Source organism: Winogradskyella sp. PC-19, from assembly GCF_002163855.1.
Taxonomy (GTDB): Bacteria; Bacteroidota; Bacteroidia; order Flavobacteriales; family Flavobacteriaceae; genus Winogradskyella.
Map to the genome: position 1 here is coordinate 1 of NZ_CP019332.1, position 57,671 is coordinate 57,671.

At 32.1% G+C, this 57,671-nt stretch carries 59 protein-coding genes (1 of these 59 running past the window's edge); 26 read left to right on the forward strand and 33 right to left on the reverse strand.

Annotated elements, in window-relative coordinates; all coding sequences use genetic code 11:
- Positions 1–38: 38 nt before the first annotated feature.
- The 14 genes from BTO05_RS00005 to BTO05_RS00065 all read right to left on the reverse strand — a co-directional run bounded on the left by BTO05_RS00005 (position 39) and on the right by BTO05_RS00065 (position 13,850).
- Positions 39–281: a DUF6095 family protein gene (locus BTO05_RS00005; protein WP_087490685.1), complete on the reverse strand. Its 243-nt coding sequence runs from the start codon at positions 279–281 to the stop codon at positions 39–41.
- On the reverse strand, positions 268–1,089 hold the full coding sequence (gene murQ, locus BTO05_RS00010; protein WP_087490686.1) for an N-acetylmuramic acid 6-phosphate etherase: 822 nt from the start codon (positions 1,087–1,089) through the stop codon (positions 268–270). The genes BTO05_RS00005 and murQ overlap by 14 nt, the downstream gene beginning before the upstream one ends.
- 118 nt (positions 1,090–1,207) lie before the next feature.
- A complete protein-coding gene (locus BTO05_RS00015; protein WP_087490687.1) occupies positions 1,208–2,023 on the reverse strand; it encodes a DUF4249 domain-containing protein in 816 nt (271 codons plus the stop codon).
- Position 2,024: 1 nt separating this feature from the next.
- Positions 2,025–4,400 carry a TonB-dependent receptor gene (locus BTO05_RS00020; RefSeq protein ID WP_087490688.1) on the reverse strand — a complete coding sequence of 792 codons (2,376 nt, stop codon included), beginning with the start codon at positions 4,398–4,400 and terminating at the stop codon, positions 2,025–2,027.
- Between the two features lie 62 nt (positions 4,401–4,462).
- Complete coding sequence (locus BTO05_RS00025; RefSeq protein WP_087490689.1) at positions 4,463–6,682, reverse strand: NADP-dependent isocitrate dehydrogenase; 2,220 nt, start codon at positions 6,680–6,682, stop codon at positions 4,463–4,465.
- A 103-nt stretch (positions 6,683–6,785) separates the two neighbouring features.
- Positions 6,786–7,022 carry a pentapeptide repeat-containing protein gene (locus BTO05_RS14165; RefSeq protein ID WP_232459801.1) on the reverse strand — a complete coding sequence of 79 codons (237 nt, stop codon included), beginning with the start codon at positions 7,020–7,022 and terminating at the stop codon, positions 6,786–6,788.
- On the reverse strand, positions 6,917–7,360 hold the full coding sequence (locus BTO05_RS00030; RefSeq protein WP_232459754.1) for a pentapeptide repeat-containing protein: 444 nt from the start codon (positions 7,358–7,360) through the stop codon (positions 6,917–6,919). The genes BTO05_RS14165 and BTO05_RS00030 overlap by 106 nt, the downstream gene beginning before the upstream one ends.
- Positions 7,361–8,008: 648 nt before the next feature.
- On the reverse strand, positions 8,009–8,359 hold the full coding sequence (gene rplS / locus BTO05_RS00035) for a 50S ribosomal protein L19 (RefSeq protein ID WP_087490690.1): 351 nt from the start codon (positions 8,357–8,359) through the stop codon (positions 8,009–8,011).
- A gap of 125 nt (positions 8,360–8,484) precedes the next feature.
- Positions 8,485–9,162 carry a tRNA (guanosine(37)-N1)-methyltransferase TrmD gene (gene trmD, locus BTO05_RS00040; protein WP_087490691.1) on the reverse strand — a complete coding sequence of 226 codons (678 nt, stop codon included), beginning with the start codon at positions 9,160–9,162 and terminating at the stop codon, positions 8,485–8,487.
- A 47-nt stretch (positions 9,163–9,209) separates the two neighbouring features.
- Complete coding sequence (locus BTO05_RS00045; protein ID WP_087490692.1) at positions 9,210–9,539, reverse strand: DUF2834 domain-containing protein; 330 nt, start codon at positions 9,537–9,539, stop codon at positions 9,210–9,212.
- 2 nt (positions 9,540–9,541) lie between these two features.
- Positions 9,542–9,982 carry a GNAT family N-acetyltransferase gene (locus BTO05_RS00050; RefSeq protein ID WP_087490693.1) on the reverse strand — a complete coding sequence of 147 codons (441 nt, stop codon included), beginning with the start codon at positions 9,980–9,982 and terminating at the stop codon, positions 9,542–9,544.
- A gap of 72 nt (positions 9,983–10,054) precedes the next feature.
- A complete protein-coding gene (locus BTO05_RS00055; RefSeq protein WP_232459755.1) occupies positions 10,055–10,675 on the reverse strand; it encodes a tRNA (guanine-N1)-methyltransferase in 621 nt (206 codons plus the stop codon).
- Positions 10,676–10,809: 134 nt separating this feature from the next.
- Complete coding sequence (locus BTO05_RS00060) at positions 10,810–12,258, reverse strand: glyceraldehyde-3-phosphate dehydrogenase (RefSeq protein WP_087490694.1); 1,449 nt, start codon at positions 12,256–12,258, stop codon at positions 10,810–10,812.
- Positions 12,259–12,434: 176 nt separating this feature from the next.
- The gene (locus tag BTO05_RS00065) at positions 12,435–13,850 is read right to left on the reverse strand and encodes a S1C family serine protease (protein WP_087490695.1); all 1,416 of its coding nucleotides are present in this window, start codon (positions 13,848–13,850) and stop codon (positions 12,435–12,437) included.
- A 124-nt stretch (positions 13,851–13,974) separates the two neighbouring features.
- Here BTO05_RS00065 and dapF point away from each other — a divergent pair, with 124 nt between their 5' ends.
- The 5 genes from dapF (at position 13,975) to BTO05_RS00090 (ending at position 17,994) form a co-directional block, all read left to right on the forward strand.
- Positions 13,975–14,757, forward strand: coding sequence for a diaminopimelate epimerase (gene dapF, locus BTO05_RS00070; protein WP_087490696.1), 783 nt, complete (start codon positions 13,975–13,977; stop codon positions 14,755–14,757).
- Positions 14,751–15,275, forward strand: a complete 525-nt coding sequence (locus BTO05_RS00075) for a GNAT family N-acetyltransferase (protein ID WP_087490697.1) — start codon at positions 14,751–14,753, stop codon at positions 15,273–15,275. The genes dapF and BTO05_RS00075 overlap by 7 nt, the downstream gene beginning before the upstream one ends.
- A 1-nt stretch (position 15,276) precedes the next feature.
- Entirely contained in the window at positions 15,277–16,320 is a 1,044-nt protein-coding gene (mltG, locus tag BTO05_RS00080) for an endolytic transglycosylase MltG (RefSeq protein ID WP_087490698.1), read from the forward strand.
- A gap of 3 nt (positions 16,321–16,323) precedes the next feature.
- Positions 16,324–17,229, forward strand: a complete 906-nt coding sequence (locus BTO05_RS00085; protein ID WP_087490699.1) for a DUF2279 domain-containing protein — start codon at positions 16,324–16,326, stop codon at positions 17,227–17,229.
- Positions 17,230–17,334: 105 nt separating this feature from the next.
- Entirely contained in the window at positions 17,335–17,994 is a 660-nt protein-coding gene (locus tag BTO05_RS00090; protein WP_087490700.1) for a peptidoglycan-binding protein LysM, read from the forward strand.
- On the opposite strand, the gene BTO05_RS00095 is transcribed toward BTO05_RS00090, so the two are convergent.
- From BTO05_RS00095 to dnaA, 3 genes are read right to left on the reverse strand one after another with little or no spacing between them, the layout of a single operon-like run.
- On the reverse strand, positions 17,991–18,704 hold the full coding sequence (locus BTO05_RS00095; RefSeq protein WP_087490701.1) for an SAM-dependent methyltransferase: 714 nt from the start codon (positions 18,702–18,704) through the stop codon (positions 17,991–17,993). The two genes, BTO05_RS00090 and BTO05_RS00095, sit on opposite strands and share 4 nt — an antisense overlap.
- 27 nt (positions 18,705–18,731) lie before the next feature.
- Entirely contained in the window at positions 18,732–19,205 is a 474-nt protein-coding gene (locus tag BTO05_RS00100) for a low molecular weight protein-tyrosine-phosphatase (RefSeq protein WP_087490702.1), read from the reverse strand.
- A gap of 15 nt (positions 19,206–19,220) precedes the next feature.
- Positions 19,221–20,648, reverse strand: coding sequence for a chromosomal replication initiator protein DnaA (gene dnaA / locus BTO05_RS00105; protein ID WP_087490703.1), 1,428 nt, complete (start codon positions 20,646–20,648; stop codon positions 19,221–19,223).
- 210 nt (positions 20,649–20,858) lie between these two features.
- On the opposite strand from dnaA, the gene BTO05_RS00110 reads away from it, so the two are divergent.
- Entirely contained in the window at positions 20,859–21,254 is a 396-nt protein-coding gene (locus BTO05_RS00110; protein WP_087490704.1) for an acyl-CoA thioesterase, read from the forward strand.
- A gap of 4 nt (positions 21,255–21,258) precedes the next feature.
- On the opposite strand, the gene BTO05_RS00115 is transcribed toward BTO05_RS00110, so the two are convergent.
- Genes BTO05_RS00115 through BTO05_RS00135 form a run of 5 tightly spaced genes read right to left on the reverse strand, consistent with a single transcriptional unit; the run spans position 21,259 to position 24,766 of the window.
- Entirely contained in the window at positions 21,259–21,867 is a 609-nt protein-coding gene (locus BTO05_RS00115; RefSeq protein ID WP_087490705.1) for an IMPACT family protein, read from the reverse strand.
- Positions 21,867–22,718: a GRP family sugar transporter gene (locus BTO05_RS00120; protein WP_087490706.1), complete on the reverse strand. Its 852-nt coding sequence runs from the start codon at positions 22,716–22,718 to the stop codon at positions 21,867–21,869. Before BTO05_RS00120 ends, BTO05_RS00115 begins: the two co-directional genes overlap by 1 nt.
- Positions 22,715–23,323: an HAD family hydrolase gene (locus tag BTO05_RS00125; RefSeq protein WP_087490707.1), complete on the reverse strand. Its 609-nt coding sequence runs from the start codon at positions 23,321–23,323 to the stop codon at positions 22,715–22,717. Before BTO05_RS00125 ends, BTO05_RS00120 begins: the two co-directional genes overlap by 4 nt.
- Positions 23,316–24,320: a bifunctional diaminohydroxyphosphoribosylaminopyrimidine deaminase/5-amino-6-(5-phosphoribosylamino)uracil reductase RibD gene (gene ribD, locus BTO05_RS00130; RefSeq protein WP_087490708.1), complete on the reverse strand. Its 1,005-nt coding sequence runs from the start codon at positions 24,318–24,320 to the stop codon at positions 23,316–23,318. Before ribD ends, BTO05_RS00125 begins: the two co-directional genes overlap by 8 nt.
- 2 nt (positions 24,321–24,322) lie before the next feature.
- Positions 24,323–24,766: an LEA type 2 family protein gene (locus BTO05_RS00135; RefSeq protein WP_232459756.1), complete on the reverse strand. Its 444-nt coding sequence runs from the start codon at positions 24,764–24,766 to the stop codon at positions 24,323–24,325.
- Between the two features lie 77 nt (positions 24,767–24,843).
- On the opposite strand from BTO05_RS00135, the gene BTO05_RS00140 reads away from it, so the two are divergent.
- From BTO05_RS00140 to BTO05_RS00155, 5 genes are all read left to right on the forward strand, one after another.
- Positions 24,844–25,341 (forward strand): GNAT family N-acetyltransferase, encoded by a 498-nt coding sequence (locus BTO05_RS00140; protein WP_087490710.1) that lies wholly within the window; start codon positions 24,844–24,846, stop codon positions 25,339–25,341.
- A gap of 2 nt (positions 25,342–25,343) precedes the next feature.
- Entirely contained in the window at positions 25,344–26,213 is an 870-nt protein-coding gene (gene prmC, locus BTO05_RS14050) for a peptide chain release factor N(5)-glutamine methyltransferase (RefSeq protein WP_198295237.1), read from the forward strand.
- 90 nt (positions 26,214–26,303) lie between these two features.
- The gene (locus BTO05_RS14055; RefSeq protein ID WP_198295238.1) at positions 26,304–26,885 is read left to right on the forward strand and encodes a TIGR00730 family Rossman fold protein; all 582 of its coding nucleotides are present in this window, start codon (positions 26,304–26,306) and stop codon (positions 26,883–26,885) included.
- A gap of 8 nt (positions 26,886–26,893) precedes the next feature.
- Positions 26,894–28,888, forward strand: a complete 1,995-nt coding sequence (ligA, locus tag BTO05_RS00150) for an NAD-dependent DNA ligase LigA (RefSeq protein ID WP_087490711.1) — start codon at positions 26,894–26,896, stop codon at positions 28,886–28,888.
- Positions 28,889–29,010: 122 nt separating this feature from the next.
- A complete protein-coding gene (locus tag BTO05_RS00155; protein ID WP_087490712.1) occupies positions 29,011–29,751 on the forward strand; it encodes a hypothetical protein in 741 nt (246 codons plus the stop codon).
- A gap of 12 nt (positions 29,752–29,763) precedes the next feature.
- Here BTO05_RS00155 and BTO05_RS00160 read toward each other — a convergent pair whose 3' ends face one another.
- Positions 29,764–30,681 (reverse strand): bifunctional metallophosphatase/5'-nucleotidase, encoded by a 918-nt coding sequence (locus BTO05_RS00160; RefSeq protein ID WP_087490713.1) that lies wholly within the window; start codon positions 30,679–30,681, stop codon positions 29,764–29,766.
- 3 nt (positions 30,682–30,684) lie between these two features.
- Complete coding sequence (locus BTO05_RS00165; RefSeq protein WP_087490714.1) at positions 30,685–31,446, reverse strand: 5'-nucleotidase C-terminal domain-containing protein; 762 nt, start codon at positions 31,444–31,446, stop codon at positions 30,685–30,687.
- A gap of 70 nt (positions 31,447–31,516) precedes the next feature.
- On the opposite strand from BTO05_RS00165, the gene BTO05_RS00170 reads away from it, so the two are divergent.
- The 15 genes from BTO05_RS00170 to BTO05_RS00240 all read left to right on the forward strand — a co-directional run bounded on the left by BTO05_RS00170 (position 31,517) and on the right by BTO05_RS00240 (position 48,727).
- Positions 31,517–32,032 (forward strand): DUF6913 domain-containing protein, encoded by a 516-nt coding sequence (locus BTO05_RS00170; protein ID WP_087490715.1) that lies wholly within the window; start codon positions 31,517–31,519, stop codon positions 32,030–32,032.
- Complete coding sequence (gene dapA / locus BTO05_RS00175) at positions 32,032–32,910, forward strand: 4-hydroxy-tetrahydrodipicolinate synthase (RefSeq protein WP_087490716.1); 879 nt, start codon at positions 32,032–32,034, stop codon at positions 32,908–32,910. The genes BTO05_RS00170 and dapA overlap by 1 nt, the downstream gene beginning before the upstream one ends.
- Positions 32,911–33,023: 113 nt before the next feature.
- On the forward strand, positions 33,024–33,821 hold the full coding sequence (locus BTO05_RS00180) for an outer membrane protein assembly factor BamD (RefSeq protein WP_087490717.1): 798 nt from the start codon (positions 33,024–33,026) through the stop codon (positions 33,819–33,821).
- A 12-nt stretch (positions 33,822–33,833) separates the two neighbouring features.
- A complete protein-coding gene (locus BTO05_RS00185; protein WP_087490718.1) occupies positions 33,834–34,163 on the forward strand; it encodes a DNA-directed RNA polymerase subunit omega in 330 nt (109 codons plus the stop codon).
- 8 nt (positions 34,164–34,171) lie between these two features.
- On the forward strand, positions 34,172–35,383 hold the full coding sequence (gene coaBC, locus BTO05_RS00190; RefSeq protein ID WP_087490719.1) for a bifunctional phosphopantothenoylcysteine decarboxylase/phosphopantothenate--cysteine ligase CoaBC: 1,212 nt from the start codon (positions 34,172–34,174) through the stop codon (positions 35,381–35,383).
- Positions 35,376–36,263 (forward strand): DUF4835 family protein, encoded by an 888-nt coding sequence (locus BTO05_RS00195; protein WP_087490720.1) that lies wholly within the window; start codon positions 35,376–35,378, stop codon positions 36,261–36,263. The genes coaBC and BTO05_RS00195 overlap by 8 nt, the downstream gene beginning before the upstream one ends.
- A 67-nt stretch (positions 36,264–36,330) precedes the next feature.
- Complete coding sequence (gene recN, locus BTO05_RS00200; RefSeq protein WP_087490721.1) at positions 36,331–37,983, forward strand: DNA repair protein RecN; 1,653 nt, start codon at positions 36,331–36,333, stop codon at positions 37,981–37,983.
- A 48-nt stretch (positions 37,984–38,031) separates the two neighbouring features.
- The gene (locus BTO05_RS00205; protein WP_087490722.1) at positions 38,032–38,850 is read left to right on the forward strand and encodes an enoyl-ACP reductase; all 819 of its coding nucleotides are present in this window, start codon (positions 38,032–38,034) and stop codon (positions 38,848–38,850) included.
- A 183-nt stretch (positions 38,851–39,033) separates the two neighbouring features.
- A complete protein-coding gene (locus BTO05_RS00210) occupies positions 39,034–41,862 on the forward strand; it encodes a T9SS type A sorting domain-containing protein (protein ID WP_087490723.1) in 2,829 nt (942 codons plus the stop codon).
- A gap of 123 nt (positions 41,863–41,985) precedes the next feature.
- On the forward strand, positions 41,986–43,722 hold the full coding sequence (locus BTO05_RS00215; protein ID WP_087490724.1) for an FG-GAP-like repeat-containing protein: 1,737 nt from the start codon (positions 41,986–41,988) through the stop codon (positions 43,720–43,722).
- Between the two features lie 76 nt (positions 43,723–43,798).
- On the forward strand, positions 43,799–44,803 hold the full coding sequence (locus BTO05_RS00220; RefSeq protein ID WP_087490725.1) for a glycosyltransferase: 1,005 nt from the start codon (positions 43,799–43,801) through the stop codon (positions 44,801–44,803).
- Complete coding sequence (locus BTO05_RS00225) at positions 44,800–45,765, forward strand: CdaR family protein (protein WP_087490726.1); 966 nt, start codon at positions 44,800–44,802, stop codon at positions 45,763–45,765. The genes BTO05_RS00220 and BTO05_RS00225 overlap by 4 nt, the downstream gene beginning before the upstream one ends.
- Entirely contained in the window at positions 45,765–46,367 is a 603-nt protein-coding gene (coaE, locus tag BTO05_RS00230) for a dephospho-CoA kinase (RefSeq protein ID WP_232459757.1), read from the forward strand. Before BTO05_RS00225 ends, coaE begins: the two co-directional genes overlap by 1 nt.
- Positions 46,368–46,446: 79 nt before the next feature.
- On the forward strand, positions 46,447–48,018 hold the full coding sequence (locus BTO05_RS00235) for a sensor histidine kinase (RefSeq protein ID WP_198295239.1): 1,572 nt from the start codon (positions 46,447–46,449) through the stop codon (positions 48,016–48,018).
- 4 nt (positions 48,019–48,022) lie between these two features.
- Positions 48,023–48,727, forward strand: coding sequence for a response regulator transcription factor (locus BTO05_RS00240; protein WP_087490728.1), 705 nt, complete (start codon positions 48,023–48,025; stop codon positions 48,725–48,727).
- 28 nt (positions 48,728–48,755) lie between these two features.
- Here the strand turns inward: BTO05_RS00240 and miaA are convergent, their stop codons facing one another.
- The 9 genes from miaA to BTO05_RS00285 all read right to left on the reverse strand — a co-directional run.
- Positions 48,756–49,667, reverse strand: coding sequence for a tRNA (adenosine(37)-N6)-dimethylallyltransferase MiaA (miaA, locus tag BTO05_RS00245; protein WP_087490729.1), 912 nt, complete (start codon positions 49,665–49,667; stop codon positions 48,756–48,758).
- Complete coding sequence (locus BTO05_RS00250; protein ID WP_087490730.1) at positions 49,660–50,526, reverse strand: ion transporter; 867 nt, start codon at positions 50,524–50,526, stop codon at positions 49,660–49,662. The genes miaA and BTO05_RS00250 overlap by 8 nt, the downstream gene beginning before the upstream one ends.
- 24 nt (positions 50,527–50,550) lie before the next feature.
- Positions 50,551–52,497, reverse strand: a complete 1,947-nt coding sequence (locus BTO05_RS00255) for a DUF3857 domain-containing protein (RefSeq protein ID WP_087490731.1) — start codon at positions 52,495–52,497, stop codon at positions 50,551–50,553.
- Between the two features lie 3 nt (positions 52,498–52,500).
- Positions 52,501–53,865, reverse strand: a complete 1,365-nt coding sequence (locus tag BTO05_RS00260) for an exonuclease domain-containing protein (RefSeq protein WP_087490732.1) — start codon at positions 53,863–53,865, stop codon at positions 52,501–52,503.
- A gap of 65 nt (positions 53,866–53,930) precedes the next feature.
- On the reverse strand, positions 53,931–54,599 hold the full coding sequence (locus tag BTO05_RS00265) for a YggS family pyridoxal phosphate-dependent enzyme (protein WP_087490733.1): 669 nt from the start codon (positions 54,597–54,599) through the stop codon (positions 53,931–53,933).
- A 2-nt stretch (positions 54,600–54,601) separates the two neighbouring features.
- Positions 54,602–55,357, reverse strand: a complete 756-nt coding sequence (locus BTO05_RS00270; protein WP_087490734.1) for a hypothetical protein — start codon at positions 55,355–55,357, stop codon at positions 54,602–54,604.
- 12 nt (positions 55,358–55,369) lie between these two features.
- On the reverse strand, positions 55,370–56,608 hold the full coding sequence (locus BTO05_RS00275; protein ID WP_087490735.1) for a DUF1015 domain-containing protein: 1,239 nt from the start codon (positions 56,606–56,608) through the stop codon (positions 55,370–55,372).
- 9 nt (positions 56,609–56,617) lie between these two features.
- Entirely contained in the window at positions 56,618–57,508 is an 891-nt protein-coding gene (locus BTO05_RS00280; protein ID WP_087490736.1) for a 3-hydroxyacyl-CoA dehydrogenase family protein, read from the reverse strand.
- Positions 57,509–57,577: 69 nt separating this feature from the next.
- A protein-coding gene (locus BTO05_RS00285; RefSeq protein WP_087490737.1) for a Gfo/Idh/MocA family protein crosses the window boundary here: on the reverse strand, positions 57,578–57,671 show its 3' end. Its footprint extends 866 nt past the window's final position; only the last 94 of its 960 coding nucleotides appear in the window; its start codon lies off the right edge, out of view; its stop codon occupies positions 57,578–57,580.

Here is a 57,671-nt window from a genome sequence, read left to right on the forward strand (position 1 = left end):
ATGATTCTCTTAGTTTAACTAAAAATAAATAATAAAAGTTATTTGTTTTTACTTCCAAATATACTATCCATAATAGTATTGATTCCTTTTAAGAGAGCTATTATAGCACTAAAACTAAGTAAAACACCAAGTATCAGTAGAGGAATAAAAAGGGGTTTTTCTTTATTGGAGAAAGCTATGTGAAGTGTTGTAGGACCAGTAAACATTAAAAATAAGCACATAAGCATTACACGAATACCTTTGCTTAAGACCTCTTTATCTGTTTTTTTAGTTTCTTCCATCTTGTATGTGTTTTATTACATTTCTCACATTACCGTGTTTATTAAGTAATTTTTTTGCTTCAGATTTATTAATGTTAAGTTCTTTTATGAGTATTTGAACTCCACGATTTACCAATTTATTATTACTCAACTGCATATCCACCATTTTATTCCCTTTTATTCTACCCAGTTGAATCATAGATGTCGTAGAAATCATATTAAGAATTAATTTTTGAGCTGTACCTGCTTTCATTCTTGAACTGCCAGTAATAAATTCTGGGCCTACTATGACTTCAATTGGATATTTTGCCACATTAGATAATGGACTGTCTTTATTGCAAGTAATGCATCCAGTGATTATGTTTTTTGAATTACAAGTATTAAGAGCATGAATTACGTATGGAGTTGTACCAGAAGCTGCAATACCAATAACTATATCTTTTTCAGAAATATTAAATGACTTTAAATCTTCCCAACCTTGTTTTGTTGAGTCTTCAGCAAACTCAACAGCTTTTCTAATCGCTATATCACCACCAGCAATTAAACCTATAACTAAATCGTGAGATACTCCAAATGTTGGTGGACATTCGGAAGCATCTAAAATACCTAAGCGACCACTAGTACCAGCACCAATATAAAATATACGACCGTTATTTTTAAGTGTATTGACAACCTGTTCTATAAGTTTTTCAATTTGAGGTAATGCTTTTTCTACAGCTAATGGTACAGTCTTATCTTCATTATTAATATTTGAAATAATCTCATGAATAGTCATGCTTTCTATATTGTCGTAGTGGGAATCTTTTTCTGTAGTTTTTTCAAAATTCATAGTATAAAAATAATGAATTAGTTTGCGTTTGATTAGAAACAGTAGCTTTTACTTAGTAAAAGATATAGAGTATAATGTAAGAAAGTATTTTAGTCTTAATAACGAATAAATAGTAGAACTATTGAATAGTATAAATAACTTCATCAACTTCGGACAATCTAAAATATCCAAATGGGAAATTATCTGGATTGGATTGATTTATACAATTACCGCGAACTGTTGCTGGCTGTGTTTCAAATGGACCTCCACCTTCTTCGCTACCTTGTTGTAAAAGCGTAAACATAAACTGATAAAAGCGATCAGAAACACCATAATTTCTAATGGTAACTTGATCACCAGCTTCCAAATCTTCTTCAGTATAAAACCCGAAAATTTGATTTCCATCGGTAAATCTATCTTCATAGACCTCTAAAGTTGGTATTTGTGGAATATCACTTAAGAATTCAAAAAAATAGAAATTCTCAATATTTGCAGGATCTGTATAAAAGGCTTTGAGTTCAATATCTTCACCTAAAAAGCCTCCATCATCTTTTTGCTCAATAAAATCTATAGGTACGACTGGTTTTAATGTTTCTGTTGCGGTATATAATTCATTTCCATAGATTACGGAAAGTGTGTAAGTTTCATCTATTACTGGAATAAAATTCGAATTTATGTAGATACCAGAATTACCATCTTCAATGAATTCAAACGTATTTCCGTTTGTGTCTGATATAGAAACAATTCCATTATTTGCTGGTTCTACACCATCATCGAAAAAAGGCGCTGTCAATGATAATTTTATATTTTGCTCATTTCCTGTTGTGTTTTTAAACCAATCAATGCCTGCGTCAATAACTAATTTAGGTGGCGCTTCGTTTAAATCTACTTCGATAACATCTTCACAAGAAACGAATGTTAGTGTAAGAACAAATATTAGGATACTTTTTTTCATATTAAAATTGAAAATTATAGGTTACTGCAGGCACAATACCAAATATTGCTAGTCTAGTGGCTTCATTTCTTCCGTCCATTCGATTTTCTCTGAAAGTAATGTTTGCTGCATTTCTACGATTATAAATATTATATAAACTAAAAACCCATTGTCCCTTTAATCTTTTTTGAGAATCTGGTCTAGGATTATAATTCACCGATAAATCCATTCTGTGATAATTGGTTAGTCGACTAGAGTTACGCGCTTCATATACTGGTACAGTTATACCATTAAACTGGTATTGGCCATTAGGAAAGGTTGCAGGAATACCTGTTTGAAATAAAAAATTACTATTAATACTCCATTTTTTATTGAGTTCATATGTACCTGTTAATGTGATATCATGCGTTTTATCCCAAGGTGTATTGTACCACTGACCATTATTAATTCCGGTTTCTTGTGCTGTTCTTCCCGGTGTACGCTGTTCTGATTTTGAAAGTGTATAGGCTAACCAACCTTTAAAACGACCTTCATTTTTTCTCAATAAAATTTCTAAACCATATGCTCTAGCTTCTCCGTTCAAAACAACTTGTTCTATAGCATCGTTTGCGATTAAGTTTGCACTATCTATATAATCTATTCGATTTTGTATGGTTTTATAAAATGTTTCAACCTCTAATGAATATGCATTATCTTTAAAACTTTTAAAATATCCTATTGCGAATTGATCTAAAATTTGTGGTTCGATGAATCTCCCACTTGGAGCCCAGACATCTAAAGGTGTCGGAGAACTTGTGTTAGATAATAAATGTAAATACTGTGACATCCTGTTATAACTTGCCTTAACAGAAGATGATGGATTGAGCTGATATGCTAAGGATGCCCTTGGTTCGATATTCGTAAATGATTCTAATACATCACTTCTCCTAAAGGACTCTTTTCCAATTGGCTCCGCCATTTCATAAACCTGTAAGTCATTATTGAATATTAGAGGATTGTTATCCTGGTAAACATTAAGTTCGTCTTGGCCTAATCTATGAAATGTACTTAATCGAGTACCGTAAGACAATGATAGTTTATCAGAAATTTTATGTTCAGCATCTATATATATAGCATTTTCAAAGGCATATTTATCTATAAGTTTATCAGGATTTATTCCTGAATTATCATCAATTGGCTGAATTTCTCCAGGGTTGAATTTATAGTAAATACTATTTAGACCATATTCTAGTTTGAAGGTGTCACTTATGTAATGTTTTAAATCATATTTCACATTAAAATTAGTAATACCGGATTCCCAATCAAAACCTACAAAATCTAATGTGAGTCCATAGAAGTAATCTGAATATATTGCTGAGAAATTTGAAAATAATTTATCTGAAAATAAATGATTCCATCTAAAATTTAATACTGTATTTCCGTAAGTGTTTGTAAACGAATCACCGAGACTAAAAACATCTCTACCAAAATAACCTGAGAGATAAATACTATTTTTTGCATTTAAGCGATAACTAAGTTTTGTGTTTAGATCATAGAAGTATGCAATATTGTCTAAATCAAACAATGGTAAAAATAAGTGAGCATAACTACTACGTCCTCCAAGTAGAAAAGAACCTTTACCTTTTTTTATTGGACCTTCAGCTAAAAGACGACTAGAAACTAAACCAATACCACCGTTTAGATGAAACTCTTCATTATTACCTTCTTTTTGATAAATATCTAAAACAGAAGACACACGTCCACCATATTTCGCAGGTATGCCACCTTTATAGAGTTTAATGTCTTTTATTGCGTCTGGATTAAATACAGAAAAGAAGCCGAATAGGTGAGAAGTGTTAAAAATAGTAGCTTCATCTAAAAGAATTAAATTCTGATCTGCAGAACCACCTCGAACATTAAAACCTGATGAACCTTCTCCCGCATTAGTTACACCAGGAAGCAAGGTTATAGACTTAATGACATCTACTTCCCCCAAAACTACAGGAAGTTGTTTAATGGTTTTTATAGATAAGCTATTTACACTCATCTGGGGTTTTCGAATGTTGAGTTTTTCTACATCTTCGGTGATAATAATTTGATTTAAGCGTTCTGCTGATTCTTCAAGTTTAAAATTGAGTGTTTTGTCAGCATTTAATTCTAAGATTTGCGTAATGGTTTTGAAACCTAGATAACTGATTTGTAATTTATAAGTGCCTTCATCTAGTGTAATAGAATAAAAGCCATATTCATTAGTAACCGTACCGTTTTTTAATTCAGGAATAATGATATTTACCCCAATCAGAGTTTCGGTGGTATTATTATCTGTGATTATTCCGCTAAGTGTATACTTATTTTGGGCAGAAATTATAGATGTAAACATCAGTATATAGACAGTACTTCCAAGTAGGAACTTTCTCATTAATTTCTTTTTATGTAAAAATAAAAAAGCCTCATTTTACATGAGGCTTTTTTAACTTAAGTTTAATTGAGAATGCTATTGAGAGTTTGACTCGGTCGCATTGAATTACTTGTCAATATTTCGTTAGGTAAATAATAGCCATCAATATCGACTGATACACCTTGTATATTCGTTAACTCTTTCAAGATATCTGTTTCTTTGGACTGAAGATTTTTGAATACATTAGCAAACTCATGCTTTAAATCTTCATTCTTATTTTGATTGGCTAATGCCTCTGCCCAGTATAGCGCTAAATAAAAATGACTTCCTCTATTATCTAATTCATTCACTTTACGAGAAGGTCCTTTTTTGTTTTGTAACAACTTTTCTGTAGCATCATCTAATGTCTCACCAAGAACTCTTGCTTTCTCATTACTCGTATAATCTGCATAATGGTCTAATGATACAGCTAATGCCAAAAATTCACCAAGTGAATCCCAGCGTAAATGGTTTTCTGAAACAAACTGTTGTACGTGTTTTGGAGCAGAACCACCGGCACCTGTTTCAAAAAGACCACCACCGTTCATTAATGGAACAATAGATAACATCTTTGCACTTGTACCAACTTCTAAAATAGGAAAAAGGTCAGTTAAATAATCACGCAATACATTACCAGTTACGGAGATTGTATCTTTTCCGTCTTTAACACGTTCAAGAGTAAATTCAGTAGCTTTAATCGGTGATAAGATTCTAATATCTAAACCTTCAGTATCATGATTTAGAAGGTATTTATTTACTTTTTTAATTAGCTCAGCATCGTGTGCTCTGTTTTCATCTAACCAAAATATAGCAGGAGTTTTAGATGCTCTTGCTCTTGTAACCGCAAGTTTAACCCAGTCTTGTACAGGTGCATCTTTTACTTGACACATGCGCCAGATATCTCCAACTTCGATATCATGAGATATTAATACAGTTCCTAAAGCGTTAACCACTTCAATTTGTCCGTTCGAAGAAACTTCAAATGTTTTATCATGAGAGCCATATTCTTCTGCTTTCTGAGCCATAAGACCAACATTAGGAACAGTTCCCATTTTTGTCGGGTCAAAAGCACCATGTTTTTTACAAAAATCGATTGTTGCCGTGTAAATACCAGCATAACTACTATCCGGAATTACGGCTTTGGTATCCTGTTGGTTACCTTCGGCATTCCACATTTGACCAGACGTACGAATCATTGCTGGCATAGATGCATCAATAATTACGTCACTTGGCACGTGTAAATTTGTAATCCCTTTATCAGAGTTTACCATAGCTAAGTCAGGTCCATTCTCTAGGGCAGATGTAATATCTGATTCTATTTCTTGACGCTTAGCATCAGATAATTCTTCTAATTTTTCAACTAAATTTCCAAAGCCGTTATTAACGTCTACGCCAATTTCTTCAAATGTGTCTGTATGTTTTTCAAATAACGATTTAAAGAATACACGTACAGCATGACCGAAAATGATAGGGTCAGATACCTTCATCATAGTGGCTTTCATGTGTAAAGAAAATAACACATTATTTTCTTTAGCGTCTTTTACTTGCGCTTCTAAAAAAGAAATAAGCGCTTTTTGACTCATTTTAGTGGCATCTATTATTTCGCCATCTAATAAAGCTAAATTATCTTTTAAAATAGTTTGTGTTCCCTTAGTATCTGTGTGAATAATCTTAACACTAGTTGCACCATCAATAGTTACAGATTTTTCATTATGAGCAAAATCTCCTTGAGACATTGTTGCTACATGTGTTTTTGAACTAGATGACCAAGCACCCATTCTGTGTGGGTTCTTTTTAGCGTAATTTTTGACAGCTTTTGGTGCACGTCTGTCTGAATTTCCTTCTCTCAATACAGGATTTACGGCAGACCCTTTTATTTTATCGTAACGCGATTTTATCGCTTTTTCATCATCATTTTCTGGCTCATCTGGATAATCAGGTAAGGCATATCCTTTTGCTTGTAACTCTTCAATAGCATTTGTTAGTTGAGGAATTGATGCACTAATATTAGGCAATTTAATGACATTAGCCTCTGGTTTCTTTACAAGCTCTCCAAGTTCTGCTAGGGCATCAGATACACGTTGCTCTTCAGTCAAATAATCTGAAAACGCAGAAAGTATACGCGCAGCTAGCGATATATCTTTAGTTTCTATATTTACATTTGATGATTTTGTAAAAGCTTTTACAATAGGTAAGAATGAACGAGTTGCCAAAGCAGGTGCTTCATCTGTTAGCGTATAAAAAATAGTAGAAGGTTTTGTCATGTCTATATGTGCAGTTTTAATATATAAAAGGCTATTTTTTAGCCGAGCAAATATACAAAATCTTAACCTTTGAATAAAGCCTGATTATATGGTAATTATAAAATTATGATTTTATTATAATTCCTGTATACTGAAGTAATCCTGAAAGATTATCTCTAGAAAACAGAGCCTTTTTTAATTGATTGGGTGAAGGTATAATATTGAAATTGTATGCAGATATAAAATTTGCTTGTTCTAAGTTTGTATTCGAAAAGATTGCGTCTTGCAAATCACAATCCTTGAATAAGACTTTTTTTGCTTGAGCATCTGTGAAATCTGCACCAACAAGTTTGCATAAAATAAAAAAGTACCGTCAATTTTGATGTCTGTAAAGGCAGAAAAATCCATAATACAATCTGTAAAGTTAAAATTCCTAAGAAAATCATTAGAATTATTAAACTGAACACCCACTAATTTACATTGTTTGAATTCAATGTCTTTAAACTGGGTATGCATTACATTGGCATTGCTAAAATTACAATCTATAAACTCACATTCTAAAAATACATTATTTGAGATATCAGAGTTTTCAAAATTACAACTTACAAATTTACAGCTGTCATACTCTCCTTTTGGTAGAATAGAAGCGGTATAGTCTTTTTGTCGATATGTTTGACTGTTTATAAAGGGAAGGTTCATTAAGCTAATATAAAAACAAAAAGCCATATCATCCAGCAAAGCTGGTGTGACATGGCTTTTCAGAAACTTACTTTACTTAACCTATTTAGTTTTCACTAACTCAGTTGATAGGTAAAACCCTCATCTTTTTCAGTTCAAGTAGTTCTGTTTCCATGAAATGCTTCATAACTTTCAAAATGTATTGACCTGTTAATTCACATTTCAAGAGATTTTTTAATTCGCTTTATCACGGACCCTTACTTTCGTAGTGGTTGTGTTTATACGTACTGTTCTTATTTTTCGTAACTACAAGTAGTTTCTACTTTTCGGAACCTAAATCTTAGCCCATTTCAGTAACCTAAGTCGCTTCTATGTTTTAAGCTAGTTGTTTTATACTCTGCATACACAGTTTATTACGCAACTGAAAAAATCTCATTACACAAAGATTGAATCTTTGCAAAAAATTAACATTAATCCGAAATTAAATTCAAAACCAAACTAGGTTTGTTGTTAATTGTTTAGCTAATTTAGGTTTTATGTTAAGAATTCCAAATTTTTTAGCTAGGTAGATATTCACATTTTATAAACCGTAGTTATTAACAAAAGTTCATAACACAAAAAAGCCCTGATTCCTCAGGGCTTTAAAATATTGTTAGCTTAATTAAAGTCTTATTTTCTAACTTCTTTAATTCTTGCTTTCTTACCAGTAAGTCCTCTAAAGTAGAATATACGAGCTCTACGTACTTTACCTTTTTTGTTAACTTCAATTTTTTGTAGTGCAGGTAAGTTTACTGGAAAAATACGCTCTACTCCAATTGTACCAGACATTTTACGGATAGTAAATGTTTCAGAAGTTCCTGTTCCTTTACGTTGTAGAACTACACCTCTAAAAAACTGTGTACGTGTTTTGCTACCTTCTTTAATTTCGTAGTATACGGTTATTGTATCACCAGCGCTAAATTCAGGTAAATCTTTTCTTGTTACAAATTCGTCTTGTACATATTTAATTAAAGACTCCATGCTATTTTGTTTGTTATGGTTAATTCAAATCAACATTCGCGATTTTCGCCAGAGGTTAATCCAAAATTGGGTGCAAAGATAATTAAAAAGTGTAAAGTAGAAAGCTAAAAGTAAAAAGTTTTTATCTAGTCTTCCAGTAAGTCTGGGCGTCTTTCTTTTGTGCGTTCGTAAGCTTGCTCTTCGCGCCATTTTTCGATTTCAGCAAAATTACCACTAAATAATACTTCAGGGACTTTCATACCATCATACTCTCGTGGTCTTGTGTAAATAGGAGGTGCTAATAAATTATCTTGAAAACTATCTGTAAGTGCTGATGTTTCATTACCTAAAACTCCAGGAATCAATCTTATTATAGAATCGCAAAGCACAGCTGCACCAAGTTCTCCACCAGAAAGTACATAATCGCCAATAGAGATTTCTCGTGTTATAAACTTGTCTCTTACACGCTGATCTACACCTTTATAATGCCCACAAAGAATAATAATATTTTCTTTTAAAGATGTTTGGTTAGCGATACTCTGATTAAGTCTCTCACCATCTGGTGTCATGTATATAACCTCATCGTAGTCACGTTCTGACTGAAGTTTTGTAATGCATTTATCAATCGGCTCAATAAGCATGACCATACCAGCTCCACCACCAAATTGCGTGTCGTCTACAGCTTTGTAACTGCCTTTAGTATAATCTCTGAGATTATGAAAATGGACTTCGACCAAGCCAGCTTCAATGGCACGTTTTAATATAGAAGCTTCAAATGGACTTCTTAGTAATTCTGGTAAAACGGTAATGATATCTATGCGCATTTTGCAAAGATGCGATTATTCTTGGAGATAAGAAATGAGAGAGTAAGTTAGATATTCACTTTCTCTAAACGATTTGCTCGCATGTATAAGAATAAAGGGAAGCTAAACGCTATAGCAACTAAAAATGTAAGTGGAATAATAATCCAGCAATGCTTTATTTTTAGTTTTCGACTTTCATACACCATCCAAATTAAAAAAGTAAGAACAACAACCGAAATATCTGCACTTATTGATTTCGCAGGGAAACTTAGGTTAGTTTCTGCTATAAAATTTCCAATAGATGCGTCTTCTGCATTCAAATAAAATTGAATATTAAAATACCATGTCGCACATAGTCCTATTAAAGCTAGAATAAGGTAAATGTATTTAAATTTCATGGTTATTTAGGATTAGTCCAAAAGAAGTGTAAGTCTGGGTCTGGATTAAAATCCAAGCGTTGATATAAATGTTGTGCTGGATTATCTGATGCAGTTTGTATTGCAATACCTTTTTGATTTTCGGAAATACATTGCGCTTTAGTCTTATCTATTAAAGCTTCGCCGATACCTTTACCGCGAAAATCAGTAACGACGTATAAATCGTTAAGTAAATACATACGCTCCATTGATACGGAAGAGAATAAATTATAAAGTTGAGTAAACCCCACAGCCTTATCTTCTAAATAAGCTATAAAAATTATGGAATCCTTATTTATTAAACGTTCCGATAAAAATTGCTTGATTTTGATTAAATCACTTTCTTGTTTATAAAATCTTCGGTAACCATCAAATAGTGGTATTAGGTCTTTAAGATGATTTTTTGTTGCTTTGATTATGGTCATAAAAAATCCGTAAAATAGTGCTTAGATAAGCTTAGCAACCAAATTACGGATTTTTGACTTATACAATTAGTTTTAAGACTTGTTTTTATTTATTTCGTCTTGTAATTGACGTCTTACTTTCTGTTCACGTTCTAATGCGATGCGTCGATGCTCTTCAAATTCTGTTTCGACTTCTTCAAGTTTTTGTTTAGCTGCTTTTGTAGAAGAATTACTGCTTTTAAAACGAAAAAGGAAAAACAAAGCTAAAGCTAATAAGCCAGCGATAATACTCCACATTAAAACATTATAACCTGTTTTACTCATCTGAATACCAAATAACGACATGCTATCTTTCTCGGCATTAGTATTTGTAAGTTCAGTTTGAGTGTTACCTAACTTAGATTTCAAAGACTCAATTTCTTTTGCTTGACTAGTAACTCTCTTTTCAGAGCTATCTAATTTTGCATACGTAGTTTTCAATGAATCTAAAACATGAGCCTTTAAGGTTAGAAGTGAACTGTATTTTACAGCTTCATACTTCTGTCCGTTGGTGCCTTTAAAGTTTCCTGATTTACGAAATATATATTCAAACTGACTGTCAATTGTTCCGCTATCTAATGATAGGTCTTCGTCTTCAGTTGTTGTCTGTGCTATTGAGAATGTAAAGCTTAGTGATAATGCTAGTAAAAGTAATGGTTTGGTTATGTTTTTCATTTTTAATTGTGTTAGGTTAAGGCGTGTCCAATATAGGGATTTTAACATTATTTCTTTAGTTTGTATAAACAAATAGCCTTACAATTTGTAAGGCTATTGATATACGTCAAAAAGTATATTTTAGATTTTTTGATTTAGTAATATGTATAGCGTCTTACTTTTGATACATATTTGGCTAAGCGAATCACTTGATGGCTATAACCATATTCATTGTCATACCAAATATAAAGCACAGCATTTTTGCCGTCGGCTCTTACAATCGTCGCTTTACTATCATAAATTGAAGGGGCAGAGCTGCCAACAATATCACTAGATACAAGCTCGTCACTCATTTCGTACTTTATTTGCTCCACCAAATCACCTTCAAGAGCATACTTTTTCATTAAAGTATTCATAGCATCAACAGAAGTTTTTCTGTCTAACTCTAGATTCAAGATAGCTAATGACCCGTTAGGAACAGGAACTCTAATCGCATTTGATGTTAATTTTCCTTCTAAAGACGGTAATGCTTTACTAACTGCTTTTCCTGCACCAGTTTCAGTAATTACCATATTTAGTCCTGCTGCTCGACCTCTTCTATATTTATTATGATAGTTGTCTACTAAGTTCTGGTCATTAGTATAAGCGTGAATTGTCTCTAAATGACCAGTTTTTACACCATAAGAATCTTCAATAGCTTTTAAAATTGGTGTAATAGCATTAGTTGTACAAGAAGCTGCCGAAAAGATTTTTACTTTATCAGGATTGTGTTCTAAGTGATTAACACCATGTACAATATTTGGAATACCTTTTCCAGGTGCAGTTAATAAAACTTTTGATGCGCCTTTAGCTTTTAGATGTCTGCTTAAGGCTTCTTTATCTCTAAAGGCACCTGTATTATCAATAACTAATGCGTCATTAATGCCGTACTTCGTGTAATCTATTTCTTCTGGTCCTTTTGCAGAAATTATATTTACAGTGGTTCCATTAATAATTAGGGCTTCGTTTTTTACGTCAACAGATACAGTACCAGAAAAGTCACCATGTACAGAATCATTTCTTAAAAGTGAAGCTCTCTTTTCTAAAACTGTAGCGTCAATTGCACCACGTGTTACTATAGCTCTTAAGCGCATTTGACTACCTTTTCCAGTTTTTGTCATTAACTCTCTGGCTACCAAACGTCCAATACGACCAAAGCCATAAAGCACAACGTCTTTTGGTTTAATACCGTTACTGTCTTCGGCATTTTTTAGTTTGTTAGCTACAAAACTTAAAGCATTACTATGCTTTTCATCTTCTAAATGATACTCATAAGTTAGTTTACCAATATCTAATTTTGAAGGTGGTAAATCTAACTGGTTTATAGCTTTAGCAATTTCTACAGAATCAAAGATTGAAATAGGTTTCTGTACGAACTCACCAGCATACTCATGTAAATTTAAGATATCACTGACAGTTCTGTCGATAAGTGGGTTTCTGAAAATCACTAATTCAATAGATTTCTCATACCATAAGTCATTAAGAATTTTGATAAATTCTACAGTAGCACGACGTCTGTCTGCTTGAAAAGCTAATTCTTTTTCGTAAGTGTCTTTTACGGGCATTGTGTTGTGTGTTAGTTGTCTTTTAATGCAAAAGTTTTGAGATTAACCAAAACTGCCTCCAAATTTTCGGCAAAAATACTATATTTCAAACGTTTTCGTAGCGTGTTTTAAAAAAAATAAAAACCCTTCAGAATTTGGACTTCTAAAGGGTTTAATTTATTTGTGTTTTGAGTATTTTATTTAAAGATTATCTCTCTTCTATTTAAGCCTCTGTCTAAAAATTCAAGGCTTTTAATTTCTTTAGAAAAATCATTACCATATTTTTCTTTAAAAGTATTTAAGTCATCAATGGATTTCAATACTTTACCATTTATAGCTGTGATTATATGCCCTTCTCTTAATCCAACTTCTTCATAAAAATATCTGTTGGAGTTTTTATAAATCATAACACCTGCATCAAGTTGAGGAAACTTTTTCTTTGCTGCATTAGGGATTTCTCCAAACTGCATATTCATAAACTCAAGGTATAATTCCTCTCTTTTTGTAAGTGTAACAGGGATTGTTTTTAATTCGTTTCCACGTAAAATTTCAACATTAACGATATCATCAACGCTTTTAGTCTTTATATATCCAGATAATTCTGAAAATTTGTTAATCTCAATATTATCCAATTTCTTAATAATATCACCAGATTTTATCCCAGCAATACCAGCTCCTGCCTTCTCATCTACATCACTTACATATACACCCTGAATTTCATCTACGCCTAATTCTTTGGCTTCTTTTGTTTCTCTTCGTAATGCTGAAATTCCTAAAATGACATCCTGTACATCACCAAACTCCATAATATCTTCAACAATCTTTCTAGCAATATTACTTGGTACTGCAAAAGAATAGCCTACATAAGAACCTGTTTGCGACGAAATAGCGGTATTGATTCCAACTAATTCTCCATTAACATTAACTAAGGCACCACCAGAATTACCCGGATTAACAGCTGCATCTGTTTGGATAAAAGATTGTCCGCCAGATAAATCACGAGATTTGGCACTAATTATACCTGCAGTTACAGTAGATGTTAGATTAAAAGGGTTTCCAACCGCTAAAACCCATTCGCCAATTTGTGTAGCGTCAGAATCTCCAAAAGTTACAAACGGTAATTCATCTTCAGTATCAATTTTTAAAAGCGCTATGTCATTCTTGGCGTCAGTACCGACTAATTCTGCCATATACGTTTTATTATCATTTAAGGTAATAGAAATTTCTACTGCTCCTTTTATAACATGGTTGTTAGTAATTATGTGTCCGTCAGGAGAAATGATAACACCAGAACCTGCTCCAGCTAATTGTTTACGCTCAACTTGTCGGTTACTAAAAATATCTCCCCAAGTTTGAGGTCTCTTATTGATTTGAGTATTCTTTACGTGTACAACAGCATCAATCGTTTTGTTTGCAGCCGTAATTAAATCAGGTCGTTCAGTATTTGTCAGCAATGCATTGCTTGTAGATGTTGGTACGTATACAGGTAATTGCGTTGTTGTTTCAGTGTTGGCAATTTGAGTATCGTCTTTTTCAACAAATAGCTTATAACCACCAAGGGTTAATAGACCACCTAATGCCGAAACGCATACTAATGTCAAAATCTTCTTCATTTTTTTCAGTTTTAAGTTCTACTATTTAACGTTTAAAATTATATAATTATTGATTTTTAAATTCAACTTTAACTACGATTTAACACCAAGGTTTAAGGTGTTTTATTCTTATATTTGCTTGATTATGATAATAGATTTTTATAAATATCAAGGTACAGGCAATGACTTTATTATTATCGATAATAGGTCGTTATCGTTTGATAAAACTAACGGCAAAAATATTGCCAAACTCTGCGACCGACGTTTTGGCATAGGAGCAGATGGATTAATTCTTTTAGAGAACCATGCTGATGTAGATTTTCGAATGGTATATTTTAATGCTGATGGCAACGAGAGCAGCATGTGTGGTAACGGCGGTAGATGTATTACAGCTTTTGCTAAGTTTCTTGGTGTAATTGATAGTACCACTACTTTCGAAGCTATTGATGGTATGCATAAAGCAGAAGTAAATGCAAACATAGTTAGTCTACAAATGAAAGATGTTTCTAATATCGATACATTTGACTCTCATTCGTTTCTTGATACAGGTTCTCCTCATCATGTGCAGTTGGTCAATAATTTAAAAGAGTTTGATGTAAAATCTAATGGCGAAAGATTAAGATACGGTTCGCCTTACAACGAAGTTGGTTCTAATATTAATTTTGTGAATCAGATTTCGGATAGCAAATTTGCTGTAAGAACATATGAGCGTGGTGTTGAAGATGAAACTTTATCTTGTGGTACTGGTGTAACTGCAGTAGCAATCGCAATGCACAAAATAGGGAAAACCATCTCGAAAAAGATTACTCTAGAGACAGAAGGTGGCGAATTAAATATAGCTTTTGATGTTACTGATACTGGAGACTATTGTAATGTCTGGCTTATCGGGCCAGTAAACCAAGTGTTTAAAGGACAAGTTTCATGGTAACATTAAAAGGCAAACATATTTATCTTAGAGCGCTTGAGCCAGAGGACTTAGATTTTGTTTACAAGATTGAAAATGATGAAAACATATGGCACCTAAGTCATACACAAAGACCTTATTCTCGGTTTTTAGTAAAGCAGTATTTAGACAATGCACATCTAGATATTTATGAAGCCAAACAAGTACGCCTAGTAATTTCGAGTTATGAAAATGAGACTTTAGGACTAATCGATATTTTTGATTTTGATTTTAAAAATAAACGTGCCGGTATTGGTATTGTAATTACTGAAGAAGAGAATAGAGGTAAAGGCTTCGGGCAAGAAGCTTTGACTTTGTTAATTAATTATTGTTTTGAGCAATTACACTTAAAACAATTGTATTGTAATATTGCTGAGAATAATTCAGCAAGCTTAACACTTTTTGAAAGTAGAGGCTTTCAAAAAATAGGATTAAAAAAAGATTGGAATTATACTAACGAAGGTTATACAAACGAATACCTTCTTCAACTTATAAATAAATAAAATGTACATCAAAAAAATACTTTGGGCTATTGCAATCATCGGATTAATTGCTTTTGCAGCAATTGCATATTATTTTTATAATGCTATGTTTAACCCAAATACCAAGTTCGAAGAGAATGTCAAATATATATTCGTTTCAGAGGATGATACTTATATTGATGTACGAAAACAATTGATTCCACTTCTAAATGATATTGATGGATTTGATGCTTTGGCAAAGCAGAAAAAATATGTTTCTAACGTTAAGTCAGGAAAATATCAGATAAAAAAAGGAATGAATAACAATGAGATTATAAATTCTATTCGCAGTAATAGTATTCCTGTAAAGTTATCTTTTAATAATCAGAATTCTCTTGAAAGCCTAGCTGGTCGAATTTCAACTCAAATAGATGCAGATAGCCTTAGTCTTTTAGAAGCAATGACAAATCCTGAATTTCTTGCTAAAGCAGAGTTAAAAAGTGAAACAGCTTTAGGAATGTATTTACCTAATAGCTATCAAGTATTTTGGGATATTTCTGCTAAAGAATTTGTTGATAGAATGTACAAAGAATACAGCAGGTTCTGGAACACTGATAGATTAGCAAAAGCTAAGGTACTTAATTTTTCGAAAGATGAGGTAATGGCATTGGCATCAATAGTTTATGAAGAATCAAAACAAAAAACAGAACAACCACGAGTTGCAGGTGTTTATATTAATCGTTTAAAAATTGGTATGCCGCTTCAAGCTGACCCAACATTAAAATTCGCAGCGTATAAATTGCCTAAATATAAAAACACAATCATAAGACGTGTACTTAATGTGCATAAAGAAATAGACTCGCCTTACAATACATATAAGTATGCAGGTTTACCACCAGGATTAGTAACTATGCCTGATTTATCTGCAATTGAGGCAGTTTTAAATTATGAAAAGCACGATTATTTATATTTTGCTGCAGACCCCAAAAAGTTTGGTTTTCATCGATTTGCAAAATCTTTGAGTCAACATAATAATAATGCACGTGCTTACCATAAATACTTAGATAAACAAGGTATTAGAAAATAGTCTTTGAAAAAATCTTTAATCTTTATATCGATTAGTTTTTGTGTTGTTTTTACAACTTTCGGGCAATCAAAAATTAATCAGTTTTTAAAACCTAGCGATACTCTTAATAAATCAAGACGTAATGCCTTAATCATTACTCAATCTTCCTTGGCTGCAGTAACTTTAATTGGTTTGGACCAGTTATGGTATGCTGATTTTAAACGTTCAAAATTCAGAACAACCAATGACAATAGTCAATGGTTACAGATGGACAAGTTAGGTCACGTATATGCTTCATATCAAATAGGAAGAGTAGGTGCAGAGTCACTAAGTTGGACGGGAGTTTCAAGAAAAGACCAGTTAATCTATGGAGCGACTTTAGGCTTTACATTTTTAACGGCAGTTGAGGTTTTTGATGGTTTTTCTGAAGAATGGGGTTTTTCTTGGGGCGATATGCTAGCTAATGCTGGCGGAACAGGATTATATGTTGGTCAAGAATTACTATGGAAAGAACAGCGTATAGCTTTGAAATACTCATTTAGTAAAACGGATTTTGCGCCATTAAACCCAAATAAGCTTGGTAATGGATTTACAGAAGAATTCCTCAAGGACTATAATGGTCAAACGTATTGGTTAAGTTTTAATTTAAATTCTTTTCTCAAAACTGATTTTATTCCCAATTGGTTGAATTTTGCATTTGGTTATGGTGCTGATGGTATGCTTACTGGAAAAGATGATAATTTAGTATTCCCAAACCAAGACAGGTACCGTCAATTTTATATGAGTTTTGATATAGATTTAACACGAATAAAAACAAATTCTAACCTGCTAAAAACACTTTTTAGCGTTTTTAATACTGTAAAGGTGCCAATGCCAACATTGGAGTTTAACGGAAAAAATGGCGTAAAAGCCCACTATATATACTTTTAATCGAGTTTAAAGTGTTGATTTTCAGTATTGTTAATTTTGTCGTATCTTTGCAGCGAATTTTGAAAGCACTAGTTTATAATTAATGTTTTATTAAAATTTACTGTTATGAACAAAAAAATAGTATCTAATGTTATAGCGCCTTTTGCAGTATGTTTTCTTATTGCTCTTGCGCTTTATCCTACAACTATTCTTAATCCAGAACAATATTCCACAGATGGACTAGAGTTAGATTTTGATGCGCCAAAGGAGATTGCTATGGTCGAAAAGAAACCTGATGCAAAAAACGAAAAGGTATTTACTCCATATTTAGGAAAATCATTTCAAGCTTTCAAAGAAGCTTTAGCTTTTAAAGAATCTCAGGGTAATTATTTTACGGTTAACACTTTTGGGTATTTAGGCAAATATCAATTTGGTAGAGAAACCTTGGAGATGATTGGTATTTACAATCCTGACTTTTTCTTGCAAACACCAGATTTACAAGAGAAAGCATTTATCGCTAATACAAAACGAAATAAATGGATTCTAAGAAAGGATATAAAGCGTTTTGTTGGCAAAAAGATAGGTGGAGTACTAATTACAGAGTCTGGTATTTTAGCAGCTGCTCATTTGGCGGGACCAGGAAGTGTAAAGAAATATCTGAGAAGCTACGGTTCTCAAAATTTTGCTGATGGCTACGGTTCTACAGTACGCTATTACATGAAACGCTTTGCGGGTTATGACACTACATTTATTACTCCTGACCGTCGCGCTAAAGTTTCTATTTAATCTTTTTGTAAAATAAATATTGCAGGTCGCTTGTGAAAGTCTTCTGTATTTGATTTCCAGGATTTTGCAGTTTTTGTTTTTATGAATTCTGTTGGCAATGTTAGATCACAAGCTACGCACACTTTTGTATTTGGATGTAATGTTGTAGCCAAATCAGCCAACATTTGATTGTTTCTGTATGGCGTTTCAATAAACAATTGTGCTTGATTTAATTCTAAAGAGCGTCTTTCTAAGGTTTTAATTTGTTGTTTGCGTTCTTGTTTGTCAATAGGTAAGTACCCATTAAAAGCAAAGCTTTGTCCGTTCATACCTGAGCTCATTAAGGCCAGTAATATCGATGAAGGACCAACAAGTGGTACAACTTTAATGTTTAATTCATGTGCTATACTAACAATGTCTGCACCTGGGTCAGCAATCGCTGGACAACCAGCTTCAGAGATAATTCCCATAGGAACACCTCCTAAACATGGGTTTAAAAACGACTGTAATTCTGATTCTTGAGTATATTTATTTAAAACCTTAAGTTTTAAACTTGGTTGAGGTTTATTAGGAACTACACGTTTTATAAAACGTCTTGCCGTTTTTTCATTTTCAACGATATAATCGTCAAGTTCTTCAATAATTTTCTTTATAGAAAGTGGTAAAACTTCTAATGGTGGATTGTCACCAAGTCGAGTAGGTATGAGATAGAGTTTGCCTTTAGTTTCCATGACTCAAATATAGCCAAAGTATATAATTTAGTTTAATATTCTATTAGCTATAATCTCACAAGTATCTTCTAGTATCTCAAAAACATAATCAAAACCTGAGTCGCCACCGTAATATGGGTCAGGAACATTTTTGTCACTAATATTTGGATTCTCGTTAAGGATAAGTCCTACTTTCTTCTTTTCATCTTCAGAAGATGCTAGAGCGATAATGTTAGTGTAATTTGATTTGTCCATTGCGTATATGGTATCAAACCTATCAAAATCTGCTTCAATAAATTGTCTCGCTTTTTGATGACTGATATCAATACCATTGGTTTTTGCTATAGCCATTGAACGGACGTCAGGTTGATTGCCTATATGGTAACTGGCTGTTCCGGCAGAATCAATAAAAAAATCTTCTGATGGTAATTTTGATTCTAAAATGCCGTGTGCTAAAGGTGAGCGACAAATATTGCCCAAGCAAACCACTAAAATTTTAGTTTTTGATGGTTTTGAAGGCATGAATTATTCTAATAATTATAGAGTTAACTTCTTAGATAAATCTTCAACATACTTTCTAAACTGTTTGTCAGTAGAAGATAAGTTATCTACAGTTTTACAAGCATGAAGTACAGTGGCGTGGTCACGCTGACCAATCTGAGAACCAATACTAGCTAAAGAAGCTTTGGTGTATTTCTTAGCAAAGAACATTGCCAATTGTCTAGCTTGTACAATATGACGTTTTCTTGTCTTTGATTGCAATGTGCTAACATCCATTTGAAAGTAATCTGAAACTACTTTCTGTATGTAATCAATAGAGACTTCTCGTTTTGTGTTTTTTACAAACTTCTCAACGATATCTTTTGCAAGATTAATTGTAATCTCTTTTTTGTTGAAAGACGATTGAGCGATTAAAGAAATAATAGCACCTTCAAGCTCTCTAACGTTGGACTTTATATGTTTTGCAACATACTCAATTATTTCGTCAGGCATTTCAACACCATCACGATAGAGTTTGTTTTCTAAAATAGAAACACGTGTTTCAAAATCTGGACTTTGCAATTCCGCAGATAATCCCCATTTAAAACGGGATAACAAGCGTTGCTCGATATCTTGCATATCGACAGGTGCTTTGTCACTAGTTAAAATGACTTGCTTTCCGTTTTGATGTAAATGATTAAATATGTGAAAGAAAACATCTTGAGTTCCAGACTTTCCTGAGAAAAATTGAGCATCGTCAATGATTAAGACATCTATAATTTGATAAAAATGAATAAAATCATTTCTGTTATTCTTCTTTACAGAATCAATGTATTGCTGTGTAAATTTTTCAGCAGAAATATATAAAACAGTTTTTTCTGGATATTTATCTTTAATATCAACACCAATAGCGTGGGCTAAATGTGTTTTACCTAAACCAACACCACCAAATATTAATAATGGATTAAAAGAAGTGCCACCAGGCTTGTTAGCTACAGCAATAGCTGCATTTCTAGCCAATCGGTTAGAATCACCTTCGAGAAAATTCTCAAATGTATAGTTTGGGTTTAGCTGAGACTCAATTTTGACATTCCTAATCCCAGGGATTACAAACGGATTTCTAAGCTCAGGATTTTTATTATTAAATGGAACATCTACTTCTTGAGATTTTACGGCTGTTCTGTTAGAACTTGGAATACGCTCAGTAAAAGGTTGTCTATTGCCGTAAGTGTTTTCCATTTTGATTACGTAAACTAATTTTGCTTCCTCACCAAGTTCTTTAGTGAGCGCAACTTTTAAGATTTTTACATAATGTTCTTCTAACCATTCATAAAAGAATTTACTAGGTACTTGGATACTTAAAGCATTATTTGCAAGCTTAACGGCTACGATAGGTTCAAACCAAGTTTTGTATGCTTGAGGTTGAATATTATCTTTTATAAAAGAGAGACAGTTGCCCCAGACCGATTGAGCCGTTACATCCATACTTTAGAGTTAGATTTTTTGTTAGTTGGTTTCTGTTGCTAAAAAAAAGAGACTTCGAAATGACTCTTTGTGGTTTTTTATAGCTTGACAAATATGTGAACAAAAAAGTTAAAAAAAAAATGAAAACGATTAGAATTTTAAGAATTTTTTCCTCATGTTTAATTTGCCGATTAAAGGTATCATTTTTTTGTTAATCAGCATAAAAAAATAATGTATAAAAATAAAACTCAAATTAGAGTACGTTACGGAGAGACTGACCAGATGGGTGTTGTTTATCATGCAAACTATGCTTCATACTTTGAAGTAGGTAGAACGGAATGGTTAAGAGAGTATGGTATTACTTACAAATCTATGGAAGAAACTGGAGTTATGCTTCCTGTTATTTCTTTAGAAATTAAATATAAAAATTCTGCTAAATATGACGACTTATTAACCGTGAAAACTTCAATTAAAAAGTTACCTACTGCACGGATAGAATTTGACTATGAGCTGATTAACGAAAAAGGAGATTTGTTGGCGATTGGAAGCACAGATTTGGTATTTATTGATATGAAACGGAATAGGCCTATGCGATGTCCAGATTATTTATTGAACAAATTGAAGTAATTGATTACAAATAAGAAATTTTGACTTCATGAAATTTCTTAATTGTTTCGTAAAGTTTTTCTGCTTCACCTTTTCTGATAGAAACTTGTAGTAAACAATCTATTTCTAATTTTTGACTTACAATATTTGCGTTGTTATCTTTTAGTATCCGCATCATTCGACTCATATTTTTATAATCAAATTTTATTATAAATGTAGAGTCTATTGTTTTTTCAATAATATTAGATTGCTCTAAGGCCATTTGTGCAGCAGACCGATATGCGTTGATTAACCCACCAACGCCTAACTTTACACCACCAAAGTATCTTACTACTACAATAAGGACATTTGTGACATCAAAAGATTGTATTTGTCCATATATGGGCATTCCTGCAGAGTTGTTAGGTTCACCATCATCATTTGCTCTGTATTTTATTTGCTCGGTTCCAAGCTGATATGCATAACACCAATGTCTTGCAGCGTAGTGTTGTTTTTTTAATTTTTCTATTTCTAATTTTACATCATCTTCATTGTCTACAGGAAATGCATACCCATAAAACTTACTGTTCTTGTCTTTAAACAAAGCTTCTTCAGAAGGTTTTGTGATGGTCTTGTAAGTGTCTTTCTGTTCCATTAAGCTAGTGTGACTAAAACGATAGATATTAATGCCAAACAAATACCTATCCAATTTTTGTTTGAAATTTTTTCTTTAAAAATAAGCAAGCCTATTAATGTTGAAACCGCTACAATAGCTACATTATTAATGGTGAATAATGATGAACTTTCTAGACCGTCAATTCGTAATGCTTTTAATAAATAATAGATTGATGCATAGTTTACTATTCCAAGAGTTGCGCCAAGTGGAATACTTTTTACGGTAAAACTCTTTTTAAAACGAATAGATTTATAAACTAATAATATGCAACCAATCGCAAAAGCGAAACCAAAAATACAAGCCGAAAACAAAGGGATTTTATCGTCTGGAGCAAAATAATTGACTGAAGTATCAATAATGCCAGAACCTAAAAATAAAATAATAGGCAAGTAAATTGAGGCTGTTAATACTGTTTTATCTTTAGACTTTATAGAGGTAAGGTATACAGCAACTAAAGCTAGAACTATACCTAATATTTTTTGTATTCCAATACCTTCTTTAAAAACAATAATCCCAAATATAATAGGTATTATGACACTCATTTTGCTGGCCACTGACGCTACAGATAGACCATTTTTTTGAGCTGTTAAAGCCATGACATTAAAAATAGCAATAAATAAGAAGCCGAGTATTATAACACCAATAAACCAATCAGAGGAAACGATTTCTGAAACAACCAGATTTTTATCGTTGTGAATCAAACCACAAATACAAGCAGTGATGTAGTTGACTACAATAGCTTGTAATGTATCAATTTTGTACTTATTAAATAATTTGAATAAGACAAAAATGCCAGTAGATGATAGTATACTTAGTGCTAAATAAATCAAAAGAGTTCTTTTTTAATTTCAAAAAGGTTGACGACGTCTTCTTTAGTTTCGTCAATATTCCAAATGTGTAGTCCTAGTTTGTATGCTGTATCCGTATTTTCTTTGGTATCATCAATAAATAGACATTCATTTGGGTTTAAGTTATTTTCACTAAGAACAAAATTATAAATATCAGTGTTGGGTTTTCTTAAATGTATTTCATGAGAGAGATAGAATTTATCAAAGCAATTTTTAAATTCGTCGTAAAACGATACGTTCTCTTTTATAAAGTCAATATGCATCTCATTAGTATTGCTTAATAAAATGAGGTTGTAGTTTTTATTTTTCAATTTTTTTGCAAAATCTAAACGATGAGCAGGAAAATCTTTAATTATGTAGTTCCAAGCATCAACGATTTGCTTAACTGATAAATAAGGGAATTTATCCTTATAAAAATTGATAAACTCTGAAGTAGTGATTCTTCCAATTTCATATTGAATATTTGTGTCAATCATATCTTCTTGAAAAACACTCATATTAAAAAGTTGAAACGCATTATCCATTGCGCCTTGTTTGTCAAGGTTTATAAAGACATCACCAAAATCAAAAATCAGCGTTTTAATCATTCAAATATATCTTTAGGCTATCATCGAGGAAACTTCTCTCTGAAACTAATTTCCCTTTTAGTTGAGGTGCTTTTGTGCCTTTTTTAAATTCTATTTGTCCAACAAACACTCTTGCTTCATCCCAAAGGTCTTCGTCAATAAAAGTTTGTAATGTTTTTGCGCCACCTTCGATTATAATTGATGTTAAGTTTTGTTTGTAAATAAACTCACAAATTTGTTTAGCAATATTATCTTTAAATGTAATGTCATTTTCAGACACTCTTATAGTTTTAGCTTTATTATTGAAACAACTGAAATTTGAGTCTAACTTTGAAAACTTATCTAATACAACACGAATAGGATTCGCACCAGTCCAATCTCTAACAGTCAAACTTGGATTGTCTTGTAAAACAGTATTTGTACCAACTAAGATAGCTTGTTCTTCCGCTCGCCATTTATGTACCAATTGTCTTGAATACTTATTTGTAATCCAAACAGGCTTCTGCTCATCTTTTGTTATTGGAGCGATAAAACCGTCATTAGTTTCCGCCCACTTTAATATAATATAAGGACGTTTTTTATTGTGAAAAGTAAAAAAACGTTTGTGATGCGCTTTACATTCTTTTTCTAAAACACCAACAATAACATCACATTCAGCTGCCTTAAGTCGGTCGATACCTTTGCCAGCAACTTGTGGGTTATCATCAACACAGCCAATGACTACTTTAGGAATGTTATGTGAAACAATTAAATCGCTACATGGCGGCGTTTTGCCATGGTGACTGCAAGGTTCAAGCGTTACGTAAAGTGTTGATTTTTTTAGAAGTGTTTTGTCTTTTACGGAGTTTATTGCACTTACTTCTGCATGACTTTGGCCATAAGAACTTGTAAAGCCTTCACCGATAATTTTATCATTGTAAACTATTGTAGCGCCAACCATTGGATTTGGTCTAGTTGTTCCTAATCCATTTTTGGCTATTTGTAAACAGCGCTTTATGTAATATTCATGGGTTAGCAATACTATAATTTTACTTTTATATTTTGAGTTTTATCTACGCTGTAAGAAGAAGAATATCCAAAAACCTTGTAATCAATTTCACCTTTGTACTGCACTTTCAGACGTTGTGAAATTAAACTCCCTAATAATCCACCTAAACTTTTGTTGTTAATAATGCTATCTGTTGCAACAGCAACTGTTAGTGGTATGGTAAAGTTTTTCTTTGATGGAACGTCAAAACTTTTTGTTTCAAATTTAGCAACTTCAGTGTCGTTGATATATACTTTTAAATCATCAGTTTTTAAAGTCCCACCAACATCGTTTGGATTAATAAAGTTAGCGTCTGCGCTTAGTGTAATAGTTTTAATATTAGAGTCAACAACTTTAATATTTTCTACACCAATAAATTCAGGTTTCTCTGTGACTGTACAATTAAATAACAGTGAAAAAAATAGAAAAATCAACATCAATTTTTTAACAGAAAGGAGGTATTTATTATGTATCTTCATGCCTTCAAATATTCAACTAAATAATTAAAAATAACGTGTGTAAAGATACTATTGTTATTCGAGAAATTGAGCCTAAGGATGACCTTAAAATTGCTAAAGCTATACGCTCGGTTTTAATTGAGTTTGGTGTCCCTAAAGTTGGTACAGCTTATGAAGATGCTGCTTTAGACTGCATGTATGAAACTTATTACAAATCTCAGAAAAAATATTTCGTTGTTGTTAAAGGCGATAATATTCTTGGAGGTGCTGGAATTTCGCCGTTAGATAATTACAACGGTACAGAACCTATTTGCGAACTTCAGAAAATGTACTTTATGTCAGAGGCTAGAGGCAAAGGTGTTGGTAGTCAAATGATGCAGAAGTGTTTAGAGTTTGCTAAAAACTCTGGTTTTTCTAAATGCTACTTAGAAACCATGCCTTACATGGATGATGCACGAAAATTATATTGTAAGGTAGGTTTTGAATCTATCAATAAGCCGATGGGTGATACTGGTCATTATTCGTGTTCGGTTTGGATGCTTAAAGATTTATAATATTGAAAGCACAGGACTTAAAAAGTATATTTCATAAAGAATTAGATGCGGTTTACGGTAAAGATGAAGTATCAAGCTTTTTCTTTTTATGTTTAGAGCAATATTCTGATACACCAAGAATCCAATTACAATTAGAACCGGAATTTACTATCACTAAACAGGAAACAGAACAATACTTTAATACACTTGAAGCTTTAAAGAAGCAAAAACCAATTCAATACATTTTTGGAGAAACAGAGTTTTATGGCTTAAATTTTAAAGTAACTGAAGATGTTTTGATTCCACGTCAAGAAACAGAAGAATTAGTAGATTGGATAATTAAATGCTATTCGGAGCGTAATGAAGAATCTCTAAAAATCCTAGACATTGGTACCGGAAGTGGTTGCATAGCCATTTCATTAGCAAAAAATATATCAAATGCAGAAGTTTATGCATTGGATATTAGTCCAAAGGCAATTGAAATCGCAAAACATAATGCAGAGCAGAATGAGATAGCTATTTCTATTACTGAAGCAAATATTTTAGACCAAGCTTCTTGGGATTCAGATTATAAAAATTTAAAGTTTGATGTCATAGTGTCTAATCCGCCATATGTTCGTAATCTAGAGAAAAGAGAAATCCAATCAAACGTTCTGGACAACGAACCACATTTAGCCTTGTTTGTAGACGATAATAATCCATTGATTTTTTATAAAGCAATTACTCAGTTTGCTGTTGATAATTTGAAGTCTAATGGAGCACTTTTTTTTGAAATCAATCAGTATCTTAGAGACGAAACCAAAGCGCTTTTAATGACTTCAAATTTTGATGAAGTTGAATTACGAAAAGATTTGAATAATAATTATAGAATGCTGAAAGGCACAAAAAAATAATATGAAACGAGCATTTTCAAAATATTATTACCAAAGGATAATGACTAATAGCGAACAGCATGTGGTCCATAAAACAATAAATAAAATAACATGAAAGCAATTGCAGTTTTTTGCGGAAGTAGTAATGGTAACGATGCTTCTATCATAGAGCAATCAAGACAATTGGGTAAAACTTTTGTTTCTAGAGATATTACTTTAGTTTATGGTGGTTCTAAAATTGGAATCATGGGAATAGTTGCTAAAGCAGTAATTGATGGCAGTGGAAAAACAATTGGTGTCATTCCTAAATTTCTTCAAACTAAAGAAATTGTAAATAATAACCTTACAGAGCTTATCATTACCGATAATATGCATGATAGAAAAGTTATTATGTACGATAGAAGCGATGGCTTTATTATCATTCCAGGAGGTTTTGGTACCATGGACGAGTTTTTTGAAATCACTACTTGGGGACAGCTAGGTTTGCATACAAAACCAATTGGTATTTTAAATAGTAATGGCTATTACGATGCATTGATTGCACAATGTAAGATTATGGTAGAAAAAGGCTTTTTAAAACAAGAAAATTTAAATGCTGTAGTTATTGACACTACAATCGATGGACTATTACACAAAATGAATAATTACAAACCACTACCAGCTCCGAAATGGTTAAATAAAGAAGGTTTATAGGATTTAAAATGAGTATACAACAACAAATAGAAACACTACGCGAAGAGTTGCGACAACATAATTATAATTATTATATACTCGATGATGCCACAATTTCTGATTATGAGTTTGATATGAAGTTAAAGGAGCTTCAAGCTTTAGAAGAAAAGTATCTTGAGTTTTTTGATGCCAATTCCCCAAGCCAACGCGTTGGTGGTACGATTACCAAAAACTTTAATACCGTCGTTCATGATTTCCGCATGTATTCTTTAGATAATTCATACTCTAAAGAAGATTTACTGGATTGGGAAACTCGCATAAAAAAAATGGTTGATGGAGACATTCAATATACTTGTGAGTTAAAATATGATGGTGCGTCTATGAACCTTACTTATGAAAACGGTAAACTTATTCGTGCGGTAACTAGAGGCGATGGTGTTCAAGGTGATGAGGTTACTGCAAATATAAAGACTATAAACACAGTACCGCTTCAGCTTAAAGGAGACTATCCAGAGCGTTTTGACATTCGAGGAGAAATTATATTACCAATTGAAGGTTTTCTAAAAATGAATGAAGAGCGAATAGCAAATGACGAAGAGCCTTATCGTAATCCAAGAAATACAGCTTCTGGAAGTTTAAAATTACAAGATAGTGCTGAGGTTGCAAAACGACCTTTAGAGTGTTTATTGTACAGCATAAAAGGAAATAATCTAAATATCACAACACAATCAGAAGGTTTGCAAAAAGCCAGAGAATGGGGTTTTAAGGTTCCAAATGAAGCGAAATTGGTAAATTCTATTGATGCCGTTTTAGAATACGTTGAATATTGGGATGTACATCGTCATGATTTGCCTTATGAAATAGATGGCATTGTTATTAAAGTGAATAATTTATACCAACAAGACGAACTAGGTTTTACAGCAAAAGCACCACGATGGGCAATGGCTTATAAGTTTAAGGCAGAACAAGTTTCGACCAGACTTAACGAAATTACGTATCAAGTTGGTCGTACAGGTGCAATTACGCCAGTAGCGAATTTAGAACCAGTTCAATTAGCAGGAACTACGGTAAAACGCGCTTCTTTACATAATGCAGACCAGATTGAAAAGTTAGATATCAGAGAAGGTGATGAAGTCTATGTAGAAAAAGGAGGAGAGATTATACCAAAAATCATAGCAGTAGATTTATCTAAACGGCCAGAAAACTCTGAGCCAACAACTTATATCTCTAATTGTCCTGAATGTGAAACAGAATTGATTCGTCTTGAAGGCGAGGCAAAACATTACTGTCCAAATTATCACGGTTGTCCACCACAGGTTATTGGTCGTATTCAACATTATATATCCAGAAAAGCAATGGATATAGAAGGTTTAGGAGGAGAAACAGTTGCGCTTTTAGTTAATGGTGGATTAATTGAAGATTATTCTGATTTATATGAACTCACTATTGAAGATGTATTACCATTGGAGCGTATGGCACAAAAAAGTGCAGAAAATTTGGTTAATGGTATTGAGGCTTCAAAACAAATAGCTTTTGAGCGTGTTTTGTTTGCTTTAGGAATACGATATGTTGGTGAAACTGTTGCTAAAAAATTAGCAAAGCATTACAAGTCTATAGATAATTTGATAATCGCTTCAATGATAGATTTAGTAAGTGTTGACGAAATAGGAGAGCGTATTGCAGAAAGTGTTGTTGAATTTTTCTCTTCTTCACAAAATATTCAGATTGTCAATAGATTAAAATCTTTTGGAATACAATTAGAAATTTCTGCAGAAAAATTAGCTAATCAAACCGATAAGTTGTCTGGCAATACCTTTGTTGTATCAGGTGTTTTTGAGTCTGTATCTCGTACTGAGCTTAAAAAACTTATCGAAGATAATGGAGGGAAAGTATCGTCTTCAATATCGTCCAAGACAAGTTACTTAGTGGCAGGAGATAAAATGGGACCTAGTAAGCGTACAAAAGCAGAAAGCTTAAAAGTGCCAATTATTAGCGAATCTGATTTTCTACAAATACTTAATTAAACTAGTATAATAAGTGCTATTTTTCTTATATAAATGTGTTTTTAATCGATTAAAAGCAATTTTATTCGTTTAATTACAAATATTATTATATGTTTGTTCTTAGCTATTAATATAAGGATAACATGATAATCAATAGATTACTTAAAATTGCATTAGTAATTTTAGGTATTACATATATAGTTTTGGAAGTCTCTAAAATTGAGTTGTACAACGACTTTGTTAGTGCGACCCTTTTGGTATTACTGACTTTTTTATACATGAGAAGTGCTGAGACTAAGCTCAAAAAGCGACCTTACTTTTTATATTTCTTAATAACATTTACAGCTTCTGAGTTATTATCTGCGTCTTCTTATTTTGTTTCGTTAATGACTGATACCGTAGATTATAATTATTTTATCAGTAATATATTGTATATGTTGGCTTATATTTTTCTCATTTTAAGATGTGTTTCAACTATGAAGCTTAAAGGAATTTTAAAAGAATTTCCTGTGACATTAATAATCCTTGTTGTTTTAGGTGTTTTTTGTGTTACTCTAATTACAGAAACAGCACAAAACCAGTTAAATACTAGCGAATATATAATAGAGTTTGTCTATAATGTAATCGTGATGACTTTGCTTTCAGTTGCTTTAATAGGATACATGGATAAAGGCGATAACAAGTCAATGCTTTTCTTGATAGGTTCAATGTTTATCTTCTTTTCAGAGATGCTGCAGTTAGCTTACTATTATGTTGAAGAATTACAACATTTAGCAGCTTTATATTCCGTATTCTTGGTGTTAGCTTTCACGTTTTTTTATTTACAATCAAAATTAAAACATCAGAAAAAGAAAGATTTTCATTTTCTTGATTCTAATATTTAGGCCTAAAAATTATTATACAATAATAGTTGCGCCTTCAGCTTTCTTTTCTTTACCATTTTTTAGGTAGAAATCCACTTGCCCAAGGTATAAGCCATAACAGCCTACTTGATTTACTAATACATTTTTACCAACGCTGTTTTTCTCAACAGTTGGCTTTGGCAAAAAAGTATGTGTATGACCACCAATAATAAGGTCAATATCTTTAGTTTGTCGAGCCAATAATAAATCAGAAATATTGTCTGGATTTTTCTTATAATAATAACCCAAGTGAGATAGGCAAATGACTAAATCACATTGCTCATCTTCCTTGAGAATTTTAGACATATCCTGCGCAATTTCTACTGGATAAATGTATTCAGTTTCTTTATAATGTCTTTTACTTACAAGTCCGTCCAACTCAATACCTAATCCAAAAACACCAATTCTAATACCTTCTTTAGTAAATATCTTATACGGTTTTATGTGAGTATCCAGTACAGTATTTTTAAAATTATAATTTGCTGATACAAAATCAAAATTTGCATGAGGAAGTTGAGCGTAAAGCCCATCAATTCCATTGTCAAAATCATGATTGCCAATAGTTGCTAAATCATATTTAAGCATACTCATGAGTTTAAACTCTAATTCACCTCCATAATAGTTAAAATATGGTGTGCCTTGAAAAATATCTCCGGCATCAAGAAGTAAGGTGTTTGGGTTTTCTTTTCTAATTGACTCTACCAAAGAGGCGCGTCTTGCTATACCACCTTTGTTTGCATTTCTACCGTCATCAGGACCAAAAGGGTCTATGTGACTGTGTACATCATTGGTATGTAATATGGTTATCTTTTTTGTAGATGTGTCAATTGCTGATGACGACATTGTTAGCCCACCTAAACCAATTAAAGCACCAGCAGCAGAAGTCTGTTGTATAAATGTTCTTCTTTTCATAATCTAGTTACTTTTAATTTTTGTGAATCTGTCATCGATGCTTGGTTGTAAAGTGTCAATTTTTTTGAAATAATCAATAAGTAAATTTCTGATTTTATAATCTAAATTGATGACACTGTCCTTTGATTTTAAAAAGTGCATTCTGTCTCCACCGTTATATAAGTAATCATTTGTGGCTACATAATATGTTTTTTCATAATTGATAATCGTATTGTTTATTAGCGCTTCATTAATGCTGTAATCAATGTTAAGCGTTAACTTTAAATTCGAAATTGGATGAGCACGTTTTCTACTAGCTAAATAAGATAGCATATCTTTTATTTGCTGACCTTTCATTGGTGCTACAACGACAGTATTATCAAAAGGCATGACTTCATATGCAGTTCGACTAGTTATATTTCCTTTTGAAATTATAGAACGAATGCCGCCATGATTTAAAATAACCATATCTATATTCTTTCCAGTTCGTTTTTTAAAAACTGGATTAGACATTTCTAATACAGCATCAGCCATAAAGTTTCCTATAGCTGTGTTAAGTTCTCCATCACTTTTTGAAAATGTATCTACAGCGTAGGCCAGAGTACTGTCCAAATCTTTGTTTACACTTTCGCGAAAAGGCTTAATGTAAGCCTCAATTTCTGGGTTTGTGGCCAAGCTGTCCGAAATCGATATGCGTTTGCCGACTATTTTTGTTGTTGAATGTTCTTGCTTACAGGATGTTATAAAAAGTATAGTCGTAAGCAATAAGAGTAGTTTATTTTTCATGGATAACTTATGATATGTTAACAAAAAAGTGAAAGCACTTTTGTTAAATTTGCACAAAGTCTAAAGATAGATGTTTTTAAAAGTATTTAAGGAAAAATCAAATCAAAAATTTGTTGACAAAATAGTGTCAAGGCGTAATGTGAGTGTTCATAATACCAAGATTACTTCCGTTGGTGTGCTTTTAAATGATCAAGCATATTATAATTATGATGAGGTCAATTCTTTTTTGGATGAGATTGGTGTGGTGTCTGCTAAAAGAAAATTTTTTACATTCTCAAAGTTAAAAGATGAAGTTAACAATTGGGATGCTATATTTACTCCAAAAGATTTTGGATGGAACGGTAAATTGAAGAATAATGACCTTTCCGATTTTACAAAAACTAAGTTTGATGTACTAATTTGTTATTTTTTAGCAGAGGACCAAGAATTAAAGCAAATTGCAGCCATGTCAATGGCAAATTTTAAAGTCGGTATTTCTAGCAGAGATGAGCGATTATATGATTTGATAATTTATGTCGACAATAAAGACTTTAAAATTTTTAAAGACGAACTAAAAAAATACTTAACCATTTTAAATAAAATATAATGACCAAATTTGTAGGTACAGGTGTCGCGTTGATTACACCTTTTAATAAGGATTTATCAGTGGATTTTGACGCTTTGACAAAGTTAGTGGAGTATAACATTTCTAATAGCATTGAATATTTGGTAATTAGCGGTACTACTGGAGAAAGTGTTACTATAACCAAAGAAGAAAAGGTGTCAATAACTAATCACATTGTTAAAGTAAATGATGGTAGACTACCTTTAGTCCTAGGTATTGGCGGAAATAACACCAAAGAAGTTATTGACGAAATAAACACAACAGATTTGTCTAATATAGATGCGATTCTGTCAGTTTCTCCTTACTATAGTAAACCGACTCAAGAGGGTATGTATGCACATTTCGAAGCTATTTCTAAGGTGTCACCAGTACCAATTATACTATATAACGTGCCAGGTCGAACTTCAAAGAACATGTTACCTGAAACTGTAATTCGTTTAGCAAATGATTTCGACAATATCATAGCCGTAAAAGAAGCAGGGAATAATGTTGGACAATATTTAGAGTTACTAAGAGATAAGCCAAAAGGATTTCATATTATTTCTGGCGATGATGATTTGGCATTGACAGTGACTTTAGCAGGTGGTTCGGGTGTAATATCAGTTATAGGACAAGCATTGCCAAAAGAATTTTCTGATATGATTAGATTAGGTATTGAAAAAAATGCAAAAGATTCGTACGAGATTCATTTTACTATTATGGAGATAATAAATCTTATTTTTTCTGAAAATAACCCAGCAGGTATCAAAGCAGCTTTAAGCGCTTTAAATATAAGCAAACCTCATGTCAGACTTCCTTTAGTAGAGGCAACAGTTAATCTTAAGAATGCTCTTGATATAGAGTTAAAGCAACTGGGTTAACGTTAAACTTCTTTTAAAGTCCATAAAGCAGAATATTAAGCGTGTATTTTAGTCCTAATAATTGTTTTTAAAATCCGTTAATATTGCATACTTTTGCACCCTGTTTTAAATTTATGAGAAAAATAGTTTACATCTTATTATCCGTTTTAGTACTCACGTCTTGTAGTGACTTTCAGAAAGTTATGAAGTCAGAAGATATTGCATTAAAGTTCAAAACAGGAGAAGAGCTTTTTGATGCTGGGAAATACAAAAAAGCAAATCGACTGTTTGAGCAAATAGTTCCTAAGTATAGAGGTAAGCCTCAGGCAGAAAAGCTTATGTATATGCACTCTATGTGTTTTTATAAATTAGAGCAATACTATTTTTCTGGTTACAGATTTGAGCAATTTGTAAACTCATATCCAAAAAGTGAGAAAGCAGAAGAGGCAGCTTTTCTATCAGCTAAAAGTTATTATGAAGAGTCTCCAATTTTTTCAAAAGATATTGAAGAAACGATAAAAGCTATAGAGAAAATGCAGCTTTTCATCAATGGTTATCCAAATTCAGAATACTTAGCCGAAGCCAACGAGTTAGTAAAAGAATTAGACTTTAAACTAGAAAAAAAGGCTTTTGAAATAGCTAAACAGTACAATCATATATATGATTATAAAGCTTCAATAAAATCATTTAATAATTTTTTATTAGATTTCCCTGGGTCATCTTTAAAAGAAGATGCTTTATATTATAAGTTTAATTCAGAGTACAACCTTGCAATATTAAGTATTAAGGGATTAAAACAAGAACGTATAGCAAACGCTTTAGCGGATTACAAAGTTTTAGTTAAGGCTTTTCCTGAAACTAAATATTTAGACGAAGCTACTCAATTGAAAGAAGAATTAGAAAAAGAAAAAAATACAGAGAATAAAAGTTAATCAATATACAATATGGATTTAAAAAAGACAGACGCACCAACAACGACGTTGACTTACAACAGAAATGAAATTGATGCACCAACAGATAATATCTATGAAGCTATTTCTGTTATTGCTAAGCGTGCAGAGCAAATCAATACTGATATCAGAAGAGAATTAGTTGATAAGCTTGAAGAGTTTGCAACTTATAATGATAGTTTAGAGGAGATTTTTGAAAATAAAGAGCAAATTGAAGTATCTAAGTTTTACGAAAAATTGCCTAAGCCACATGCATTAGCAGTAAAAGAGTGGTTAGAAGATAAGATTTACCACAGAAATACTGAGAACGAAACTCAGGAATAATATATTAAATGTCTATTCTTAAAGACAAAAATATTTTACTGGGTGTTACTGCTGGAATTGCAGCATACAAAACAGCTCACTTAGTAAGACAATTCATAAAAGCAGGTGCCAACATCAAAGTAGTGATGACACCTGCTTCTAAGGATTTTATAACGCCACTTACGCTTTCTACACTTTCAAAAAATCCGGTTCACTCTTCATTTACAAACGAGGACGATGATAACGCCGTGTGGAATAACCATGTAGAATTAGGACTTTGGGCAGATTTATTTGTTATTGCGCCAGCTACAGCCAATACATTATCAAAAATGGCTAATGGTTCATGTGATAATTTATTATTAGCGACATACCTTTCGGCAAAATGTCCAGTTTACTTCGCTCCAGCAATGGATTTGGACATGTATAAACATGACTCTACAAAAAACTCTTTCAAAAAGTTAAACGCTTTTGGAAACACAATGATTCCTGCAACTAGTGGAGAATTAGCTAGTGGTTTGGTAGGAGAAGGACGAATGGCAGAACCCGAAGATATACTAGCTTTTATAGAACGTGACGTCATAAGTAAATTACCTTTTAAAGGAAAAAAAATAGTAATTACAGCTGGACCAACTTACGAAGCTATCGACCCAGTTCGCTTTATAGGAAATCATTCTAGTGGAAAAATGGGATTTGAGATTGCTAAAGCCGCATCAAATTTAGGCGCTGAGGTAACTTTAGTTTCAGGTCCAACACATCAAATCATCTCTAATTCTTTAGTAAGCTTAAAACCTGTTATAAGCGCACAAGAGATGTATGATGAGGTTCATAAGCATTATAAATATTGTGATATTGCCATTCTATCTGCTGCAGTTGCAGATTATAGACCAAAGCAAGTTGCGGGTCAGAAAATAAAAAAGGCTGGTTCTACGTTAACTGTAGAGTTAGAAAAAACTAAAGATATTTTAAAATCATTAGGACAAGAAAAAAAGAATCAATTTTTGGTAGGTTTTGCTTTGGAAACAAATAATGAATTGGAGCACGCCAAGGGAAAATTAGAAAGTAAAAATCTTGATTTAATCGTTTTGAATTCTCTAAGAGATAAAGGAGCGGGTTTTGGAGTATCGACAAATAAAGTTACATTTATAACCAAATCAAAACAGGTTATAGAAAACGAGCTAAAGTCAAAAGCAGAAGTTGCTAAAGACTTGATGCAACAAATATTAAAGCAAATAGATGCGTAGACATTTTTTTATACTTTTTCTTTTCATTTCGACATTAGCGATAGCTCAAGAATTAAATTGTGTAGTAACTGTTGTTGCCCAACAAACTGGAAATGATAATAATCAGGTTTTTCAAACATTAGAGCGTCAATTAACTGAATTTATTAATAATACGCAGTGGACAGACAAAAAATTTAAAACCCAAGAGCGTATAAATTGTAGTATGGTTATTAATGTGCAAAACTATAGTAATGACGCTTTTTCTGCTACGTTACAAGTACAATCTTCGAGACCAGTTTTTGGTTCCACATATAGTACACCAGTATATACTTTTAATGATAAAGAATTTCAGTTTCGATATTTAGAATTTCAGAATTTAGTTTTTAATAAAAATCAATTTGAATCTAATCTAATCTCAACACTAGCATTTCATATTTATATGATTTTAGGTATGGATGCAGACACATTTGCTCCAAATGGAGGTAATGATTATTATCGCCAAGCGCAGACCATTGTAGCTTATTCTGCAGGTCAAGGAGGATTGGGTTGGAAATTGGAAGACGGTCTGCAATCGCGCTTTGCCTTGATTGATAATTTATTGTCTCCAACATACAAAGAGTTCAGAAGTACCATGTATTCTTATCATAGAGATGGTTTAGATTTTATGCATAAGGATTTAAAAAAAGCTAAAGAAGAAATTTTATCTTCGGTTTCAGATTTACAAAAAATGCATGGTCGAAGACCAAATTCATTTTTAATGCGTGTCTTTTTTGATTCTAAAGCAAATGAGGTGTCTAGCATATTTAGTGGTGGACCAAGTGTTAATATATCTCAGCTAATTAATACATTAAATAAGATTTCGCCAACAAATGCCTCTAAGTGGAAAAAGATAAAATTCTAAAATTTCCTATTCTGTTTTTCCTTTTCTAGCTATCAAAGTGTAGCTTTGTATATCAAATTATAAACAATTGATAACCTCATTAAGTATAACAAACTACGCGTTAATTGACGCATTAGAAGTCAGTTTTAATAATAGTTTCTCGATTATAACAGGAGAGACTGGTGCAGGTAAGTCTATTCTTTTAGGTGGGTTATCATTAGTTTTGGGTAAACGCGCAGATTTAAGTCAAATCAAAGACAAGTCAAAAAAATGTATTATTGAAGCTGTTTTTGATATAGCAAATTATGATTTGAAGTTTGTTTTTTTTCAAAACGATTTAGATTACGACCCGCAAACTATTATTAGAAGAGAGATATTACCTTCAGGTAAATCAAGGGCTTTCGTTAACGATACTCCTGTTAATTTAGATAGCCTCAATAATTTAAGTAGCCATTTATTAGATATTCATTCACAACATCAAACCCTACAATTGGTCGATGATTCTTATCAATTTAAGGTAATTGATGCAATTGCTAACAATGAGAAGTTATTGTCAGATTATAAGTCTGAATTAACTAGTTATAAGAAATTAAAACAAGAACTAAATAAACTTGAAGCTTCGTTAATCGAAACCAAAAAGGAATACGATTATAATCTTTTTTTATTGAATGAATTACAAGAAGCACAATTAGAAAATATAAATATACAAGAGCTAGAATCTTCTTATGAGCAATTAAGTAATGTCGAAACCATCAATGAAACACTTAGTTATTCTATATCATTACTAAATAATGAAGAATTAGGTGTGATTGAAAGGCTAAATGAAATTAAGCGACAGTTATCAAATATAAGTAGCTTCGGAAAAGAATATGCTTTAATCGAAAGTAGAGTAGAAAGTACGGCTATAGAGTTAGATGATATTTTGACTGAGATAGATAATCTTGAAGGTAAGCTATCTTCTGACCCACAAGAATTAGAAAAAATCAACAGTAAGCTTCTTGTTATCAACAACCTACTGCAGAAACATTCAGTTTTAGATGTTTCTGAATTATTGGATATCAAAGATAGTCTGACTGAGAAAATAGACGTCTCAGAAAATTTGGATTCAAATATCTCAGAAGTAAAAACTCAGATAGAGACTTCAGAAAAAAAATTGAATTTAATTTCTCAAAAATTAAGCAAGAGTAGAGCATCTATTGTCCCAAAATTTATCTCTAATTTAGAAGCTATTTTAGGACAATTGGGTATGACAAATGCTAAGTTTAATATTCAGTTTACAGCTTTAGATACTTTTAAATACAATGGTAAAGATGAGCTTCATTTTTTATTTAAGGCCAATAAAGGCGGTGACTTTAGCGAGCTTAAAAAATCTGCTTCTGGTGGTGAATTATCCAGAATAATGCTTGCTATAAAATCTATTTTGGCTAATTATGTCAAGTTACCAACACTAATGTTTGATGAAATCGATACTGGTGTTTCTGGTGAGATATCAAACAAAATGGGTGATATCATGAAAGTTATGAGTAAAAATATGCAAGTGTTTTCTATTACACATTTACCACAAATAGCATCAAAAGGCGATTGGCACTATAAGGTATACAAGACAGATATCGATAATGTTACTCAAACACAGATGAAACTTTTGACTCAAGAAGAACGTGTTGTAGAATTAGCACAAATGTTAGGCGGAACTAGTATAACAGAATCTGCAATAGCACATGCAAAACAGTTACTTAATTAGTATTATATTTGAAAATTATTTATATACAATAAATTAACAGAACCAACTATGTCATATAACTTATTAAAAGGGAAAAAAGGAATTATTTTTGGAGCATTAGATCCAAATTCTATTGCATGGAAAACTGCAGAACGTGTACATGAAGAAGGCGGAGAATTTGTATTAACCAATGCGCCAATTGCAATGAGAATGGGGCAGATTAACGATTTGGCCGAGAAGACTGGTTCTCAAATTATTCCAGCAGATGCAACCTCTGAAGAAGATTTACAAAATTTAGTTGAAAAGTCTATGGAGATTTTAGGCGGGAAAATAGATTTTGTTCTACACTCAATAGGTATGTCTGTTAACGTAAGAAAAGGTAGAGCATATACTGACCAAAAATACGATTGGACACAAAAAGGAACAGATGTTTCTGCAATGTCTTTTCATAAAGTAATGTCTGCTTTATATAAGAACGATGCTATGAAGGAATGGGGAAGTATTGTTGCGTTAACTTATATGGCAGCACAACGTGTATTCCCTGATTATAATGATATGGCAGATAATAAAGCCTACCTAGAAAGTATTGCACGTAGTTTTGGTTATTTCTTCGGAAGAGACAAAAAAGTAAGAGTAAACACTATTTCTCAATCTCCTACACCAACCACAGCTGGTCAAGGTGTAAAAGGTTTTGATGGTTTTATTGCTTACGCCGAAAAAATGTCACCACTTGGTAATGCAACAGCAATGGATTGTGCCAACTATACAGTAACCTTATTTAGTGACTTGACGAAGCGCGTGACACTTCAAAATTTATATAATGACGGAGGTTTTAGTAACATGGGTGTAAGTGACGCCGTTATGGATGCCTTTGTTGGTGAAGAATAGAAATTAATAAATAGAAATATAAAAAAGCCACTGCAATTGCAGTGGCTTTTTTGTTAATGAACTAACGTGTGTTAGTGTTTTTTGTCGATTATTTGAGAATTTCAACTAATAGTGTTAAAATGATAAATTTTAATTAACATTTTAACATAATTTAACAAACTTCTAATTTAATGATACTTTTTTATGAAAAAAATTACTTTATTGTTAATGCTATTAACGATTTCTTTAACAGCATTTGCTCAGACTACGGTAACCTGTGGGTCTACTACTAATCAATCTGGAGATTGCTATACGTCTAGCGTTAACCTAGATTATTCATATATGTCTTCTGACTCAGCTCAGGTACTAACCATTACGGTAAATGCTGGTGAAGTTGAATCTGGATGGGATGAATTTATAGTTTATGATGGTGAAGATGCTACAGCTACAGAATTATATAATGGCTATGGAACTAGCGGTGACCTAACTGGTCTTACATTTACCACTTCTGGTCCAAATTTATTTGTAAGAATTCAACCAGATGGTAGTGCTGATTGTGGTACAGAAGGTTATGCAACTTTAGATTTTGATGTAGTTTGCGCTACTCCGCCATCAGCTCCTGATTGTGCAACAAACCCAACACCAGTAGATGGTGCAACTAATCAACCCATTGGAACTACAACTTTGACATGGGATACGCCTTTGTCTGGACCATCACCTACAAGTTATGACTTATTTTCTGGACAAATGTCAGATGGGTCTGATTTTGGGTTAGTTGGGAATTATGTAACTAATACAGCAAATGTGACTGTTAGTGGATTCGAAGCAACTATTTATTATCAAGTTGTTCCTAAAAATGGTAATGTTAGTGCAATGGGTTGCCCTATATGGAGTTTGACTACTATTCCAGCTCCAACGGGAGCGTTATGTTCCGATCCAATAGTTGTTAGTAGCTTACCATATAATCAAACAGGAGCAACAACTGAAGGTTTCGGTGACGATTACACTTCAACAAATGTATCATGTAGTACATCATCTTACTTAAATGGTGATGATATTGTTTATGCTTACACACCAGTAGCTGATATTAATGTTGACGTTACACTTGAGAATACTGGTACTTGGGCTGGTTTATTTATATTCTCTGGATGTGAAAATGCTAATGAAGTATTTACAGAATGTTTCGGTAATAGTACTAGTTCTGCAGCTGGTAGCCGAGCAATAGAAGCTGTTGATTTAACTGGTGGTACTACATATTATATTGTGATTTCTACTTTTGCGTCTCCTCAATCAACACCTTTTGATTTATCTATTACTGAAAATACTTGTTCAGATGCTACAGCCACTTTTACTGCTGTAGAAGATTGTGCTAATACTCAATTTACAGTAGATGTTGATATTACTGATTTAGGTTCTGCAACTTCAGTTACTATATCAGATGATCAAGGTAGTTCGACACAGCAAGTTTCTAATACTGGTATTGTAAGTTTTGGACCTTATGCATCTGCTACAAATGTAAATTTTACTGTTATTAATGATCAAGATGCGACTTGTGAAATTTCTGGAAGTGTAGTATTTGGATGTCCACCACCAAATGATGCATGCGTTGACGCTGAAATCTTAACTCTATCTGATACGACGTCTTGCAATAATTTGTTATCAGGTACAACACAAGGTGCATCAACTGATGCTGCTAACGGTTGCTCAACTAGTGGAAGAGATGTATGGTACAGATTTACCTCTGCAGATGCAGGTGATTATTTTGCTTCAGTTACGGAAACTTTTGAATCATTGAGTTCTACGAGTACATATATAACTGCATATTCTGGTTCGTGTGGTGCTTTAACTCAAATCGGTAGTAGTACATCTTGTTTTAATACCGGTACTCTTATAATTGATGCAGCTGCAAACACTACTTATTATTTAAATATTAGAAGTAGTTCTTCTTCAGGTTATACTGAATTTGATATCTGTGTATTTGGAGAACAACCTCCACCACCAAATGATGCATGTGCAGCAGCTATTAATATTGACAATGGAGATGTTTTAAATGGTAACAGTACATTTGCTACCAATGTAGAGGATTTGACACCTTGTAGTGGAGGAGATATAGGTTCTTCATGCGCTTCTGGAGTTAATGACGGAACTATAGATTTTGGTGCAGGGTTGTGGTATTTATATAATTCTTCTGGTAATGAATCAATTACAATACAAGTTGGTGGTTTCGATACTGAAGTACAAGTTTTTGAAGGTACTTGCGGTGCTTTAACATGTGTTGCAGGTGATGATGATAGTGGAACAGGAGGTAATAATTCTCAAGTGTGTTTTGATGCTTTAGTAGCTGCTGACTATTATATATATGTAGACGGTCATAATACAAACACTGGAGCATTTACAATAAGTCTTAATACTGATTCTCCTTTACCACCTGCTAATGATGATTGTGATGATGCAGAGAATATACCAGATACAAGTGTTACTGTTAATGGTACTAATGCAGGGGCAACTGATTCTGCACCAGGAGATGCATGTGTTACAGGTAATGATGTTTGGTACTCATTTACTACTGATGCAAATGGTGGAGATATTACAGTAACTATAGATTCTGGTTTTGAGTATGCTATTTATACAGATTGTGCTGGAACTTTAGCAGATGCTTGTAATACAGGTTTAACTGGTGCTCCTGCTGATACAACTTATTATTTAAGAATTGGTGATGATGGTTCTCCATCAACGAGAGCTGAAGGTACATTTAGTTTCTCTTTAGCAGGTTCTGCGTTATCAACTAGCGATTTTGATACTGAAACAGGATTTACTTACTATCCAAACCCAGTAAAAAACACATTGACACTAAATGCTCAGCAAAATATTGATACTGTAACTATGTACAATATGCTAGGTCAAGAGGTATTAAGATTATCTCCAAACAGTGTAAATGTAACTGTAAACATGGCTAACTTAAGTACTGGTGCATATTTTGCAAAAGTATCTATCTTAGGAAACACGCAAACAGTACGTATAATTAAGCAATAATGTATTAGTTTATTATATTTAAAAGCCACCAATTTTGGTGGCTTTTTATTTTGATTAATTGGTGAAAAATAATTTTGTTTTTTTGTATATTTCCAAATTACCTTTAATAACAATCTTCACGATATGAGATTATATTTATCAATAATCTTTTTCTTAACTTGCTCATCAATTAGTTTTTCTCAATTACTTTTTGATGACGAAGCTGTAATAAGAGGATTAACAGGGATTACAAGCTATGATGGCAATGGAAATGGCCTAAGCTTTGCAGATTATAACAATGATGGATTAGATGATGTTACTCTACCCACAGGAAATGATGAAACTTTAAAATTTTATAAAAACGTCAATGGTGTGTTTGTTGAAGACAGAGTACTTACACCAGCTATAGATTACAAAACACGATCAGTATCATGGGTAGATTATGATAATGATGGAGACAGAGATTTGTTTGTTGTTAGTGACATAGAAGGTAGTAGGCTCTTTAGACAAGATCCTGAATTATTGTTTGTAGATGTTACAGTAAGTTCAGGTCTTTTTACTGATGCGATTGATACTTATAGTGTTTCTTGGGGAGACATTAATAACGATGGTTGTTTAGATTTATTTTATTCAAACCGAACGTTAAACTCGCTGATTACGAATTACTTATTTCAGAGTAATTGTGACGGTACTTTTACTAATATTACATCTACGGCAGGATTATCTCAAGACCCTAGACTTACTTTTGGAGCAAGTTTTTTTGATTATAATAATGATGGATTTCAAGATATCTATGTTATAAATGATAAAAATGGTTCTAATTTTTTATATGAGAACGATGGAGACTCCACTTTTACTGATGTAAGTTCTCAAACATCTACTGGTATAGTTGTCGATGCTATGTCTGTTACCATTGATGATTATAATTCTGATGGTTTTTTTGATATATATATTACCAATACACCAAGTGATGTTGCGACACCAACTTTAGGTAGTGTATTATTAAAAAATGTAAATGGACAATATTTTGAAGACGTATCATCATCATCAGGAACACTATTAGATGGTTGGTGTTGGGGTTCTAACTTTTTTGATGCAGATAACGATATGGATTTAGACTTATATGTGAGTTGTATTTATACGCTTCCTGGCGAAAGGCAATCCTATGGATTTTATCAAAATGACACGTTAGAGGTTTTTTCTGAACCGACAAATATTGGTTTTGCTAATAATGACATTGACAGTCATGGATCAGTTATTGGAGATGCAGATAACGATGGTAAGGTTGATATTGCAGTTGTTAATAATGGTGGACTAGTACCAAATCTTTGGATGAATAAAACGGTAACCACTAATAATTATCTTACTATAAGTTTAGAAGGAACAACAAGCAACAAAGATGGAATAGGCTCCAAAATTGAAATATCTATTAATGGAGTAAAGCAATATCGCTATGTTATTAATGGAGAAGGTTATCTATCTCAAAACTCTTTTAAAGAATTTTTTGGCTTGGGTGAAAATACAGTAGTAGACTATGTCAAAGTATATTGGTTAAGTGGTACTATAGATACGATACTTAATGTAACTGCAAATCAAATTCTTAATATTGTAGAAGGTAGTAACGTTTTGTCAAATCCAAATCTCGAAATTTCAGAAGACTTTTTAATACATCCAAACCCGACTAGTGATAGATTAAGTTTTAAGTCAAGAAATATTATTGAAACCATTACGATGTATAATGTACTAGGTCAAGAGGTTTTTAAATCATATTACGATTCTTTAGAAGTAGATATAGATATATCTAATTTATCTTCTGGGGCGTATTTTGTAAAAACATCATTATCAGGAGTGATTAAAACTTCTCGAATCATAAAGCAATAAGTTAAAAACAAAATTTTTATATTTTTCAAGGCCGCTACTAAGCGGCTTTTTTATTTACAATACTTACATTTGTTTTATGACACAGTTAAGCTATTCGTTTATAATACCTGTTTATAACCGACCAAAAGAGATTGAAGAACTCTTAGAAAGTTTTTTAAATCTCGAAGGCAATTTCGATTATGAAATTGTTATAGTCGAAGACGGTTCTACAGAAACTTCTGAAAATGTTATTTGTAGTTATATAGATAAGCTTAATATATCATACTATTTCAAAAGTAATTCAGGGCCTGGAGATTCTCGAAATTATGGTATGCAACGTGCAAAAGGGAATTATTATATAATATTAGATTCTGATGTTATTTTACCAGAACAGTATCTGCAAGAAGTAGATAATTTTTTAAAGCAAAAATTTTATCATTGTTTTGGTGGTCCAGATGGTGCACATGATTCATTTAGTGATTTACAGAAAGCTATTAACTTTTCGATGACTTCATTTATGACAACAGGAGGCATAAGAGGTGGAAGCGAAGCTATTGAAAATTTTCAGCCTAGAAGTTTTAATTTAGGTCTTTCTCAAGAAGCATACAAAGCAACAAAAGGATTTGGAAAAATCCATCCTGGAGAGGATCCAGATTTGATATTACGTTTATGGGAAATGGGATACAAAACTTCACTAATAAAAAATGCTTTTGTTTATCATAAAAGACGGATTTCGTGGAATAGGTTCTATAAACAAGTCAATAAATTTGGACAAGTAAGGCCAATACTCAATAAGTGGCATCCTAGTTCTGCGAAGATAACGTATTGGTTCCCAACCTTATTTTTGTTTGTTTTTGTTATTTCGCTACTTTTATCATTTGTTGGCTTATATCATTTACTGTTACTATACGGGATTTATTTTTTAATTCTTTTTGCAAGTTCATTTTTAGTGACAAAAAATATAAAAGTTGCAATTATGTCTATTGGAGCAACTTGTATTCAATTTTATGGCTATGGAATAGGTTTTTTTAAATCGACCATAAAATTATTGACCACAAAAAAATCAGCTGAGACAATTTTTCCTAACTTGTTTTTTAAATGAAAAAAGCAGTTTCAAAATATTTTTTTAAAATCTTTAAAAAGCGAAATGTAAAGCGCTTCAGTTTTTTTTTAGGAGCTGCATTTTTCTTCTTAATGCTTACCAAATTATCTCAAACATATACCCATACTATAGATTTAGAGATAAATCTCTATAATTTAGAGGACGAAGTTATTGTTTTAGAGGATTCATTATCATTCTCAAAAGTTACAATGAAAGCAAAAGGATTTAGTCTTTTGAAATACATGTTTAACAATCCTAAGGAGATTAATATAGATGCTCGAAGTGAAACTGTTAAAAGGGGTAAACAAATATTATGGGATATTAGTAATAATAAATACCAACTTAACGAAGCATTTGGCAACTCTGTTGAGATTTTAGACATAAAGCCTGATACTATCTATTTCACTATTGATGTATTAGCATCTAAAAAAGTACCAGTAAAACTGATGAAAGATATTACTTATGCCACAGGTTTTGATGTTATTAATGAGCTAAGACTTTCTCAGGATTCTGTGAAAATAATTGGATCAAAAAGATATATAGATACTATAAGTGTTATCAATACAGAACCGCTTGATTTGAAAAATATAAATTCTGATATATCAGAAGAAATAGCTTTTATGAATACTGGTTCTGATATTGAAATTTTACCAAAAACACTTAGCGTAAAAGGTACTGTAAAACGTTTCACTGAAGGTAAATTCTCTATTCCAATTGATTTAATTAACACGCCAATAGGTAAGAGTGTGAATTTTTTTCCAAAAAATATTGACCTTATCTATTATGTAGATGTTGAAAATTTTAAAAATGTAAAGCAAGAAGACTTTAAGGTAGTGTGTGATTTTTCTAAATTAAACAATCAATATCAAAATAACCTGGAACTCCAAGTCCTAGAGTCTTCAAGTTTGGTTAAAAGTGTGCGTTTAGTTCAAAATAGAGTAGAATTTATAATATCCGATTAGTGCAAGACATCAAAAAACAAATAATTGTTGGTATTACTGGCGGAATAGGAAGCGGTAAAACAACCATTTCAAAATACTTTGAAGCCTTAGGTATACCAGTATATCATGCAGATTTTGAGGCAAAAGCACTAATGAATCGCTCAAAAGTTATAAGAAGAAAACTTATAGCTCTGTTTGGTGATAATACATATAAAAATGGAGCTTTGAATAGAGATTATCTTCGGAGCAAAATATTTAATAATAAAGATTTACTGACACAAATGAATGCAATTGTGCATCCAAAAGTTGGAGCTCATTTTAAACGCTGGATAAAAAAGCAAGATGCACCTTATGTACTTAAAGAAGTGGCTATAATTTTTGAGAATAATCTACAAAGTCAATATGATTATATAATTACTGTAGTTGCAGATAAAGAAGAGCGTATAAAACGCGTTATACAAAGAGATAATACGTCTCGAGATTCTGTAGAATCTATAATATTGAATCAACTTCCTGATGAAGAAAAGATAAATAAATCTGATTTTATTATAGAAAATGATGATTTAGAGATTGCTAAAAGTCAAGTTCAAAAAACACATAAAGCGTTGATTAATAATATTTAATGCTCTAAATTTTAACATTTGTGTTAATGTAAGGTTAAACACAATTTATGCTAAATGCTAAAATGTTAAATTTGATGCGATGAACAAAAAGCTTTTCGTGTTATTGGTAGTATTAATGAGTCTATCGCTTATTGGTATAATTTTCGTTCAATCATTTTTTATTAATAGAAGTTTAGAAAACGAGCGGCAGCAGTTTACTTTGAATGTAAAGACAGCTTTAAGCTATGTTTCTAAACAGATTGATGATTATGAATTTAGAAATTACTACGATAACATTCAGCCTATTTTAAGGGATAAAGCAAGAGCGGATTCAACTTCTGTTCAGCGTTTATTTTTTGAATTTGAAGACAAGGAAAGTGATCAAACAATAGTTCATCAAAATATAATTTTAGAAGAGCGCTTTAAAGTGCCCTCTTTGTTCTTTGAAATAGATGCAGATAGTACCGACTTCAGTAATTTTACTAATGAGAAGACAACTGAGGTTTTCAAAAATTCTACTATCGATGGGTCAATGGAAAGTGTGTCAAGGGTTAGAGAGTTTGATGATATGTCTGACGACACCAAGAATTTTCTACAAAGAGATGCTTTTAAATCCTTAATTAGTGCCTATAATTACCCGATCTACAAAAGGGTTAGTCCGGAATTGATAGATTCTTTTATTAGTAAGAATCTTGATGAACAAGGTATCGAAATCAAATACGAATATGCCATTTTTGATAACGATTTATCAACTAAAATTAGAACAGATAATTTTGAGAAAACAGATAATTCTTATGGGGTTCCTATCTTTTTAGATAATAATGATGAAAGTACTTTTAATCTTTGGGTAGATTTTCCCGAACGTAATAGCTTTTTAATATCGACGATACTTTGGATGATAGTTTTGTCAATAATTTTTACCTCAGTAATTATAGTAGCATATACAAGTGCGATATATCAATTAATTAAGCAACGCCAAATATCACAGATTAAAACAGATTTTATCAATAATATGACGCATGAATTTAAGACGCCAATAGCAACAATTAATTTGGCTTTAGATTCTATAAGAAACCCTAAAATCATTGACGATAAGGAAAAAGTGTTGCGTTATTTGGGCATGATAAAAGAAGAGAATAAACGTATGCATGCTCAAGTAGAAAATGTACTAAGAATTTCTAAGCTCGAAAAAAATGAGCTTAATATAAGTAAGGAACGCCTTAAGTTTCACGACATAGTAGAAGATGCTGTAACGCATGTTCAGCTTATTGTCGAGGACAGAAAAGGTTATATAAAATTGCATCTAAATGCTGCCAAGTCATCAATACTGGCAAACGAAACACATTTTACAAATGTGATTGTAAATATATTTGATAATGCAATTAAGTATTCTGATGACGCTCCAAAGATTGATGTTTATTCAGAGAATATAGGAAACAGTGTTCTTGTAAAAATATCTGATCAAGGAAATGGTATGTCAAAACAAGTTCAGAAAAAGGTGTTCGAAAAGTTTTACAGAGAACACACAGGAAATGTACATAATGTAAAAGGTCACGGTTTAGGGTTGGCTTACGTTAAAAGAATAATAGATGACCATCAAGGTCACATATCAGTAGAAAGTGAAAAAGGAAAAGGTAGCACCTTTACAATAAGGCTACCATTAATATCATAATATTATGGAAGAGCAAAACAAAAAAATATTATTAGTAGAGGACGATCCAAATTTTGGAACTGTACTTAAAGACTATTTAATCATGAACGACTTTGATGTAGTTCATGCAAAAAATGGTATGGAAGGTTTCGAAAAGTTTAAGAAAGATGATTATGATCTTTGTATACTTGATGTCATGATGCCTTACAAGGACGGTTTTACTCTAGCTAAAGAAATTAGAGAGAAGAATACTGATGTTCCTATTGTTTTTTTAACGGCTAAGGCAATGAAAGAAGATGTCTTAAAAGGTTATAAAGTAGGAGCAGACGACTACTTAAACAAACCTTTTGATAGTGAGGTCTTATTGATGAAGATTAAGGCTATTATGCAGCGTAAAGCAACTGATAGTGTTGCTGACAGTAAGCAGTTTGAGTTTGTTATTGGTAATTTTCATTTAAACTCTAAACTTCGTTTCTTATCTCTTAATGGTGGTGATCCAGAAAAACTATCTCCAAAAGAAAATGAGCTTTTAAGGTTATTGGCTTTACACGAAAACGATTTAATGCCACGTGAATTAGCATTAACTAAAATATGGAGAGATGATAATTATTTCACATCTCGAAGTATGGATGTTTATATAGCAAAATTACGTAAGTATTTAAAGCCAGATCCAAATGTAGAAATTCTAAACATACACGGTGAAGGATTTCGATTGGTAATCAACAAGTAGTTACAATAATAAAAAGATAAAAAACCAGCTATTTAGCTGGTTTTTTGTTTTCAATATAAGATGTGATTAGATTAACGTCTTCTAAATAATCAAACCATTTAATAGTTTCATCTTTTCTATACCATGTTAGTTGACGTTTTGCGAATCGGCGTGTGTTTTTCTTAATTTCAGAAATAGCAAAATCTAAAGTCCATTCACCTTCGAAATGTTTGAACAATTCTTTATAGCCAACTGTATTTAAGGCATTAAGCTTTTTTTGTGGTAACAATCTTCTTGCTTCATCAACCAATCCGTTTTCTATCATAATATCTACACGTCTATTAATACGGTCGTAAATAATTTCTCTTTCGGCTTTAATACCTATAGAAATTGTTTTAAATGGTCTTTTGGTTTTATTCTTAGATAAGAAACTCGAATAAGGCTTACCTGTACCAATACATATTTCTAAAGCTCTTATAAGACGTTGTGGGTTGTTAATAGCAATTGTATTGTATGAGGTTTGATCTAACTCTTTCAGTTGTAACTGAAGTATTTTAATACCTTCAGTTTCTAGCTTTAGATTTAATTCTTCTCTAATTTTTTTAGGAATATCAGGAAAAATATCTAAACCATTAATGACTGCATTACTATATAAGCCAGAACCTCCAACCATTACTATTACATCTTGAGTCTTAAACAGTTCTTTTAATTTATTAATGGCCTCTTTTTCATAATGACCTACATTATAAGGCTCTTCTACTGATATATGTTGTATAAAATGATGTTTTGCAGAAGCTAGTTCTATCTTGTTAGGAACGGCAGTTCCAATAGTCATTTCTTTAAAAAATTGTCTAGAATCTGAAGAAATTATTTCTGTGTTAAAATACTGAGCCAATTTAATACTTAATGCAGTTTTACCAATTCCGGTAGGTCCAACTATTGAAATAAGTGTCTTACTCATGATGTAATACTTCTCCACATTTATAACAAAACTCAGCGTTATCTTTATGATTCTGAGCCAAACAACTCCTGCAAGACTGAGAATTTGTATCGATTTGAGACTTCGTTACGTCTGCTTTTCCATTCTCAGATTTTTTACTACTGCTCTTTGCATATTCGGCAGAGACAATTCCTGTAGGTACAGCAATTATACCGTAACCCAAAATCATTATTATTGTAGTTATAAACTGGCCTAAGGGTGTTTGTGGAGCTATGTCACCAAAACCTACAGTCGTTAGTGTCACGATACACCAATATACACTTTTAGGGATGTTTGTAAATCCATTAGCTTCTCCTTCAACCAAATACATTATGGTGCCAAATACTACAGAAGATACCATTACAGCAAATAAGAAAACTAAAATTTTAATACGGCTCGCAATAATCGAGTCTTTTAATTGATTTGAAGCTCCTAGATAGCGTGCTAGTTTTAAAATCCTAAAAACTCGCAATAATCTCAGCGCTCGGAGCGTTACAAGCGCTTGAGCGCCTCCAAATAAAAATGTTACATACATCGGAATGGTTGACAAAAAGTCTATTATCCCAAAAAAGCTAAAAATGTACTTGAATGGCTTTTTTATACTAACCACTCTGAGTATATATTCTATACTAAACAATATAGTTACAATCCATTCTCCGTAATAAAGTAGATCATGATATTTTTTGTCTATACTATTTACACTTTCGAGCATAACTAAAACTATACTCAGTATTATAAAAACTAGTAATAAAACATCAAACCATTTTCCAGAAGGCGTATCTGCTTCATAAATTATTTCATGAAGTTTAGTACGCCAATTATGTTTTTTTGTTGCTTCCACGTTTTAAATTTACAAAAGATAGGGTTATTTTTTCTCTAAAACGACAACACTATTATTTTGTAAGTCTATAATTTGACCCATAAAAGCTTTTAAGGCTTCATAATAACTAGCATCATAAATTGGTTTGTCTAATTTAATACGAACAAATACTGATAGTTTTTCTTCGTTAGCTGATGTACTAAAAGTTACTAAGCCACCTTTGTTAGGTAATGCAAAATTTATTGGTTTTGGCAGTTCGACAACTTTTAATTTGTCACCAAGTTCTACTTCAATAGCATAATTAAACAATTGTTTATAGCCAAAATCAATTGGATAGGTACGTTGTTCTAGTTTGAAGGGATTTTCTTCATAAAACTTGTAAATAAATGGATTGAAATAGATTTTATCACCAACAAACTCTTCTTCATGTAAGACTTCTAATACTTCCGAAAACTTATTATCGTTTTTGTTTTTTGACAAAACTTCGTGTTTTTCAATAGTGCTGTTAGTGTAACTACTTTTTAAGCGTTCTAGGTATACTGAAGAATTTTCGTGATATAATTTTTTCTTTGCATGAGAGTTATATCCAGTTACTGAAATGTTTACATCTCCTTTTAGTTGGTTGTTTTCTGATAACTTGTATTTAGCACCGATTTGAATTGTAGAATATTGTCCAGGCGCTATATCTTCCCAATAACTACCATATTCGGTATCATTGACCCTACCATACTGATTAAGACAATAAAAAGGCAATTCTCCAAAGCTTAAGTACGGGTTTGTGGCATCCAAATAGTACGTTTCATCTTTTATAACAAGCTTTACTATTGTATAATCAAAATCAGTAAGTACTGGGTAGACTTTTGTGGCTAAACCATTGTCTCTTGTAGAGACTAACATCGCATAAGATTCTAATCCTTCGGCATGTAATAGGTTTTGTAATAATAGATTTATCTCAAATGCATTACCACCTTTTTCTTCTAGAAGACGTTTTATAGAAGCGTCATATCTTCCAGATTTACTATCCCATATATAGTTGTCTAATACATACTGATAAATGGCCTTTGCTTTTTCTTTTGTATCTTTAATACTAGTGATTGGAGGTGGAAGTAGTTCTTTTACTAGCTTTTTTTTATTTATCTGTCTACCAAAGTCAGAGTCCGCTTTCAGTTCACCATCAACATCTTCCCATGATTTTGTAATCTTGTCTACCGAACCGTTAAACTGTTTTACTACACTTAATTCGTATTCTATTCTAGACAAATAATTAGCTTTTGTGGTTGTATATTTTTCTTTTCTGTATGCTGGTATATCAGTCATTACATATCTATAAACGGCACAGTTCGCATACGCACCTCTACCAGCTTCTAGACAATTATAATCTATGTTGTTAGTATTTACTTTTAATGGAATGGAACCAACTAGTTTTATGTTATAGTCATAGTTTCCAGGTATACTAGCATTAAGTTCACTGTAAAGCGTTGGTATATCATGCTGAAAGCTCCATGGCACAAACTTATTAATAAAATTGGTAGTCTTAGTGTAACTGTAGGTAATTATGCTACCGACTTTTACGTTAGGAAAAACAAGCCTAGCTACTTCATATGTGTCATTTTTCTCGGTATAAATAGCATCTTGTGACATGTTTGTTATAACAGGTTTTCCATTTTCTAGATTATGAACTTGTACCGAAACATCTTTTAAATTTTCTCTTGAATCTTTACCAATATAAAGCGGTATTTCAACCTTTCCGTGTTTCAACCCTTCTTTATTAAGAATTTTAATTTTTTGATTCGTTTTAATATTAAGACGCCATGTGTCTTTATTAAAAAAAGCATTACCGTAATCGTATATGATAAGTGCTTCTGCAGCTGGATCCTTCTCATAAGTATTTGTTTCTAACTCTTGTTTGGTAACGTTCATACCAATTTCAAATACCTGAGCATTTGTGGATAATGAAAATAAAATGATAAGAAGGAAAATGTATTTTTTCATATTCTAAAATGTAGAAATTTTTATTCTTTTCTTGTTTCGTCTAACGTAAGATTGTATGATATGTTGATTATCTCTGTTATTTGACATGGGTGTAATTAGAGAGAGTAAAACTTCAGTATTATTAATTTGATGATTCAAATCAAAAAAACCTAGGCCTTTAAATGTGCCATTTTCAATGACAACAACACTTTTTTCATCAACATACCTTCCGCGGTCTATAATGAGCATATTTTTGTTTTCGTAAGAATGTAAATCTATAAAATTATAGATACGATTATTATAAGCTTCTACAGATTCTTTATTGATACATGCACCATGACACTCTTCAATACCATAATTAAAACAACTTGATTTGGTTTTTTCGAGACCAGTGAGTTTTTGACAGAGTTCATAATTAATAACGGCATTATTAATAAAGTGGTTTGCACTTTGTCTATTTGTAAAGGTTGTTATTGGGGTTTCTGCTTTTGTTGCACTATCTACTCGTAGATTTACGTAACCATTAGTGTCAGTAAACTGATAAAGTCCATGCGAAAACAAGTGCTTTTTTAAGGCTCTGTTAAGTAATGGTTTGTTCTTTTTAATCTCTTCACTTTCTTTTAATAATGCAATAAGTTCACTTCCTGTTTTTTCGTAAGATACCGAAGAGACTAGTGCCTGAATTTTTTTTGATTTAGAATTGGTACCAGTAAAGTGTTGGGTAATTCGTTTTTTGATATTGTTACTTTTTCCAATATAAATAATTTCACTTGCTTCATTATGAATGTAGTAAACACCAGTTTCATTTGGCATTTCCTCAACTATAGCTTTTAAGTTCGAAGCTATTTTTGATTTTTGTTCAGTCTTTACAGCTTGTGTGATAATTTCCTTTTTAAGGTCTTTATTTAATAGCATTTTAAAGAGCTTGACAGTAGCTTTTGCGTCACCGTCAGCGCGATGCCTATCACTAATAGCAATCCCTAAAGCACGAGTTAATTTGCCTAAACTATATGATTCCATATCCGGAATCAATTGTTTAGATAGCTCGACTGTACAAAGTGTTTTTCTTTTATATGGAAAACCTAAACGTTTGAATTCTGTCTTTAAAATACGGTAGTCAAAAGAAGAGTTATGTGCTACAATAATACAGCCTTCAGTAATTTCTACAATACGTTTTGCAACCTGATAGAATTTTGGTGCATTTCGTAACATCTTACTATTTATACCTGTAAGATTAACTACAAAAGGCTGAATTTCTCGTTCTGGATTAACAAGACTTATAAATTGGTCTACTATTTCATGGCCGTCAAATTTATATATAGCAATTTCTGTAATGCCTTCTTCGTTAAATTTTCCGCCAGTAGTTTCTATGTCAAGTATTGCGTAAATAGGAGTATTTCTGTTTGGATTTAAAAAGTGAAGATAGTTGTATTTATAAGATTTTCAAAAGAGAATTAATTGTAATTTCTTGCTCCAAAAATACTGCTACCAACACGTATCATAGTACTGCCACAATCTATGGCTATTTGGTAATCACCACTCATACCCATACTAATAGTTTGTAATTTACAGTTATGACTATCAACTTCAGGAAGTTCTGTAAATGTAGATTTTAGAAGGTTAAATTCACTCTCGACTTGTTGCATATCATCAGTGAATGTTGCCATACCCATTAGGCCAACAATTTTGATGTTTTCTAATTCCAAAAGTTCGTCTGAAGTTAAAATGCTTTTTGCATCTTCGGGCGATAAACCAAATTTGCTATCTTCTTTTGCTATTTTAATTTGAAGTAGACAATTAATGATACGTTGGTGTTTTTTTGCTTGTTTGTTTATTTCTTTAAGTAGTTTTAAGCTGTCTACACCATGAATTAAATCCACAAACTCAGCCATGTATTTGACCTTGTTGCGCTGTACATGACCAATCATATGCCATTGTATGTCTTTTGGCATAGTTTCCCATTTGTCAGCCATTTCTTGGATTTTATTTTCTCCAAAAATGCGTTGACCAGCATCGTAAGCTTCCATTAAGGCACTAATAGGTTTTGTTTTAGAAACGGCTACTAAAACGACATGATTTGGTAATTGAGACTTTATTTTATTTAGATTTTGTTTTATGTTCATCGTCATTCAATAATATGTAGATTTATATACTCACAATCATGTTCGTTTCCGTAAATATAAAAAGGTTTTATAATTGGAAAGTTTTTAAATAATTCTCCGTCATTTTCAGAAAGAACTTCATTTAATAATAAAAAATATTTGTATTTGTAGGATTCATAAATACAATTATAAAGTTCAAAATCATTTATGAGTTGGTTGTATAAATCTAATTCATCAACTATTCTTTCAAAATCGAAAAGAGGCTTACTAAAAGACGTAGAATCGATTTTTTTTTCAAATTGAAATAATTGGTTTGAGTAATCATAGTCAAAATATTCAGGATTTTTTAAGATAGGAAAATCTCCTTTTCCATAAATTGAACACCAAGACTCAGAAAGATTATCGAATGAAATAAATAAAACCTGTCTTTCTAAAGAATCAAATTTGTCTAAATTTTCTCTTTGAAGTTTAGAAATTATTTTCTTTAAATCTGATTTCAAATTATTTTTTAGTAAAATTTCGTCAAACTCAAATTTTACTAACTTTTCAAATATTGAAGAAATTTTAAAGTTTTTTAGGGAGTTTTTAACTTCAGTTATTTCGATTTCATCCATCCGAAAATATACTTCTCTAGTATAGTTATTTAATACTATCTCATTGTTATCAATTAAATAATCTACAAAGTTTTTATAGTTCAGACTCTTAACTCTATTAAAGTTTTTGTCAAATAAATACTGTAAGTTTTTTCTAATATTTTCCGATTGACCTACTACTTCCATAACATCTAAATCTCAAAACTCATAAATAGTAACACCACTTCGTAACTTAGGCTCAATATAAGTGCTCTTTGGTGGCATTTTTAGACCTTCGTCCGCTATGGCTTTCATTTGTTCAATTGTTGCTGGAATCATACCAAAACCAACTTTGAATTCGTTACTATCGACCATACTTTTTAAATTAACGATATCTTTTTTACCGCTTAAATAATCTATACGCGTATTATTGCGTAAATCGTCAATGCCTAGTATTGGTTTTAAAACGGTGTCATAAAGTAATTGTGCGTCCAAAGCATCAAGAGATGTTTTAAATTTATAATCATTTTTTCTGAGGTATAAGGAGTAGAATTCTCCATCTAAATACATACTAAAATGATGTGCTTTAGACGGTTTGTAAGGCATAATACCTCTATTTTCGATACGATACACAGTATCTAATTGAATTAAAAACTCTTCTTTGGACATGCCGTTTAAGTCTCTTATAACTCTGTAAAACTCATGAAGTTTTAATTCAGATTCAGGAATCAAAAAACTCATAAAAGAGTTATAAGTTTCGTTGCCAGTATGATTATTGTTTTCAGCTTTTAATTCTTTTTGCAAAAGCGTAGATGAAGACGAACGGTGATGTCCATCTGCAATATAGAGTACTTCCATTTCTGTAAAAGCATCAGAAATAACACTAATGTCATTTTCGTTATCTATTTGCCATAAATAATGAGTGTCTCTATATGTAGTCGTAAATTCAAACTCAGCGCGTTGTTTCTGTATTTCTGAAACTATGATTGAAATATTATCATTATCAGGATAGGTGAGTAGTACAGGTTCGGCATTGAAACCTACTGTTTTTAGATAGTCTTTAAAGACAGTCTCACGACTTTCGATAGTATCCTCGTGTTTTTTTATAACATCATTTTTGTAGTCCTCGACACTGGCTGCAGCAACAATACCATTAAAGACTTGATGGTCTCTGTCTACAATGCGATAGATATAAAAAGATGCTTTTTTATCCTGAACAAAGACACCATCTTCTTTAAACTCTTGATACCTGTTTTTTACGAGTTGGTAACGTTCTTTACCAGATATCTCCTTATCATATTTATAACCAGGATTTACAATGTGTAAAAAAGAATACGGATTGTAGTCTAATCGTGCTTCGCGTTCTGGCTGAGTATAACTTTGATATGAGCGAGATGCCACTAAACTTACTTTATCTCGTGTTGGACGTACTGCTCTAAATGGAGTTATTTTTGCCAAATTAGTATCCTATTTAGAAAATTGTTTAGCTACATTTTCTGCTTTTCTACTTTCTGAATAGTCATAGAAGCCTTCACCAGATTTTACACCAAGTTTACCAGCACGAACCATATTTACTAATAATGGACATGGTGCATACTTTGGGTTTTTAAATCCGTCGTACATAACGTTTAATATAGACAAACAAACATCTAGACCAATAAAGTCTGCTAGTTGAAGTGGTCCCATTGGGTGTGCCATACCAAGCTTCATTACAGTATCAATTTCTGTAACACCAGCTACACCATTATAAAGCGTTTCAATAGCTTCATTAAGCATTGGCATTAATATACGGTTTGCTACAAAACCTGGATAATCATTAACTTCTGTAGGGATTTTACCTAATGTTTTAGATAATTCCATAATCGTATTAGTCACTTCATCACTTGTATTATAACCTCTGATGATTTCAACCAGTTTCATAATTGGTACAGGATTCATAAAATGCATACCAATAACTAGTTCTGGTCTAGATGTTACAGCACCAATTTGTGTGATTGAAATTGAGGAAGTGTTTGTGGCTAAAATAGTATCATCAGGACATGCCTCATCAAGCTCTCTGAATATTTTAAGTTTTAAATCTAAATTTTCTGTTGCTGCTTCGACTACTAAGCTGGCAGATTCAACGCCTTCAGTGATACTTGTAAAAGTTTCTATGTTTCCTAATGTTTCAGATTTATCATCTTCTGATATTCTTTCTTTAGCCACCATTCTATCTAAATTTTTAGCAATGGTATCCATGCCTTTTTTTAGAGATGCTTCACTTATGTCTATTAGTTGAACTTTAAAACCAGATTGTGCAAATGTGTGGGCTATTCCATTACCCATCGTTCCTGCGCCTATGACTGCTACGTTTTTCATTGAGAATTATATTTATTCCTATTTAAATAAGAATTTATTTAATTAATTATTTGAATTGTTTTGTGAGAATTAAAATTGATTGATAATCATATTTGCAACACGCAAAGCCTCAGTACCATCATGTAGGGTTACTACTGGTTTTGTGTTGTTATTAATTGCGTCA

Coding starts and splice junctions, on each gene's coding strand:
- rplS (WP_087490690.1), bottom strand. CDS start 8,359: ATGGAGTCTTTAATTAAATATGTACAAGACGAATTTGTAACAAGAAAA.
- BTO05_RS00090 (WP_087490700.1), top strand. CDS start 17,335: ATGAACAAAAAAATAGTATCTAATGTTATAGCGCCTTTTGCAGTATGT.
- BTO05_RS00225 (WP_087490726.1), top strand. CDS start 44,800: ATGAAAAAAGCAGTTTCAAAATATTTTTTTAAAATCTTTAAAAAGCGA.
- coaBC (WP_087490719.1), top strand. CDS start 34,172: ATGTCTATTCTTAAAGACAAAAATATTTTACTGGGTGTTACTGCTGGA.
- murQ (WP_087490686.1), bottom strand. CDS start 1,089: ATGAATTTTGAAAAAACTACAGAAAAAGATTCCCACTACGACAATATA.
- mltG (WP_087490698.1), top strand. CDS start 15,277: ATGTACATCAAAAAAATACTTTGGGCTATTGCAATCATCGGATTAATT.
- BTO05_RS00060 (WP_087490694.1), bottom strand. CDS start 12,258: ATGCCCGTAAAAGACACTTACGAAAAAGAATTAGCTTTTCAAGCAGAC.
- BTO05_RS00255 (WP_087490731.1), bottom strand. CDS start 52,497: ATGAAAAAATACATTTTCCTTCTTATCATTTTATTTTCATTATCCACA.
- BTO05_RS00050 (WP_087490693.1), bottom strand. CDS start 9,982: ATGACCATAATCAAAGCAACAAAAAATCATCTTAAAGACCTAATACCA.
- BTO05_RS00115 (WP_087490705.1), bottom strand. CDS start 21,867: ATGGAACAGAAAGACACTTACAAGACCATCACAAAACCTTCTGAAGAA.
- BTO05_RS00020 (WP_087490688.1), bottom strand. CDS start 4,400: ATGAGAAAGTTCCTACTTGGAAGTACTGTCTATATACTGATGTTTACA.
- BTO05_RS00165 (WP_087490714.1), bottom strand. CDS start 31,446: ATGAAAAATAAACTACTCTTATTGCTTACGACTATACTTTTTATAACA.
- BTO05_RS00095 (WP_087490701.1), bottom strand. CDS start 18,704: ATGGAAACTAAAGGCAAACTCTATCTCATACCTACTCGACTTGGTGAC.
- trmD (WP_087490691.1), bottom strand. CDS start 9,162: ATGCGCATAGATATCATTACCGTTTTACCAGAATTACTAAGAAGTCCA.
- BTO05_RS00265 (WP_087490733.1), bottom strand. CDS start 54,599: ATGAACATAAAACAAAATCTAAATAAAATAAAGTCTCAATTACCAAAT.
- BTO05_RS00100 (WP_087490702.1), bottom strand. CDS start 19,205: ATGCCTTCAAAACCATCAAAAACTAAAATTTTAGTGGTTTGCTTGGGC.
- BTO05_RS00205 (WP_087490722.1), top strand. CDS start 38,032: ATGTCATATAACTTATTAAAAGGGAAAAAAGGAATTATTTTTGGAGCA.
- BTO05_RS00125 (WP_087490707.1), bottom strand. CDS start 23,323: ATGATTAAAACGCTGATTTTTGATTTTGGTGATGTCTTTATAAACCTT.
- BTO05_RS00030 (WP_232459754.1), bottom strand. CDS start 7,360: ATGAACCTTCCCTTTATAAACAGTCAAACATATCGACAAAAAGACTAT.
- BTO05_RS00110 (WP_087490704.1), top strand. CDS start 20,859: ATGTATAAAAATAAAACTCAAATTAGAGTACGTTACGGAGAGACTGAC.
- BTO05_RS00220 (WP_087490725.1), top strand. CDS start 43,799: ATGACACAGTTAAGCTATTCGTTTATAATACCTGTTTATAACCGACCA.
- dnaA (WP_087490703.1), bottom strand. CDS start 20,648: ATGGATGTAACGGCTCAATCGGTCTGGGGCAACTGTCTCTCTTTTATA.
- BTO05_RS00155 (WP_087490712.1), top strand. CDS start 29,011: ATGATAATCAATAGATTACTTAAAATTGCATTAGTAATTTTAGGTATT.
- BTO05_RS00075 (WP_087490697.1), top strand. CDS start 14,751: ATGGTAACATTAAAAGGCAAACATATTTATCTTAGAGCGCTTGAGCCA.
- BTO05_RS00270 (WP_087490734.1), bottom strand. CDS start 55,357: ATGGAAGTAGTAGGTCAATCGGAAAATATTAGAAAAAACTTACAGTAT.
- BTO05_RS00045 (WP_087490692.1), bottom strand. CDS start 9,539: ATGAAATTTAAATACATTTACCTTATTCTAGCTTTAATAGGACTATGT.
- BTO05_RS00215 (WP_087490724.1), top strand. CDS start 41,986: ATGAGATTATATTTATCAATAATCTTTTTCTTAACTTGCTCATCAATT.
- BTO05_RS14055 (WP_198295238.1), top strand. CDS start 26,304: ATGAAAGCAATTGCAGTTTTTTGCGGAAGTAGTAATGGTAACGATGCT.
- BTO05_RS00055 (WP_232459755.1), bottom strand. CDS start 10,675: ATGAAAAACATAACCAAACCATTACTTTTACTAGCATTATCACTAAGC.
- BTO05_RS00160 (WP_087490713.1), bottom strand. CDS start 30,681: ATGAAAAGAAGAACATTTATACAACAGACTTCTGCTGCTGGTGCTTTA.
- dapA (WP_087490716.1), top strand. CDS start 32,032: ATGACCAAATTTGTAGGTACAGGTGTCGCGTTGATTACACCTTTTAAT.
- miaA (WP_087490729.1), bottom strand. CDS start 49,667: ATGAGTAAGACACTTATTTCAATAGTTGGACCTACCGGAATTGGTAAA.
- BTO05_RS00235 (WP_198295239.1), top strand. CDS start 46,447: ATGAACAAAAAGCTTTTCGTGTTATTGGTAGTATTAATGAGTCTATCG.
- BTO05_RS00195 (WP_087490720.1), top strand. CDS start 35,376: ATGCGTAGACATTTTTTTATACTTTTTCTTTTCATTTCGACATTAGCG.
- BTO05_RS00240 (WP_087490728.1), top strand. CDS start 48,023: ATGGAAGAGCAAAACAAAAAAATATTATTAGTAGAGGACGATCCAAAT.
- BTO05_RS00210 (WP_087490723.1), top strand. CDS start 39,034: ATGAAAAAAATTACTTTATTGTTAATGCTATTAACGATTTCTTTAACA.
- BTO05_RS00065 (WP_087490695.1), bottom strand. CDS start 13,850: ATGAAGAAGATTTTGACATTAGTATGCGTTTCGGCATTAGGTGGTCTA.
- BTO05_RS00170 (WP_087490715.1), top strand. CDS start 31,517: ATGTTTTTAAAAGTATTTAAGGAAAAATCAAATCAAAAATTTGTTGAC.
- BTO05_RS00135 (WP_232459756.1), bottom strand. CDS start 24,766: ATGTTGATTTTTCTATTTTTTTCACTGTTATTTAATTGTACAGTCACA.
- BTO05_RS00185 (WP_087490718.1), top strand. CDS start 33,834: ATGGATTTAAAAAAGACAGACGCACCAACAACGACGTTGACTTACAAC.
- ligA (WP_087490711.1), top strand. CDS start 26,894: ATGAGTATACAACAACAAATAGAAACACTACGCGAAGAGTTGCGACAA.
- BTO05_RS00005 (WP_087490685.1), bottom strand. CDS start 281: ATGGAAGAAACTAAAAAAACAGATAAAGAGGTCTTAAGCAAAGGTATT.
- dapF (WP_087490696.1), top strand. CDS start 13,975: ATGATAATAGATTTTTATAAATATCAAGGTACAGGCAATGACTTTATT.
- BTO05_RS00025 (WP_087490689.1), bottom strand. CDS start 6,682: ATGACAAAACCTTCTACTATTTTTTATACGCTAACAGATGAAGCACCT.
- BTO05_RS00015 (WP_087490687.1), bottom strand. CDS start 2,023: ATGAAAAAAAGTATCCTAATATTTGTTCTTACACTAACATTCGTTTCT.
- BTO05_RS00280 (WP_087490736.1), bottom strand. CDS start 57,508: ATGAAAAACGTAGCAGTCATAGGCGCAGGAACGATGGGTAATGGAATA.
- BTO05_RS00180 (WP_087490717.1), top strand. CDS start 33,024: ATGAGAAAAATAGTTTACATCTTATTATCCGTTTTAGTACTCACGTCT.